Genomic DNA, 56,382 nt, shown 5'->3' on the forward strand with positions numbered 1-56,382 from the left:
GCGGCGCTGTTCAATACGGTGGACAGCTTCGATACGCATGCGCGCATTCCCGAATACTTTGCTGCCGTGGATGCACCGGCGCGCGCCAATGGCAAGACGGCGCTTATTTCCGCCGGCTGGGATCCGGGCATGTTCTCGATCAACCGCGTGATCGGCGAAGCACTGTTGCCCGAAGGCGCCACCTACACCTTCTGGGGCAAGGGGCTGAGCCAGGGGCATTCGGATGCGATCCGCCGCGTGCCGGGAGTGGCGGGTGGCGTGCAGTACACGCTGCCGGTGGAAGAGGCGGTGGAGCGCGTGCGCAGCGGCGAGCGTCCGAAACTGGCCACGCGCGAGAAGCACCGTCGCGACTGCTATGTGGTGCTGGCAGATGGCGCCGATGCCGAAGCCGTGCGCCAGGCCATCGTGACCATGCCGCACTACTTTGATGAATACGACACCACGGTGAACTTCATCAGCGCCGAGGAATTGCGCCGCGACCATGCGGCCATGCCCCATGGCGGTTTCGTGATCCGCAGCGGCAACACTTCCGCCGAGAACACCCAGGTGATCGAATACGGTCTGAAGCTGGGCAGCAACCCCGAATTCACCTCCAGCGTGCTGGTGGCCTATGCGCGTGCCGTGCACCGCATGCACCAGCAGGGCGATGTGGGCGCCAAGACGGTGTTCGACGTGGCTCCGGGCCTGCTTTCGCCCAAGAGCGCGGAACAACTGCGCGCGGAACAGCTGTAAGCTGCAGGGGGCAAGGCCTCTTTGCGGAAGACAAGGGGCTCGCTGGAGCCCCTGTTTTTTTGAGGATTGCCGGAGCAGGGCGGCGGCGGTCGACTGTGCAGAAATCGCAGCAATTGGAAGCGCTTGCCTGGGCCCGGAAATGGCAAGACCCGCCAAGGCGGGTCTGCAGTGGATGCTGGCCGAACGGGGAATCAGCCGCCCTTGCGCATCATGTCGAAGAACTCGTGGTTGTTCTTGGTCTGCTTCATGCTCTTGAGCACCAGCTCCATCGCCTCGATCTCGTCCATGTTGTACATGAACTGGCGCAGGATGCGGGTCTTCTGCAGGATCTCGGGCGGCAGCAGCAGTTCCTCACGGCGCGTGCCGCTGCGGTTGAGCTGGATCGCCGGGAAGATGCGCTTTTCATAGAGGCGGCGGTCCAGGTGGATTTCGCTGTTGCCGGTGCCCTTGAATTCCTCGAAGATCACTTCGTCCATCCGGCTGCCGGTGTCGATCAGCGCGGTGGCGATGATGGTCAGCGAGCCGCCTTCCTCGATCTTGCGCGCGGCGCCGAAGAAACGCTTGGGACGCTGCAGCGCGTTGGCATCCACACCGCCGGACAGTACCTTGCCCGAAGAGGGCACCACGTTGTTGTAGGCGCGGGCCAGGCGCGTGATGGAATCCAGCAGGATCACCACGTCCTTCTTCAGCTCGACCAGGCGCTTGGCGCGCTCGATCACCATCTCGGCGACGTGCACGTGGCGCGTGGCGGGCTCGTCGAAGGTGGAGGCGATGATCTCGCCCTTGACCGAGCGCTGCATCTCGGTCACTTCCTCGGGGCGCTCGTCCACCAGCAGCACCATCAGGTGCACTTCGGGGTGGTTGGCGGTGATGGAGTGCGCAATGCTCTGCATCATCATGGTCTTGCCGCTCTTGGGCGGTGCCACTATCAGCGCGCGCTGGCCGCGGCCGATGGGGGCGATGATGTCGATCACGCGGCCGGTGATGTTCTCCTCGCTTTTGATGTCGCGCTCGAGCTTCATCTGCTGTGTGGGGAACAGCGGCGTGAGGTTCTCGAACATCACCTTGTGCTTGTTCGCCTCGGGCGGCAGGCCGTTGATCTTGTCCAGCTTGTTCAGGGCAAAGTAGCGCTCGCCGTCCTTGGGCGTGCGCACCTCGCCTTCGACCATGTCGCCGGTGTGCAGGTTGAAACGGCGCACCTGGCTCGGGCTGATGTAGATGTCGTCGGTGCTGGCGGTGTAGCTGCTGTCGGGGTTGCGCAGAAAGCCGAAGCCGTCGGGCAGGATCTCGAGCACGCCGTCGGCAAACACCTGTTCGCCAGCGCGGGCGCGCTTCTTGATGATGGCGGACATCAGCTCCTGCTTGCGCATGCGGCCGGCGTTCTCGATTTCGAGTTCTTCGGCCTGTTTCAGCACTTCGGAGACGTGCAGGGCCTTGAGTTCGTTCAGATGCATGATGGGATTCCGGATGGAATGGGGTCGGGACGGGCGGGCGGCGGCCTGGCGGTGCGGCGATCCGTGCAGCGAGGCTGTCGGCCTGTCAGCGAGAGTCGGTTCTGGAAAGAGAGGGGTTCCGTATCAGCAGGCAAGGGCTGTTTGTCTCGACAGCCGGTGCTGGGCAACGCCGATTGCCGGCGCGCTACGGGAAGAAGTTGGGACGATTATAGACAGAATTGCGGTGCCGTCATGCAAGCAGCTGTGTATCGGCTTGCGGAAAATAGGCTTGTGGCGAAGAAGGCACCTTTGCCGGATAACGACAGGCCGCGGCGGATGACCACGGCCTGGAAAGAGGCATCAGGCCAGTTGCTGGTCGATGAAGGCCGCCAGCTGGGGCTTGCCCACGGCGCCGACCTTGGTGGCCACCAGCTCGCCGCCCTTGAACAGCATCAGCGTGGGGATGCCGCGGATGCCAAACTGGGCCGGCACGGCGCGGTTGTCATCTACGTTCATCTTGGCGATCTGCACCTTGCCCTGGTAGGCGGGAGCCAGCTCGTCCAGGATCGGGGCGATCATCTTGCAGGGACCGCACCACTCGGCCCAGAAATCCACCAGCACGGGGGTGGCGGATTTCAGCACGTCGGCTTCGAAGGTGGCATCGGTGATGTGTTTGATCAGGTCGCTGGCCATGGATCTTCCTTGAGGGTGGTTTGTCTGGAACGGAAAACAGGGGAACAAGCCCCCACTGCCGTACGCTGCTGCGTGCGGCCTGTGTGTTTATTCTGACATAAAGCGAACGCGTTTGCCGGCGGCCGCACGCGCGATGGAGCTGTGCGATCATCCGAGGATGAATCCCGTGTCCGTCTCTCCCGTGTGGCAGCATCTGCTGCAGCAAGTGGCGCAGCAGCTGGCCGGCTGCGGCGCAGACCCCAGCCGCAGCGTGGTATTGCTGCCCTATGCCCAGCTATTGCCGGTAGCACGTCAGCAATGGGCGCTGCTGCCGCAGGCCGGCATGTTGCCGCGCTTCGAGACGACCAGCAACTGGGCGGCGCGGCGCGGGCCTTTTGTGCCGGGGCCGCATGATCTGACGGTAGATCCGGCGCAGGGACTGCTGGTTGCGGAAGGGCTGTTGCGCAGCGCGGGGCAGCGTCGGGATGCAGCCTGGCTGGCCGGGCGGGTGCGCGAGGCGGCGCTGCAGCTGATGCCGCTGGCGGCGGCGCAGGCGCCGGAGTTGCGGCCACAGTGGTGGCAGGGCCTGCTGCCGGAGCTGCTGGGCACGCTCGGAGGGGCCGAGGCGCTGCGCTACGAGACCCTGGTGGCGCAGCTGGCATTGGCCTGGGCGGGCAGTTCGGATTACGCCACCGATGGCCTGTTTGCGGCACTGGAGCAGGGCGAGATCGATGCGCTGGTGCTGGTGCGTGGCTTTCAGCGTGATGCGCTGGCCGAGGCCTTGCATGTTCGCTGGCTGGCGTTGCGCCCGGATGCGGGGTTTGTTATGGATTTGCCGGGGCAGTGGAGAGAGGCCGCGGGTGCGGCGGTGGATGCGGGACGGCGTACCGCGCTGAGCGACGCTGCAAGTAGTTCGGCCGATGGCGCTTCAGATCGATCCGCAAGCGGGACTGACGCGGGAGTTGCGCTGGCACCTGTCCCTATCCTCTTGCAGGTGGCGCGTGATCTGGAAGACCAGGCCGCTCTGGCCGCCGCCTGCGTGCAGCAGGAGGTGGAGCGGGAGCAGGGGCTGGTGGCACTGGTGGACAGCGACCGTGCGCTGACCCGCCGCATCCGCGCTTTGCTGGAGGCGCAGAAACTGACTGTGCGCGACGAAACGGGCTGGAAGCTGTCGACCACGCGGGCGGCCAGCCAGGTGATGGCTCTGCTGCGCGCCTGTGCGCCGCAAGCGGGCAGCGATGCGGTGCTGGAGTGGCTCAAGCTGGCGCAGACGGTGCCCGTCGTGGCGCAGGCGGATGAGCATCCGGTGCCTGCGGCCCGGGTGCAGGCAGTGGAAGCCTGGCTGCGCAAGCAGGGCGTGGCGCGCTGGCCGTCGCTGGCGGCGTGGAAGCGCTGGGACGATGCTGCCGCCGGCTGGGTACAGACGGTGGAGGAATGGCGGCAGGCCTTGCAGGCGCCGCGCCCCTTGCAGCAATGGCTCGCCGATCTGGCACTGACGCTGACGCATACCGGCCAGCTGGCCTGGCTGCACGGCGATCCTGCCGGACAGGCCGTGTTGAAGGCCTTGCATGCCCAGCCGGGCGCGGCAGAGCTGCTGCATGACGAAACCCGCTGGACGCTGGAGGATTTCACGCGCTGGGTGCAGGATGTGCTGGAAGCGGGCAGTTTCAAGCCGCCGTATCCGTTGCAGGAACAGGTGGTGATCCTGCCGTTGAGCCAGCTGCTGGCGCGGCCCTTTGCGGCGGTGGTGCTGCCGGGCTGCGATGAGCAGCGGCTGCCTGCGGCGCCCGAGCCGCCCGGCGACTGGACCGCGGCACAGCGCGAACTGCTGGGCCTGCCGTTGCGTGCCGGCCTGCAGCAGGCGCAGCGTGCCGCCTGGGAGCATGCGCTGCAGCTGCCTTCGGTGACCTTGCTGAACAGCCTGAGCGATGGCGGCGGGGAAGCGCTGCTGCCCAGCCCCTTGTTGTTGGAGTCCTGGCATCTGGCCGGGGAAGGAGGGCGTCGCCCCATGCAGGCTGGAACGGAGCTGCGCGTCCTGCGCGCACTGGAAAAACGCCCCGTGGCTCCGCCCCAGGTGGTGAGCCGCGCGCTGACGCTGTCCGAGCTGTCTGCCAGCGCCTACGACACCCTGCGTGCCTGTCCCTATCAGTTCTTCGGCCAGCAGCAATTGAAGTTGCGCGAAGTTCCCGAACTGGATCATGCCCTGGAAAAACGCGATTTCGGCAACTGGCTGCACGAGGTGCTGGCGCTGTTTCACAAGCGCTGGCAGCAACTGGATGTGGCTGATCCCGGGCTTGAACAGCTGGTGCAGTGGATGGATCAGGCGGCGCAGGATGCCTTGCGTTCCGAAGGGCTGGATGAGGTGGATTTCGTGCCCTACCAGTCGGTCTGGCCGCGCCTGCGCGACGGCTATCTGCACTGGCTGCTGGGCGAGCATGCGGCGACACAGGCCCGGTTCGACGCGGCCGAGCAATGGCGTGAGCGCTCGCTGCGCGAGGTGTTCGCGGCCCTGCAGGCCGATATGCCGGCCGATCCGGAGCAGCCTGCGCTGCAGGCGGCGGATATTCCGGACGTGCGGCTGCGGGGCTGTCTGGACCGGGTGGACCGCCTGCTTCTGCCGCCCGACGATGACGGCACCGCGCCGCAATGGCTGCTGCTCGACTACAAGTCGGAGGCGGCCGCGAAGACGAGCGAGCGCATCAAGCGGCCGGACGAAGATACGCAGCTGGCCTTCTACGCAACGCTGCTGGCGCCGGAACCGGTGCAGGTGGCCTATGTGAACGTGGGCGAGAGCGGCGAGACGAAACTCTATCCGCACCAGGAGGTGCACCAGCTGACGACGCAACTGGTGCATGGCATGGCGCGCGACCTGCAGGGCATTGCCCGGGGCACGCCGCTGCAGGCGCTGGGACGGGGCGGACGCTGCGACTACTGCGCCATGCGCGGCCTGTGCCGCCGGGATTTCTGGGATGAGGAGGAGCAGGCATGACGCGCCCGCTGCATGACGCCTATACCGCCGATGGCCGCACGGTGCCGTCGGCTGCTTTCTATGCCATCGCCTGCGATCCGGCCCGCCATGTGGTGGTGGAGGCCTGCGCCGGCGCCGGCAAGACATGGATGCTGGTCAGCCGTATCCTGCGGGCACTGCTGGCGGGAGCCGAGCCGCAGCAGATTCTGGCCATCACCTTCACCAAGAAGGCTGCCGCCGAAATGCGGCAGCGCCTGAACGAATGGCTGGCGGAGTTTGCCGAGCTGCCGCTGGAGAAACTGGCCGAGCAGTTGCAGCTGCGTGGCATGACGCCGGAGCAGGCCAGGGCCGAGGCCCCTGCGCTGCAGGGCTTGTACCTGCGCCTGCTGCAGCATGGCCGCGGTGTGCAAATCCGCACCTTCCACGGCTGGTTCGCAGCGCTGCTGCGCGCCGCGCCGCTGCAGTTGCTGCAGCAATTGGGCCTGCCCAGTCAGTATGAACTGCTGGAGGATGACCAGCGTGCGGTGGCCGAAGTATGGCGGCCGTTCCACCAGGCCTTGCTGGGCGATGCCGCCGCAATGGCGGACTATCAGGCACTGGTGCTGCGCAACGGGCGCAGCAACACGCTCAAGTCGCTGGAATCGGCACTGTCCAAACGGGTGGAGTTTGTGCTGGCGGATGCGCAGGGCGTGGTGGAACAGTCGGTGCCGCCCTTTGGCGAGCTGTTCCCGGACATGCAGGATTGCGACCATCCTGTGGACGCGCTGCTGCAGCGGCCGGTGCCGCGCGACGCCTTGCTGGAGGCCGCCCGCATTCTGGCGCAGGCCGCTGCTCCGAGCTTTGCCGCGCGGGGCGTGGAACTGGAGCAGGCCATCAGCACCAATGACTGGGAAGGGGTATGCACGGCCTTGCTGACCCAGACCGGGTCCCCACGCAAGTTCGGCAACAAGATCGCGCAGATCGACGCCGTGATTGCCGTGCAGGAGCGGGTGTTGCGGGTGCTGGAGGCGCAGCAGCAGCACGAGGCCTGGCTCTACCAGCAGCGCATGACGCGCCTCACGCGCCTGCTGCTGCGCTGCTACGCCGAGGTCAAGCGCAGCCACGGCTGGGTCGACATGAACGACATCGAGCAGACTGCGCGCCTGCTGCTGCAGGATGAACTGCTGAGCGGCTGGATCCAGGAACGGCTGGATGCGCAGTTGCGCCACTTGCTGGTGGACGAATTCCAGGACACCAACCCGATGCAGTGGCAGGCGCTGCATGCCTGGCTGTCCGGCTATACCGGTGTGGCGACGGCGCCCAGCGTGTTCATCGTGGGCGATCCCAAGCAGAGCATCTACCGCTTCCGCCGCGCCGATCCGCAGGTGTTTCGTGCAGCGAAGGAGTTCGTGCGCACCGGCCTCGGCGGTGCGGTGCTCAGCTGCGACCACACGCGCCGCAACAGCCATCCGGTGATCGATGCCGTCAACGCGGTGATGCTGGCGGCGCAGCAGGAGGGGCGCTACCAGGATTTCCGGGAGCACACCACGGCCTCGCCCGCGCCGGGGTGCGTGCTTGCGCTGCCGCAGATCCTGCGCCCGGAAAAGGCGCAGGATACCGGCGAACGCAGCTGGCGCAACAGCCTGACCACGCCCAAGGTGGAGGAGGAGGAACTGCTCAAGGAGCGCGAGTGCCGCCAGGCGGCGCGCTGGCTGCAGCGCTGCGTGCAGGCGGGTACCTCGCCCGACGACATTCTGGTGATTGCGCGCACCAACGACCGCATCGCCACGATGCAACGGGCGCTGGCCGAAGTCGGCCTGCCTGCGCACAAGGCGGACAAGATGAAGCTGGCCGAGGCGCCCGAGGTGCAGGATGTGGTGGCGCTGGTTGATGCGCTGATTTCGCCGCGCCACGATGTGTCGTTGGCGCGGGCGCTGAAATCGCCGATTTTCGGGCTGGACGATGCCGATCTGGTGGACATCGCGCTGGGCGTGCGAGCCCTGGCCAGCGGGGAGCTGGACGGCGATGCGCGGCGTGCGAGCTGGCTGGACTGGCTGTTTTTTCAGGAATCCGTGCCGGATTCGCGCTGGGCCGCGTTGGCGTGCACCCTGCGGCGCTGGCAGGATCTGCTGCAGCAGCGCCTTCCGCATGATGCGCTGGACGCCATCTATCGCGAAGGCGATCTGCTCGCGCGTTACCGCAATGGCACGCCGCCCAGCCAGCGCGCCAGCGTGATCGAACGGTTGCAGGCCTTGCCGGGCCATACGCTGGCGCTGGACGGAGGACGCTACGCCAATGCCTACCATTGGGTGCGGGCCCTGCGCGGCAGCGATCCGACGCCGGCGCCGCAGGCGGGCGCCAAGGGCATCCGCCTGCTGACCATCCATGGTGCCAAGGGCCTGGAGGCGGGCCTGGTGCTGCTGCTCGATACCGACGCGGCGAAAGGGCGCGCGCGCACCATGGACGTGCTGGTGCGCTGGCCGGGCGAGGCCGCGCATCCGGACAGCGTGGTGTTCATCGAGAAGTTCAGTGCGCCGCCGCCATCAGTGCGGCTGCTGCTGGCAGAAGACCAGCAGGCGGAAGAGCGCGAAGAGAGCAATGCGCTCTATGTGGCCATGACCCGGGCGGCGCAGGTGCTTGCATTCTCCAGTGCGCAGCCGCGCTCGGTGCAGGCGGCCAGCTGGTGGCAGCAGTGGACGGGAGAGGCAAAGCCGGAAATGCTGGAGGTGGATGCGCAGGGCATGGTGGCCTTGCCGGCGGCTGGCTGGCCGGAGATTGGCAGGAAGCCTGCTGCGGCCCCTGCGCACGCGTCCCGCACGCTACCGACGCCCGCTGCCGATAGTGGCCTGCTGGAGCTGTTGCCGCTGGCGGAGCACGCCAGCCGTGGCGATGCCACCACCCAGTTGCTGCAGCGCGATCCCGGGCTTGAACTGCAGGGCCGGCTGGGTGAGGCCATGCACAAGGCGCTGGAGTGGTACCGGCCGGACGCTGCAGCGGACGGGCTGGCGCGGCAACAGCAGGCGCTGCAGCAATTGTATGGTCTGGATCAGGCGCAGGGCGAAAGCGTGCTGCGCAGTGCACAGGCGATTGTGCACGGCGAGGGCGGCTGGGCCTGGGACTCGGCGCAGCTGGGCTGGGCTGCCAATGAAATCGACGTGGCCTGGAACGGCCAGGTGCTGCGGCTGGACCGCCTGGTGCAGCGGAAGGCACGCGGTGATCAGCCTGCCTGCTGGTGGGTGCTGGACTTCAAGTCATCACTGGCGCCGGAACGGCAGGAGACATTACGGAAACAGCTGGAAGAGTACCGCAAGGCGGTTGGCCAGTTGCATGCGGGCGAGCCGGTGCAGGCGGCATTTCTGACTGCGGAGGGGCGGCTGGTGGTGCTGTAGGGGCGAACTCCTGGATCGACGAGTGATACAGTCAAGTGATACAGGAGTGCTGGAGAGTCGTTGTTTTATTCCAAGTGCTTGTTCTGCAACGACTTTTCAAGAAGAAGGTGACGAGCCTTGACCCCGGCACTGGCTACACAGTTAGGGCTGCTTGGTTCCCCACCTGACCCGGTTGGCCGCTTCACCATGCGGGAAGGCCCGTCGCCCGCCATTGTAGCCGATGCCGGCACCTGTGTCCGTCAGCGTGTCATTTGCGGGCGGAACGAGCCTACGGCTGACGGTGCAGGACGTGAACCTGGCGCGATGAACGGTTCAGTGTGCGGCGCGACGGATCTTCAGGGCCTCGGGGTTGACCAGATTGACCGGATTGCCCTGGATGAATCCCAGCACGCTGTCGAAGGCCTGGCTGAAATACAGCTCGTAGCTTTCCTGCTCCACGTAGCCGATATGCGGCGTGCACAGGCAGTTTTCCAGGCGCAGCAAGGCCTGGCCCTGCATCACTGGCTCGTTGTCGAACACGTCGATGGCTGCCATGCCGGGGCGGCCGCGGTTCAGGGCCGTGATCAGGCTGTCGGGTTGCAGCAACTCGGCGCGTGCGGTATTGACCAGGGTGGCGGTCGGCTTCATGCGCAGCAAGTCTTCGAGCGTGACAACCCCGCGCGTTTCGGGGGCGAGGCGCAGGTGCAGGCTGACAAAATCGCTCTCGCTGAACAGCTGTTCCTTGCTGAGGGCGGGGGTGTAGCCTGCACTGGCGGCGGCATTGCGGGAGGCATCGCTGCCCCAGACCAGGACCTGCATGCCGAAGGCCTTGCCATAGCCGGCGACCAGCTGGCCGATTCTGCCGAAGCCCCAGAGGCCCAGCGTCTTGCCGCGCAGCACGGTGCCGATGCCGAAGTTGGGCGGCATGGAGGCCGCCTTCATGCCGGATTGCTGCCATACACCGTGACGCAGATTGGCCATGTACTGGGGAATACGGCGCGCGGCTGCCATCAACAGTGCCCAGGTGAGTTCGGCAGCGGCATAGGGGGAGCCGGTTCCGGCAGCTACCGCAATGCCCAAATCGGTACAGGCCTGCACATCGACATGGTCACCGAGCCGCCCGGTCTGCACCACCAGCTTGAGGCGGGGCAGCTTTTCCAGCAGTGCGCGCGACAGGCCGGTGCGCTCCCGGATCAGCACGATGATGTCGGCATCCTTCAGCCGTACGGACAACTGCCCGATGCCCTTGACCGTGTTGGTGTAGACCTTGGCATGCAGGGCATCAAGCTTGCTGGCGCAGGCAAGCTTGCGCACAGCGTCCTGATAGTCGTCCAGAATCACAATATTCATGCGCGCAATTGTGCACTGCCGCGCGGCGAAATTACAGCCCCATGCAGCATATTGCAAAGGGCAGCAACTGCTTACATCTGGATGCAAGGAGGATCGGCTGCTCGTGTGTCTACAACGTCGTCAGGGACGGGGAGGTGCGCTGTCCCCGTCCGGATGGCGGGGGTCAGCCCGCATGCAGGTAGCGTTCTTCCTGGGCGACCAGCCGTTCAAGTTCGCCACACACCTCGGAAAAAGTGCCGGAAAGCACCAGCCTGCCCGAGGGGCGGGAGCGGTTGGGCAGCCGCCGCGGAGCGGGCGTCAGGGCCGTTGCGGAAAATGCGCGAAAAAAAAGGAAATGCCCCGGTGCGGCCGCCGCCGGCAGGGCGGGCGGTGCGGAAGCGGCGGGTGCTGTGGCGGCATGCAGGATTGCAACTGGCCTGTCCGCAGCCTTTTCCGGTTTGAATGCCTGTTCCGCGTCGCACAGCACGGCCATCGGGCGAAAGCCGATGAGCTCGCCACGCGCACGGCCCGAGAGCGGGACAAGGACCGGACGGACGGGGCCAAGCAGATTGCGCAAAATGGGCAGGGAAGTGTGGCTCATGAAAGTCTCCTATGTACACAAGGTGTTGCACAGGCAGGATTCAGCAGGGACAGCACACCCCAGGGGTTGCCGCTGGACCAGCCAGTCCGGCAACGCCCGCCACCCTGTGGGGCTGTACGAAAAGGGAGAATGCGTGCGCTACATCAGCACGCTGTTGCGGATCAGGCCGACGGCCAGCCCCTCGATGGCGAAGGGCTCACCCGGCTGTACCACGATGGTGGGGTAGTCGGGGTTTTCGGGGTGCAGCTCGATATGGTTCGGCAGGCGCTGGTAGCGCTTGACGGTGACTTCATCGCCCACGCGTGCCACGACGATCTGGCCGTTGCGCACGTTCTGCGTGCTTTGCACGGCGAGCAGGTCGCCATCGAGAATGCCGACATCGCGCATGGACATGCCGCGCACCTTGAGCAGATAGTCTGGCTTGCTGGCGAACAGCGAGGGAGCGACGTGGTAGACCGTATCGACATGCTCTTCGGCCAGCACCGGCGAGCCGGCGGCCACGCGGCCGATGAGCGGCAGAGCGAGCTGGGCAAAGGCCTCGAGCGTGCTCTGGTGGGCAGGGTGCACCGGCTGGCGCAGGCGAATGCCGCGCGAGGTGCCACTGACAAGTTCGATCACGCCCTTGCGCGCCAGCGCCTGCAGGTGTTCTTCGGCAGCGTTGGCGGAGCGGAAGCCGAGCTCTGCGGCAATTTCGGCACGGGTAGGCGGAGCGCCCGTCTGGGCGATGGCCTGCTGGATCAGTTCCAGGATCTGTTGCTGGCGTGCGGTGAGTTTGACGGGTGGGTTCATGGTCTACACTGCCGAAATCGGGTTGGAAGAAGGCTGAATGTGCATCCATACTGTGTGCGCATCCAGTTACTGTATTTTTAACCAGTTTTTCCGGTTTTGCAAGCAAGGGCGCGGCAGGTATGAAAAAAATCGTGGTTTTGGCGACAGGGGGCACCATTGCCGGAGCATCGGCCAGTGCGGCGGATGGCGTTGCGTATCGGGCGGGCGAAGTGCCGGTTGGGGCACTGCTTGAACAGGTGCCGGGTTTGCAGCAACTGCTGGGTGACTGTGCGCTGGCCGCAGAGCAGGTGGCCCAGGTCAACAGCAAGGACATGGACTACGCGCTGTGGCAACGACTGGCCCTGCGCTGCACGCACTGGCTGGCGCAGGACGATGTGCAGGGACTGGTGATCACGCACGGCACCGATACGCTGGAAGAGACTGCCTGGTTCCTGCAGCGCATGCTGGATGTGGCCGCGTCGGCGGGGGTGTTGCGTGCGGAGCAGGCGCGCAAACCGGTGGTGCTGTCCAGCGCCATGCGCCCGTCCACGGCGCGCCTGTCGGATGGTCCGCAGAATCTGGCGGACGCGGTTTCGGTGTTGCTGGATTCGCGTGCCAGCGGCGTGCTTGCAGTGGCGGCCGGCCATGTGCATGCCGCGTGCGATGTGCACAAGGTGCAGCCCTATCGGGTGGATGCCTTTTCCAGCGGCGATGCCGGTGTGCTGGCGCATGTGGAAGAGGGCGCGGTGCGCTGGCTGCGTGATCCCGCGGCGCGCGTGGGTGAGGCCGATGATCTGGCAACCGCAGCGCCTGCGCAAGCCCTGTGGACTGCCGTGCAGGATGAGGAAACACAATGGCCGTGGGTGGAAATCCTCGTCAGCCATGCCGGCAACGACGGCCGCAGCCTGGGTGCCTGCCGGCAGGCCGGCGTTCAGGGCGTGGTGCTGGCGGGAAGCGGCAATGCCACGCTGCATGAGCAGGTGGAGCAGGCGGCTTGCGCACTGATGCAGCAGGGCGTTCCGGTGTGGCGCAGCAGCCGCTGTCTGGAAGGCCGTGCCGTACCTGGTGCCGAATCGCCGGTGCCGCTGGCGGTGTGCCGCGGGCAGGTGCTGCGTCCGGTGCAGGCGCGGACGGAAATGGTGCTGCAGTTGCTGGCCGGCGTGTTGCCCGCAGAGGCTGCCACAGCGAAAACCAGTGCCTGAAAACAGGCAGGGCGCCGCAAGGGCGCCCTGACCAACCATGCCCGCTGCAGAAGGCAGGCCTGCCGGAATCAGCTCTCCAGCGCCTTGAACGCGCGGTCGGTGATCTCGGTCACGTCGCCCATGCCGCTGATGGCGCGGTACTTGGGCGCGGCGGCTGCGTCTTCCTTGGCCCAGTTGCTGTAGTAGTCGACCAGCGGGCGGGTCTGCTGGCTGTAGACTTCCAGGCGCTTCTTGACGGTTTCTTCCTTGTCGTCGTCGCGCTGCACCAGCGGTTCGCCGGTCACGTCATCCTTGCCTTCTTCCTTGGGCGGGTTGAACTTGACGTGGTAGGTGCGGCCGGAAGCGGGGTGGCTGCGGCGGCCGCTCATGCGCTCGATGATGGCCTCGAAGGGCACGTCGATTTCCAGCACGTAGTCGAGGTTGACGCCGGCTTCCTTCATGGCTTCTGCCTGGGGAATGGTGCGCGGGAAACCGTCGAACAGGAAGCCGTTGGCACAGTCGGGCTGGGCAATGCGTTCCTTGACCAGGTTGATGATCAGGTCGTCGCTGACCAGGCCGCCTGCGTCCATGACCTTCTTGGCTTCGATGCCCAGCGGGGTGCCGGCCTTGACGGCGGCGCGCAGCATGTCGCCCGTGGAGATCTGGGGAATGCCGTACTTCTGGCAGATGAAGGTGGCCTGGGTGCCTTTGCCGGCGCCGGGTGCTCCAAGAAGAATCAGTTTCATGGTGGTCCTCGTTGATGTTGTATCGTCCGGCAGGCGTTGTCTCGCGATCTGGCTCGGGGCCAGGCATGCCGGGATTCTGGGCCCGCTGCGCAGTCACCAGCGATGGGACTTTGTTAACGGGCAACCTGGAAAGAATAACACGGCTTACCCTCGCTTACCTGACGCGGTGCTTGCGTTGGACCTACAGGGTTTTTACCGATGTTGTGCTGCAAAAAGATGCAAACAGGACGTGATGGATGCAGATCACCGCAGTTCGGGTGGCCGTGGCGGCCGAACTGCCAGGGTGGGTCAGCCGAACTGCCTGAGCTTGCTCACCTCGCGCGACATGGCGACCTTGCCGGCCGCCAGCATGGCGCGGTGCCGGTCCAGCTTGTCCAGGTCGTACAAGTAGTTCACCATCAGCCCGTAAGACTGGCGCACGCCCTTGGCAGAGGGGTCGGCGCCCCAGTGGATGTGTTCGAGCCGCGCACCGTTGCCCAGATGGAAGCGCGCCACGGCGTCGAGCGGGCGGCCGCTGTCGTCCAGACTGCCCAGGTACATGGCGGCGGCGCCGCGCAGCATCTGCTGCGGGAGCGCATCGTTGTCGCGCGGCTGGGCCGGATCCAGCGTGTCGGGCCAGCCGGTGTTCCAGGCATCGTCGTCCAGGTTGTCATCCACACGGTATTGTTCACGCGTCTTGGCCGGAAGCGCGGCGGCAACGTCTGCCGCGTGTTTGGCCAGCCATTTGCGAAAGCCGGGAATCGGTGACAGGGTGGCGAAATTCCTGATCTGCGGCAGTTCCTGCTGCAGGGCCTCGACCACGCGCTTGATCAGCGAGTCGCCAAAGCCGACGCCGCGCAGGCCGGTCTGGGTGTTGCTGATGGAGTAGAAGATGGCCGTGTTGGCTTTCTTCACATCGGCGTCGCTGGCCGTGATGTCGAGCAGCGGTACCATGCTGTCGGCAAGGGCGCGCGTGAGGGCCACCTCGACGAAGATCAGCGGCTCGTTCGGCAGACGCGGATGGAAGAAGGCGAAGCAGCGTCTGTCGTGGTCGAGCCGGTTCTTGGCGTCGTCCCAACTGACGATGTCGTGCACCGCTTCATACTTGATGAGCTTTTCGATCAGCGAGGCGGGTGAGTCCCAGGTAATGGTGCGCAGTTCGAGAAAGCCGATATCGAACCAGCCGGTAAACAGGTGTTCGAGTTCGGCGTCCAGCGGCAGCAGGGCCGGCTCGGTCTTGAGTTGCTGCAGCAGTTCGGTGCGCAGGTCGAGCAGGAAGCGCATGCCGCCGGGCGTGGCGCCCAGGCGTTGCAGCAGGCGCGTGCGCGGAGAGTGGAAGGCCTTGCGCAGCTTGATTTCGGCCTGGGCCTCGTCATCGGTGCCCAGGGCTGCTTCGTACTGGTCCTTGGCCAGCTTGACCTTCTTGGGGTCGGGCGAGAACTGCTCGGTCATCAGGCGCCAGGCGTCGGCGCGCGCGTCATGGTCGGCAGCCTGGTACCAGTCGACGAAAGGTTGCGCACGCCGCACACTCTCGACTTCGCTCACCTTGGTATCGACAACGGCCTGCAGTTCGGCCAACAGCTTTTTCAGGCTGCGCGGCGTGAGCGTTTCGGGCTCCTGGCGCAGATAGGTGTCGAGGCGCGCATGCGTGTTGCGTGTGGGGACGCGCGGATCCTTCTGGCCGCTCTGGCGCGGGGCGTTGACCAGGCCGGTCATGCCGATCGAGGCCAGGGCTGGCGGCAGCAGGCGGGCCAGCTGTTTGCTGAAGGTTCCTCCCATCAGGGACGCGGTCTGGGACACGGTTTTCCTCACTTTCCTGATCGATGAAAGTCAAGCGTAGCGGATTTTCGAGTCATTTGCGGTGAAAAGACGTTGCGATGCAGCAAAAAAACGGTAAATGGGTTTATTGCGCGCGCAGGACAGTCGATCCGGGTGGGCCGGCAACACGCGGCAGTTCAGCGCGGTAACGGTACCGCGCGCATTTGGCGGCGGAACAGCTTCAGTCCAGCGGCTTGCGCACGAACACCAGATCCCACACACCGTGGCCCAGGCGCAGGCCGCGGTTTTCGAATTTGGTCAGCGGCCGGTAGTGCGGCTTGTCGGCGTAGCCGTGATCATGGCCGCTGCTGTTGCCCAGCAGGATTTCGCCCTGCAGCACCTCGAGCATCTGCTCGGCATAGGGCTGCCAGTCGGTGGCGCAGTGGAGGTAGCCGCCGGGCACCAGATGCTCGGCCAGCTTGCGCACCAGCGGGGGCTGGATCAGGCGGCGCTTGTGGTGGCGCTTCTTGTGCCAGGGGTCGGGGAAGAAGATATGGATGCCGTTCAGACTGCCGTGCGGCAGCATGTTGTCCAGCACTTCCACGGCGTCGTGGGCGCAGATGCGGATGTTGTTCAGGCCCTGCTCGCCGATGCGCTTGAGCAGGGCGCCCACGCCGGGCTCGTGCACCTCGCAGCACAGGAAGTTGGTATCGGGCATCACCCCGGCAATATGGGCGGTTGCTTCACCCATGCCGAAACCGATTTCCAGCACCGTGGGTGCCTCGCGGCCGAAGGTGGCGGCAAAGTCGAGCGGTGCTGCGGTATAGGGCACCAGAAACTGGTCGCCCCATTGCGCGTAGGCCTTGGCCTGCCCGGTGGTGACGCGGCCGGCGCGGCGCACGAAGCTGCGGATGGCGCGCGGGTGGGCGATGTCGGCGGGGGCTCCGGACGCGGGTTTTGCGTCTGAGGATGCAGCGCAAGATTCGGACGGCTCAGGCAGGGAAGAGGGGGCAGGCAGGCTCATAGGCGGGATGGTACCGCAAGCGGGAAGGTTGCAGGCACAAAAAACCGCGCCAGCGGATGCCCGTGGCGCGGTTGGCAGGAAGAGCGCGTGCTCAGTTCTCGTCTTCTTCGTCGTCTTCTTCGTCGTCCTCGTCGTCGCCCATGTCGGCGGAGAAGTCATTCGGCAGAGGCTGCTCCTGCAGCTGCTCGATCAGGGTCTGGCGGTACAGGGCCAGGCGCTCGGCCTGGTGCACGATTTCCTCGGCGTCGGCGTCAGACAGGTCGGCCACCAGCAGCTCGGGCTGGGTGGACAGGATGAGTTCGATGTAGTGATCGGCCAGTTCGGCCGCAGCCAGGGTGGTGGAAGAGTGGTCCATGGTGCGCTCCTTGCAATGACGGTCGTCGGAAATCGCAGGCCGGGTGGCGTGCAGGGAATACCGTAGCAAGGCTGCGTGACTGTGCCGTGAAAGTGCCTGGCCGGCAGCGGGAGCAGCGCTCAGGCGGCGCCATGGCGCTGTTGCCAGTGCGCAATCCACTGTTGCAGGGCCGCCTCGGGCGTTTCTGCGCTTGCGGCGGGCAGGCCCAGTGCTGCGGCTGCGGCCTGCAGGTTGGCCGTGCGTTGGGCCGCATCGCCTTCGGGCAGCGGTTGCGCCGCATTCTGCTTGGACAGCTTCTCGCCATTGGGGCCGAGCACCAGCGGCGTATGCAGATAGCGTGGTGTGGGCAGGCCGAGGGCACGCTGCAGCACGATCTGGCGCGCGGTGTTGTCGGTCAGGTCTTCGCCGCGTACCACATCGGTGATGCCTTGCGCGGCATCATCGACCACGACCGCAAGCTGATAGGCCCACAGGCCGTCGGCACGACGCAGCACGAAGTCGCCGACGGCTTCGGCCACCTGCTGGCTTTGCGGGCCGAGGCGGCGATCCTGCCAGTGCGTGGGGGCGTCGGCGGGGAGTCCGTCCTGCTGCAGGCAGGCGGCTACGTGCAGGCGCCAGGCGCGGGCATGTCGGCCGTGCAGGCCGCCATTTTCCGGGCGGCAGGTACCGGGGTAGACCAGTTCGCCGTGCCGCTGCTGGCCTTGTCCCAGGCTCGCCAGTGCCTGGGCGATTTCCTTGCGCGAACAGGCGCAGGGGTAGGCCAGGCCGGCCGCCAATAACTGGTCCAGCGCCTGCTGGTACAGGGCATCGCGTTCCGACTGGAAGACCGGCAGTGCATCCGGCACCAGACCGTGTGCCTGCAGTTGCGCGAGGATGGTGCGCGCAGCTTGCGGGCTGCAACGGGGGGTGTCGACATCCTCGATGCGTACCAGCCAGCGCCCTTGATGGGCACGTGCATCCAGCCAGCTCGCCAGGGCTGCGACCAGCGAGCCTGCGTGCAGGGGGCCGGTGGGAGAGGGAGCGAATCGACCGATGTACATGGGGCTGCAGTGTAGCGAAACGCGTGTGCCCGTCCGGCCTCGCGCGTGGCAGCAGACCTTCAGGCGGGGCGGGCAGCTGGCGGCATGCCGGCCGGTTCGGCATCCGTCGCACGCACAGGCAGAGCCGCCTCCAGCGTTCGCCCCTGCAGCAGCGCCTGGCGTGTGACGGGGCTCTGGAGTTGCCGCAGCCACCATTGCAGTGCCTGACCGTGCCGCTGCTTGCCGCGATGCCAGGCGTAGTGGCTGTTGAAATGCGTGTCGCGCCGGGGCTGGGCCAGGGCCTTCTGCACCAGCAGGCCGCTCTGCAGCTGGGCCTGCACGCGCGTGACGGGCACGTAGCCCACACCCAGACCACGCACCTGCGCCTCGATTTTGGCGCCCATGTCGGGAACGGTCAGTACATCCTGTCCCGCGATCAGGCCGACGGTGCGGCTGTTGTTGCGGTGCACGGTGTCGGCCACGGCAACGGCGCGGTAGGGCTGCATGTCCTGTGGCGTCAGCGGCGTGGTGATGTCAGCGAGCGGGTGATGGGGGGCCACCGCGTAGATGAAGTCGATATGCCCGAGCGGGCGGTGTTCGATCAGGCGGTCGGTCCAGCCGCTGTCGAGCAGCACGCCCAGGGCCAGGTCGGCCTGGCCGCTGGTGAGTGCTTCGAAAGTGCCGGTCATCACTTCGGAGCGCAGCTTGAGTCGGGTGGGTGCGCCCAGGGTGTAGAACGCCTCGCACAACTCGAACACCGTCCCCATGTCCAGCAAGTCCTCGATCACGATGGTGAGTTGCGGCTCCCAGCCGGTGGCGACGCGCTGCACGCGGTGGGCAATGCGGTCCACCTCGGCGAGCAGCAGGCGGCTTTCGTGCAGCAACTCGCAGGCCGCTGCGGTGGGGGTGGCCTGGCGCCCCTGCCGGTCGAACAGCAGCACGTCGAGTGCCTCTTCCATCTGGCGGATGCGGTAACTCAGGGCGCTGGGCACCAGATCCAGGGCACGCGCAGCCGCAGCAAAACTGCCGTGTTCGGCCACCGCCTGCAGCATGCGCAGGTTGGAAGGGCTGAGGCTGTCCTGAATGGCGGATTGCGGCATGGTTCAAAAAATTTGATGAAGAACGTCAATATCATGCGCTGTTTTTGGAGGGTGCGCAACCTACAGTAGAGGCATTGGCAGGGCGCTACCTGCCTCCTTGTTCAGGAGATGACCATGTTTACTATCCGACGTGCCCATGAACGCGGCCATGCCCAACACGGCTGGCTCGACAGCTGGCACTTGTTTTCCTTTGCCGAATACTACGACCCGCGCTGGATGGGCTGGGGCAATCTGCGCGTGATCAACGAAGACCGCATCGATCCCGGTACCGGCTTTGGCCGCCACGGCCACCGCGACATGGAGATCGTGAGCTATGTGCTGGAAGGTGCGCTGACGCACGCCGACAGCATGGGCAATACCACCACCATCGTGCCGGGGCAGATCCAGCGCATGACGGCCGGCACCGGCGTGCTGCACAGCGAACATAACGCCAACCGCCAGGGCCAGACGCATTTCCTGCAGATCTGGATCGAGCCGGCTGCGCAGCAGCTGCCTCCTGGCTACGCCCAGCGCGATACCGGTCTGGAAGCGGCACGCGGCCAATTGAAGCTGCTCGCGGCCCCGGCCTCGCGCAATCTGCCCGAAGTGATGCCGCTGCACGCCGACGCAGCCATCCATGCCGGCCTGCTGGACGGTGCCGATACGGCCGAACTCGTTCTGGCCGAGGGGCGCAAGGCTGCGGTATTCGTGGCGCGCGGCTCGCTGCAAGTCAATGGCCAGCAGTTGCACACCGGCGATACCGCTTTCCTTGCCGATGAAACCCACATCCAGCTCGATGGCGCACGCGCTGCCGAGGTGCTGGTCTTCGATCTGGCCGCGTGATTTTTCCCTTTCTGGCCGCATTGGGCGCCGGTTGCCTGAGCCTGGATGCTCGCCTTGCCTGACGCGTGGGTGAGGCATTGGTTTGAACCCCTGCCTAGGCACTGAGGGAATGGTCCACCCGATTGGTGAGGCCATCAGGCCTTCACGCATTCTTGCTATGCTTGCCGGTTGATCAGGAGCAAAAAACATGAGTCACCCCAACGTTGTTGTTGTCTACCATTCCGGCTACGGCCACACCCAGCGCATGGCGCATGCCGTGGCCGATGGCGCGCAGGCGCGCGTCCTTGCCATCGATGCCGACGGCAACCTGCCGCCGCCCGCCTGGGAAGAACTGAATCAGGCCGATGCCATCATCTTCGGTGCCCCGACCTATATGGGCGGCCCGAGCTGGCAGTTCAAGAAGTTTGCCGACGCCACCTCCAAGCAGTGGTTTGCGGGCTTGTGGAAAGACAAGCTGTTCGGCGGCTTCACCAACAGCGCCACCATGAACGGCGACAAGGGCGAGACCATCGGCTATTTCATGACGCTGGCGGCGCAGCACGGCGGCCTGTGGGTCAGCCTGGGCATCATGCCGTCCAACAGCAAGGCTGCCGGCCGCAACGATCCCAACTACGTCGGCGGCTATGCCGGTGCGCTGGCCACCACCCCGTCGGATGCGGGCGTGGGCGAAATGGCGCAGGGCGACCTGGACACGGCGCGGATGTACGGCGAGCGTGTGCTGGCTGCTGCGGTGCGCTGGAAGCAAGGGTAACAGCCTCGCACGGAGGTGAGGGCAGTTTCGCCTGCTGCCCACTTCCTGCCACTGCTGCGCAGGGCAATGGGCACCCGCAGCAAGCTGTCGAGTCGCCTGAAGATTCCCGCCCCATCCTTGCGGAACGATGCCACCGCTCGCACTAGGTGCATTGGGCGACGGCGCAGCGCATGCGGGGTACCATGGCCTTCACCTGTCAGCAAATACTGCGTGCAAGGAGATTCCCATGGACAACTGGCTCGACTCCCTGATCACCGAAACCCCGCAACAGGGGTTTGAACTCGCCATCACCCTCAGCCGTCGTGGTGTGAAATACACTCAGCCCGACCCCGAGGTGCTGAAGGAGCTGCGGGCGCATTACGCCAATTCGGCGGAAGGCCTGACGGCGGCATCGCACGTGGTGGCGCTCAACTTCCAGACGGTGGCGGCGGCCAACAATTACTGGCGCAAGTGACATTCGGTACGGGGCGCCCCTGACCGACCCCGGCGGCTAAAATGCCCCGATGTTTGTCCACCTGCGCCTCCATTCCGAATTCTCCGTTGTTGACGGCACTGTCCGTGTGGACGATGCCGTCGCGGCGGCTGCGAAGGATGGCCAGCCCGCGCTGGCGCTGACCGACCTGAACAATCTGTTCGGCGCTGTCAAGTTCTACAAGGCAGCGCAGAAGAAGGGCGTGCAGCCGATTCTGGGCGCCGAGGTCATGATCGAGGACCTGGTGCCGTCCGCCAAGGACAGGCCGCTGCCGCGCATGCTGCTGCTCACGCAGAACACGCAGGGCTATCTCAACCTGTGCGAACTGCTCTCGCGCGGCTGGCGCAGCGTGGGCAACAAGGCGCAGGCCACGTTGCGCTGGGAATGGGTGCAGGAGCTGGCCGAGGGCCTGATCCTGCTGTCGGGCGCGCAGGCCGGCCCGCTGGGCGCGCCGCTGCTGGCGGGCGACGTGGCGCAGGCGCATGCGATTGCCATGCAATGCGTGGCCGCTTTCCCCAACCGTTTCTATCTGGAGCTGCAACGCGCCGGCCGCAGCACCGACGAGCCGCACGTGGTGGCCGCCGTGCAACTGGCGCAGCGCATGCAGCTGCCGGTGGTGGCCACGCACCCGGTGCAATACCTCACCGCCGAGGAGTTCGAAGCGCACGAGGCGCGTGTCTGCATCGCCGAAGGCGAAATCCTCGGCAACCAGCGGCGCAAGCGCCGCTTCACGCACCAGCAGTATTTCTACAGCTCCGAACAGATGCAGGCGCTGTTTGCCGATATTCCCTCGGCCATTGCCAACACGCTGGAAATCGCCAAGCGCAGCCATCTGACGCTGACGCTTGGAAAACCCCAGCTGCCGCTGTATCCGATCCCGGACGGGATGACCACGGAAGAATACTTCCGCCACCTGTCGTTCGAGGGGCTGGAGCAGCGTCTGCAGCACCTGTACCCGGATCCGGCCAAGCGCGAGGCGGCGCGTCCGCGCTACGTGGAGCGGCTGGAGTTCGAGATCGGCACCATCCTGAAGATGGGCTTTCCCGGCTACTTCCTGATCGTGCAGGACTTCATCGTCTGGGCCAAGCAAAATGGCTGCCCGGTGGGGCCGGGCCGTGGCTCCGGTGCCGGCTCGCTGGTGGCCTACGCACTAAAAATCACGGACCTGGATCCGCTCGAATACAACCTGCTGTTCGAGCGTTTCCTGAACCCGGAGCGGGTGTCCATGCCCGACTTCGACATCGACTTCTGCCAGACCAACCGCGATCGCGTGATCGACTACGTGAAGGACAAGTACGGCCGTGACGCCGTGAGCCAGATTGCCACCTTCGGCACCATGGCCGCGCGCGCCGCCATCCGAGACGTGGGCCGCGTGCTGGACCTGAGCTACACCTTCTGCGACGGCATCAGCAAGCTGATTCCGAACAAGCCCGGCAAGCCGGTCACCATCCAGTATCCGCCGCCGGATCTGTCGGACGACGACAAGGAAAAATACGCCATTGCCGCTGAGCCGCAACTGGCCGAGCGCATCGAGAACGACGACGAAGTCAAGACCCTGATTGAGCTGGCGCAGAAGCTCGAAGGCATGACGCGCAATATCGGCATGCACGCGGGCGGCGTGCTGATCGCTCCGGGCAAGCTGACCGATTTCTGCCCGCTGTACCAGCAGCCTGGCAGCGATTCGGCCGTGAGTCAGTATGACAAGGACGACGTGGAAGCCGTCGGCCTGGTCAAGTTCGACTTTCTGGGGTTGGCCACGCTCACCATCATGGAACTGGCGCGCGAGTTCATCCAGAAGCGCCACAAGGGGCGCGAAAACTTCAGCTTCGACGACATTCCGCTGGACGACAAGCCGACCTACCAGCTATTCCAGGATGGCAAGACCGAAGCCGTGTTCCAGTTTGAAAGCCGCGGCATGCAGGGCATGTTGCGCGACGCGCGTCCGACGCGGCTGGAAGACCTGATCGCGCTGAACGCGCTGTACCGTCCCGGCCCGATGGACCTGATTCCCAGCTTCGTGGCGCGCAAGCACGGGCGCGAGGAGGTCGAATATCCGCATCCGCTGGTGGCCGACATGCTAAGCGAGACCTACGGCATCATGGTGTATCAGGAACAGGTGATGCTGACGGCGCAGATCCTCGGCGGCTACACGCTGGGCGGCGCCGACCTGCTGCGCCGCGCCATGGGCAAGAAGAAGGCCGAGGAGATGGCCGAACACCGCCTGATCTTCCGCAAGGGTGCGGCCGAGAACGGCATCAGCGAGCAGAAGGCCGACGAGATCTTCGACCTGATGGAGAAGTTCGCAGGCTACGGCTTCAACAAGTCGCACGCCGCCGCCTACTCGCTGCTGGCCTACCAGACCGGCTGGCTCAAGGTGCATTACACGGCCGAATTCTTCTGCGCCAACATGACCGTGGAAATGGACAACACCGACAAGCTCAAGGTGCTGTTCGAGGATGCGCAGAAGATGGGCCTGAGCTTCGAGCTGCCCGACGTCAACCGCAGCAACTACCGCTTCGAGCCGGTGACCGACAAGGTGATCCGCTACGGCCTGGGCGCCATCAAGGGCACCGGCGAGAACGCCATTAACGCCATCGTCACGGCGCGCGAGGAGGGCGGTGCCTTCACCAGCCTGTTCGACTTCTGCAACCGGGTGGATCGCACGCGCCTGAACAAGCGCACGGTGGAGGCGCTGATCAAGGGCGGTGCTTTTGACAACCTGCACCTGAACCGCGCCGCGCTGATCGCCAGCATTGACCTGGCCTTCGAATTTGCCGCCACCCAGGCCGCCAACGCCAACCAGGGCGGCCTGTTCGACATGCTGGACGGCCCCGGCAGCAGCACCGATGAGCCGCCGCTGGTGCAGGCCACGCCCTGGGGCATCAAGGACCGGCTGGTGCAGGAAAAGACCGCCATCGGCTTTTACCTGTCCGGCCACCTGTTCGACGAGAACGAAACCGAGGTGCGCCGCTTTGCGCGCCTGAAGATCGACGACCTGATCGACAGCCGCGATCCGCAACTGCTGGCCGGCATCGTGAGCGACTTCCGCGTCATCAACGGGCGCAGCGGCAAGCTGGCGCTGTTCAAGCTGGATGACAAGTCGGGCGTGATCGAGGCCAGTGCGGACGAGGGCATCTGGGCGGGGCAGCCGGGTTTGCTCAAGGACGATGCGCTGGTGATTCTGCAGGCGGTGCCTCGCTTCGACCGTTTCAGTGGCGGGATGCGGCTGAATGTGCAGCAGGTCTGGGATCTGCCGGCGGCGCGCTGCCGCTTTGGCAAGTATCTGCTGGCGCAGGTGGCGTTGAATGGCAGTGGCGATGGGCCGCAACTGCAGGCCGTGCTGCAGCAGCATCCGCCCAAGCGGCAGGTGCTGGATGACGGGGATGAGATCAGTCGCGGGTTGCCGGTGCGATTGCAGTTGAGCGTGAGCGGGGCGGAAGACATGCAGCCTGACGAGCGATTGCAGGGGCAACTGAAGCTGGGGGAAGCCTCGCGTTTCTATCCGAGCGATGCGGCGCTCTCCGCCTGGACGGCATTGTTCCCGGAAGGGAAGGTGCAGGTGGTCTACGAAGCGTAAAACGCCCCGGGGCAGGACGCCGCAGGCGAGCTGGTCGAGTGCCGATAGCCGACAGCCGACAGCCGGCTTCAGCCCATCTGCCCGATAGTCCGGCGCAAACGGGCGCTCGCCACCCAGAAGAACACCGAGCCGGTCACCGCAATCGCCAGCAGCGTGGGCCACATCGTGGCCAGCCCGGCGCCGCGGAACAGCACCCCTTGCGCAAACGCCACGAAGTGGATGGTGGGCGCCAGAGACATCACGTAGCGCACCAGTTCCGGCATGCTTTCGGTCGGCGTGATGGCGCCGGAAAGCACGATCAGCGGCAGCAGCACCAGAATCACCAGCAGGCCGAACTGCGGCATGCTGCGCGCGATGGTGCCCAGGAAAATGCCGAGCGAGGTGGTGGAAAACAGGTACAGCAGGGTGCCCGCCGCAAACAGCAGAATCGAGCCGCTCACATGCACCCCCAGCACGCCGCGCACCATCACCAGCAGCGCAAACAGACCGCCGCAGAGCACCACTACGCTCATGCTCCACACCTTGCTGAGCATGATTTCCAGCGGCGTCACCGGCATCACCAGCAGGTGCTCGATGGTGCCGTGTTCGCGCTCGCGAATCAGGGCGGCACCGGCCAGCACGATGGACAGCACCGTCAGGTTGTTGATGATGCTGGTAATGCCGCCAAACCACGAGGCATACAGGTTCGGGTTGAACTTGACGTGGGTGACGAGGCGCGCCGGCAGTGGCAGGTCATTGCTGCGGTGGCCGCTCATCCAGGCCAGCACCTCCGAGGCCAGGATGTTCTCGATGTAGGTCGAACCCACCAGCGCCTGGCTCTGGCGCGTGGCATCCACGTTGAGCTGGATGGACGGACTGCGGCCATTGACCACGTCGCGCTGGAAGTTCGGGGGAATGTTCAGCACGAAGGTGTCCAGCCCCATGTCCATGCCGCGGTCGATGTCGGCACGGCTGATCAGGCGCGGTGGCGAGAAGTAGGGCGGCTGCAGGGCGTCGATCAGGCGCTGCGAGAGCGCGGACTGGTCTTCGTCCACCACCGCGATGGCCGCGTTGCTCAGGCTGTCCGGCTTGGCACGGGCATCGGCCAGCACCGCTCCCGTGAACATGAACACGATCACGAACAGCAGGGCGTAGTCGCGCAGCAGGCTGTAGAACTCCTTGATGCCGAGAAAGTACACGTTCCTGAGGCCCTCGCCCACGCCGTGGCGGCCGGCGGTCCGGGGCTGGCCTGAAGACGCAGCGGGTGGCGTGGGGGCAGGAGCGGAATTCGGGCGGGGCATGGTCAGGCCTCCTGTTTCTTCAGCAGCAGCCACGACAGCAGCGTGAGCACCGGCACGGCCAGCAGCAGGGGCCAGAAGGCGCCGAGCAGGTCACCGAAGTCCAGCGCCTTGGCAAAGGTGCCGCGGCTGATGGTGAGATAGTGCGTCGTGGGGTATACGCTGCCGATCAGCTTGCCCAGGCCGTGCAGTGACGAAACTGGGTCGATCACGCCGGAGTACTGGATGGCCGGAATCATGGTGGCAATGGCAGTGCCGGCAATGGCCGCGACCTGGCTGCGCGTGAGCGTGGAGGCCAGCAGGCCGAGGCTGGTGGTGGCCATCACGTAGATCACGGTGCCGGCCAGATAGGCCAGTAGGCCGCCCTTGAACGGGATGCGGAACTGCACCAGCGCCTGCAGGAACAGCAGCACGAAGCTCATCAGCGCCAGACCGATGTAGGGCAGCTGCTTGCCGAGCAGGAATTCCAGCTTGGTGACCGGCGTGGTGTACATGTTGATGATGGAGCCCAGTTCCTTTTCGCGCACCACCCCGAGGGCCATCAGCATGGCCGGGATGAAGATCAGCAGCATCGGAATGACGGCTGGAACCATCGCGACCATGCTCTTGAGGTCGGGGTTGTAGCGGTAGCGCACCGCCACGTTGGCCGGCAGGGCCAGCGTGTGGCCGCTGAACTGCTGCATCCACTGCGACAGCGTATGCAGGTGCATGCCGGTGGCGTAGCCGCGGATGGTTTCGCCGCGCAGCGGCATGGCGCCGTCGACCCAGGCGCCGATTTCGGGCCGGGCGCCGCGCATCAGGTCCCGCCCGAAGCCGGGCGGAATCTCGATCGCCAGCGCCAGTTCACCCGACTGCATGCGCGCATCGAGCTCCTGCGGGCTGCTGATGGGCGGGCGCTCGTTGAAATAGCGCGAGCCCGCCAGCTGCAGCGTGTAATCCTGGCTCAGGCGGCTCTGGTCCTGGTCGTAGACCGCGTAATTGAGGTGCTCCACGTCCATGGTGATGCCGTAGCCCATCACCAGCATCAGCAGCACGCTGCCCAGCAGGGCCATGGCGAGCCGGATCGGGTCGCGCCGCAGTTCCAGCATTTCGCGGAAGCTGTAGCTCAGCAGGCGCTGCAGGCTGAAGCGTGGCGGTCTGGCCGGAGGGGCCGGTGCTGCAGCAGACGGCTGCGTGGGAGGCGCCTCGGGAGCCGGCGCGGCCGGTGCGGATGCGGGTGCCCCGGCCTGTTCCTGCTCCGCAATCGCATCTTCCAGATAGCCGATGAAGGCTTCTTCCAGCGTGGCGGCACCGCGGGCGCGGGTGAGCGCTTCGGGGGTGTCGCTGGCGAGGATGCGGCCCGCATGCATCAACGACATGCGGTCGCAACGCTGGGCCTCGTTCATGAAGTGGGTGGAGATGAAAATGGTGACGCCATCGCGGCGCGACAGGTCGACCATCAGGGCCCAGAACGCATCCCGCGCCACCGGGTCCACGCCCGAGGTCGGCTCGTCCAGAATCAGCACGTCCGGGTGGTGCAGTACCGCCACTGCCAGCTGCAGCCGCTGACGGATGCCCAGCGGCAGCCGGTCCGGCTGCTGGTCCAGCACTTCGGTCAGCGCGAAACGGCGGGCCAGTTCGTCAATCCGTGCCGGCACCGTGTCGGCAGGGAGGTGGAACAGGCGCGCATGCAATTGCAGGTTCTGCCGCACCGACAGCTCGGTGTAGAGCGAAAACGCCTGCGACATGTAGCCGACGCGGCGGCGCGTGGCCATATTGCTGGCATCCATGCGCTGGCCCAGCAGCAGGGCCTCGCCGGCGCTGGGTTCGAGCAGGCCGGTCAGCATTTTCATGGTGGTGGACTTGCCGCAGCCATTGCTGCCCAGGAAGCCGAAGATTTCGCCGCGCCCCACCTGCAAGGTCACATCGTCCACCGCCACGAAATCGCCGAACTGCATGCGCAGCCCGCGGGCGTCGATCACCACCTCCTGTTCGCCCTGCGGCAGCGGCGGAATCACCAGCGCCTGATGGCCCTGCAGCCGCTCGGGCGGCAACAGCCGCAGGAAGGCCTGCTCCAGATCCTGGCTGCCGGTGCGCTGCAGCAGCTCCTGCGGTGTGCCTGTGGCGAGAATCCGGCCGGCATCCATGGCCACCAGCCAGTCGTATTGCTCGGCCTCTTCCATGTAGGCCGTGGCGACGATGACGCTCATCTGCGGACGCTCGCTGCGAATGCGCGCGATCAGCTCCCAGAACTGGCGACGCGAGAGCGGGTCGACGCCGGTGGTCGGCTCGTCCAGGATCAGCAGGTCGGGGTCGTGAATCAGCGCGCAACACAGGCCCAGCTTCTGCTTCATGCCGCCAGACAGCTTCTGCGCCGGCCGGCCGGCAAAAGCGGACATGCCGGTGCTGGCGAGCAGGGCAGCGGTGCGCTGTTTGCGCTCGCCGGCACTCAGGCCGAACAGGCGGCCGAAAAAGTCGATGTTCTCGAACACCGACAGCGTCGGATACAGGTTGCGCCCCAGGCCCTGCGGCATGTAGGCAATGCGGCTGCAGCTGACGCGCCGGTGTTCGGCCTCGGCCATGTCCCCGTCCAGTACCATGACCTGGCCCTGCTGGATCTTGCGCGCCCCCGCAACCAGCCCGAGCAGGGTGGACTTGCCCACGCCATCGGGACCGATCAGGCCGACCATGCAGCCAGCGGGAATGTCCAGGTCGATGCCGTTGTTGGCCAGCGTGCTGCCGTAGCGGTGGGTCAGCTGGCGCAGGCGCGCGACCACTGCAGGGGGATGTGCCTGGAGTGCTGTCATGCCCTCGGTTCCGCCTTAGTGGCTGGCAGCCGCCTGGGCGGCCGTGGCGGGCGGCAGCTTCACCTGCAGCTGTTGCGGCCACTCATGTTGCGCGCTCAGGCGCACATGGGCCACGCCGGGCAAGCCGGACTTGACGCTCTGCTGGTAGTTCTGCAGCAAGGCCGGATCGATGCGCGCCTTGACGCGGAACATCAGCTTCTGGCGCTCGTTGTGCGTTTCCACCGATTTGGGAGTGAACTGCGCCACGCTGGCCACATAGCTGATCCGGGCCGGAATCACGAACTGCGGAGCGGCATCGAGCACGATGCGCACTTCGCTGCCCAGGCCGACCTGCCCCGCGAGTTGCTCGGGCAGGAAAAAGCCCATGTAGACATCGTTGAGGTCGAGCATGCTGAGCACCTTGCCGCCGGCGCCCACCACTTCGCCCGGCTGCACCACCCGGTACTGGATGCGGCCGTCGCGCGGCGCGCGCAGTTCGGTGTCATTGAGTTCGCTCTGCAGCCGCACGACGCCGGCTTCGGAGGCGGCGATGCCGGCCTGCGCCTGCTTCACCTGCGAGCGTGCGACGGTCAAAGCCGCGTCCATGCTGTTCACGCGGGTGCGGTCCTCGTCGACCTGCTGCTGCGAGATGGCGCGATCGGCCAGCAGCGACTGCGTGCGCTCCAGCGTTTTGCGCGCCATCGCGCGTTCGCTTTCACGCTGTCGCACCACGGCCTGGGCCGTGACCAGATCGGCACGCGCCTTGTGCAGCTGGGCCTGGGCCTGATCCAGTTGCGCCTGCATGGCGCTGGCATCGATATGGGCCACCACCTGCTCGCTCTTGACCAAATCGCCCTCGTTCACCAGGATGTCCTTGACGCGCCCCGGCATCTTCGCCGAGATGTCCACCTCGGTGGCCTCGATGCGCCCGTTGCCGGAGGCAAAGCCCTCGGTTTCCTTGCCGGCCTGCTGTTGCTGCCAGTACCACCAGCCGCCTCCGGCCAGCAGCGCCACGACGGCGGAGGCGATCGACCATTGCTTGATTCTCGGGCTCATGACGGGGTTCCTTCCTGGGTGGGGGGAGAAGAGGGGCTGGAGGGCCGGGCCAGAGGCTGCGTCTGCGCGCCGCCAAGCGCCTTGTACAGGCCCACCAGGCTGCTCAGGCGGGCGCGGCGCAGCTGCACCAGACTCTGCTCGGTGGCAAAGCGCGAGCGTTCGGCATCGAGCACTTCAAAGTAGCTGCTGTAGCCACGTTCGTAGCGCCGCCGGGCCAGAAAGGCGCGGTCGGTCTGCGCGGCCAGCAGCTGGCGCACGTCGCGCTCCTGCACGGCCAGCCAGTGGCGGGCGGCAAGCAGTTCGGATACTTCGCGGAAGGCATTGCGGATCACGCTTTCGTACTGCGCCACCGCCTGGTGCTTGCGTGCCTCGGCCAGATCCAGATTGGCCTGCCGGCGGCCGCCATCGAAAATCGGCAGGCTGATGCGCGGCATGAACAGCCAGGTGCCGTAGTTGTTGCTGAACAGGCTCTCCAGCGCGTTGCTGGCGATGCCGCCGCCGGCGGTGAGGGTGATGCTGGGCAGGAAGGCCTTGCGTGCAGCCGTGACATTGCCGCGTGCGGCCTGCAGCTGCAGTTCTGCTGCCCGGATGTCGGGCCGGCGCGTGAGCAGTTCGGACGGCAGGCCGGCCGGCAGATTGCGGTCCTCGATCCGGCTCAGCGGGCGAGTCGTGCGGGCACGCGGCACCTCGATGACATGGGTGAGCTGGGTCAGCAAAGCACGGTTGGCGGCAACCTGGCGCTCCAGCGTCGCCAGGTCGCTGCGCGTGGAGGCAACCAGCGTTTCCGTCTGGCGCAGTTCCATGTCGGAGATCAGGCCCACCTCCTTGCGTCGCCGCATGATGCGGTGGCTTTCCTCGCTGTTGGCCAGGGTCTGGCGCGCCAGCTGCAGGCGTTCCTGCAGTTCCAGCCCCTGCAGCCAGCTGTCGGTCACCAGCGCCAGCAGGGCGGTGCGGAAGGATTGCTGTGCCTCGGCGCTGGCCAGATAGCGGTCGCGCGCGGCCTGATTCATGGCGCGCACCTTGCCCCAGAAGTCGATCTCGTAACTGGGCATGATGACGCCGGCCGAATAGGTCGAGAGGATGCGTTCGCGCTCGGCCTGGTGCAGGGCGTTTTCCAGCGGCACCGCCAGCTGGGGTGGCAGACCGGCATTGGAGAGGTCGATCTGGTCCAGCGGCAATTCGGTGCGCGCGCGCACGCCCTGGGCGGACAGGCCGATCATCGGCAGGGTGGTGGCGCGCTGCAGGCCGGCGGCCGCGCGCGCCTCCTCCACGCGCATGGCGGCCACGCGCAAGTCGCTGTTGTAGGCCAGGGCGGCCTGTTGCAGGCGCTGCAAATCGGGGTCGGCGATCAGCTCGGTCCAGTCCAGGGTGGGCAACGCGGCCGCAGCGGACAGCCCGGATCCCGGCAGCTCCGGATACCGGTCCGGCAGCGGTATCAGGGCTTGTTCGGGTTGGGCGGGGGCGGCACAGCCGGCAATACCGCCGACCAGCGCCAGCGATGTGAGTGCGGCCAGCAGCAGACGATTCGGCGGGGGGCAGGAACGCAAGGGCAAGTTCATGACATCTCTTGATCTTGGGGAAACCCGGTTGCCGACACTGTGCAACAGCACGGCGGGAACGGGAGCCTGAAGCGCGACAGAAAAAAGCTGTGCACCCCAGACACCTTGCTACCAAAATGGCAACTATCGATGCATATCATAATCCATTTATGCGGCCTAATTCAACGACCATTGAATATCTCAGAAGGAGAGACCGTGTCTGCTGCTCCTGCCCGTGATACCCCTTCCGTCCATCGTCGGCCCGGCCGACCGGCCAGTTCTGCCGGCGAGGACGGGCGCCAGCGCCTGCTGCAGGCTGCAGAGGAAGTATTTGGCTTCCAGGGCTTCGAGCCCGCCAGCCTGCGCGCCATCGCGGAGTTGGCAGGGCTGGATCCGGCGCTGGTCTCGCACCATTTCGGTTCCAAGCAGCGACTGTGGCATGCGGCTGTGGATGCGGTGGCAGAGCGCCAGAAACCTCTGCTTCCGGTGTTGCAGGGGATCGTGGATGCGCCATCCCCCCTGCTGCAGCGGGTGCATGATGCGGTTGACTTCTTCATCGATCTGGCTGATCAGCAGCGCGCGCTGTTCCGCTTCATCCATCGGGAACTGGGGCACTCGGGGCCGCGTCTGCAGTATCTGACCGAACGGCTGGTGCAACCTTGCTATGCGATCTGTGCGCCGCTATGGCAGCAGGCCATCGAGCAGCGCGTGCTGCTCAGTCCGCATCCGGCGGTGTTCCATTTTCTGCTGCTGGGGGCGCTCAGTACCACGCTGGGGGCGGTGCCGATGATTGCGCAACTGGCCGGGGAAGAGGTGGATCGCCAGGCGATCCTGCACTCGCTGCGATTGATCCTGCAGGGGCATTTTCCGGATGCGCTGCCATAGGCACGCCAGCGCGGCATGGTCGCGGCTACCCGCAACGGGAGGGCAACCCGAATTACCGCAAGCGGAACTCGATCACGATGGGTGACGGCACGCTGCCATCGATATCCTTGGGCAGCGTGTCGGTCTTGTCGATGGCACGCAGCACGGCCTGGTCCCAGCTGCGGTTGCCGCTGGAACGGATGATGCGACGCGCGGTGATGGTGCCGTCGGGCGCGGCACGCACTTCCACGTCGGTGCGCGGACTGTCGCCTTCGTCATCGTTGTAAGTGATGTTGGGGCGCACCTTGGCGCGGACCTTGGCCGCGTAGCCAGAGGAGGGGCCGCCGCGCGACTTGGCGTCCTTGCCGCCGCCGGTGGCGCCTTTGGCGGAGTTCGAGCCGCCACCGCCGGCAGCGCCGGCCAGCTTCTGCAGGCGATCCAGTTGGGCTGCGCGTGCCGCGTCAGCCTCCCGTTTGGCGGCGGCCTCCTTGGCAGCTTGCGCCTTTGCGGCTGCGTCGGCCTTTGCTTTCGCAGCGGCATCCGCCTTGGCCTGCGCTGCGGCCCTGGCATCCTGTTGCGCCCTGGCTTGTGCCGCAGCCCTCGCCTCCTGCTGGGCTTTCACGCGCGCTTCCGCCTGCGCTCTCGCCTGATCCTTCACCGCCTGCTGGCGGGCCTGGCGCTCGGCTTCCTGCTTGCGCCGTTCCGCCTGCACTTGTTCCTGCTGCTTCTGCGCGTCGCGCTTGCGCTGGGCAATTTCCGCTTCCTGTTCGCGCTGACGCGCGTCACGGGCCTGTTCGGCGCGCTGCTGCGCCTGGCGCTGGCGTTCTTCCGCCTGTTGCTGCTGTTCGGCCAGACGGCGCTCCGCTTCCTGCTGGCGTTGGGCGGCTTGCTCGGCACGCCGTGCCATGGCTTGCTCGGCCGCCTGGCGCGCCTGCTGCTCGCGGGCCACGCGGATTGCCTCGTCGGCATTGGCCGTGTCCCCCTCGCTCCGCGCTTCCGGCTCTTTGGCGGGTACTGCAGGGCCCTTGGGCCCGCCTTCCTGCGAAGGCGTCATGTCCCAGATTTCGGCGTCATACACGGCCGTCTGCGGATCCGACTTCCAGTTCACCCCCAGCGCCAGCAGCCCGACCAGACCCACATGCACCAGCAGCGCAAGCGCCACTGCCTTGCCAACGCCACGCGGGCGCGGCGGAGCAAATTCATCGCGGAGGGCAGTGGTATCCAGCATCAGCGCAAATCACCCGCCTCAGGAGCGCGAAGCAGCAGCCAGACCGATGCGCTGCACGCCGGCCTGGCGCAGGCGGTCCATTACCTGGATCACCTGGTCGTACTGCACCTCACGGTCGGCACTGATCACCACCGGGCGTGCCGGATCGCCAGCCTGGGCTTCCTGCACCGCAGCGGCAATGCTGTCGAGCTGCAGCGTGCTGCTTTCGGTCTTGCCGTGCAGCGCCAGCGTGCCGTCGCGCTTGATTTCCACCTGCACCACGTCGGCCGCCTGCTGGCTGCTCTTGGCCACCGAGGGCAGGTTGATGGTGCCCGGACGGATCAGCGGCGCGGTGACCATGAAGATGATCAGCAGCACCAGCATCACGTCGATGAAGGGCACCATGTTGATTTCGTTGATGGTGCGGCGTCCGCGGCCGCGGGAAACCAGGGCGGGCATGGCAGGCTCCTCGTTTCAGTGGCCCGAGGCCGTGCCGGCAGCAGCGTGCTCGCCGGTGTTGCGCTGCAGGATGTTGGAAAACTCCTCGATGAAGGTTTCCTGCGATACGGCCACGCGGTCGATGTCACGCGCGAAGTAGTTGTAGGCCACCACTGCCGGAATGGCGGCAAACAGGCCCAGCGCCGTGGCCACCAGCGCTTCGGCAATGCCGGGCGCCACCGTGGCCAGCGTGACCTGCTCCATGGCGGAGAGGCCGGTGAAGGCGTGCATGATGCCCCACACCGTGCCGAACAGGCCGACGTAGGGGGAGATGGAGCCGACCGAGGCCAGGAAGGACATGCCGCTTTCGATGCTGTCCACCTCGCGCTGGTAGCTGGCGCGCATGGCGCGGCGGGCACCGTCCAGCAGCGTGGCGTCGGACACATGGCGCTCGCGCAGCTTGAGGAATTCACGCATGCCGCTGGCAAAGATGCGTTCGGTCGGGCCTGCCAGCTTGGCGTTCTGGCTGGCGCCGGCGTACAGCTCGGTCAGGTTGCTGCCCGACCAGAAGTTGCGCTCGAAGGCATCGTTGAGCCTGCGCGTGCGCTTGAGAGCACCGATCTTGCTGAAAATCGCCGCCCAGCTGGCGATGGACACCGCCAGCAACAGCAGCATCACTGCCTGTACCACCCAGCTGGCGTTGAGCACCAGCTGCACGATGTTCATGTCCTGAGCGTTCATGCGATTCCTGTTGTCGTTGTGTGCGGCAGGCACGGCACGGCCTGCCACGAAGGGGTTCAGTGCCCGGCCACCATGATGGCGTGAAGCTCTGCCGGCATGCGCGCCGGCTGCATCGTCGCGGTATCGACCCAGCCGATACGGATGCTGCCTTCGGCCAGCAGCGGCCCCTCCGGGCCACCGAGGCGGGCGGTTTGCGCGATCACGCAGGAGGCCTTGCCGATCTGCACAGGGTCGGCCGTGACATGGAGCACGTCATCCAGCCGGGCCGGACGATGGTACTTCATCTCGGTGGCGCTCACCACGAACATGCCGCCGCTGCGCTCGCGCAGTTCCTGCTGCTGCACCCCGAGCGCACGCAGCCACTCGGTGCGGGCGCGCTCGAAGAACTTCAGATAGTTAGCATAGAAGACAATGCCGCCGGCATCGGTGTCTTCCCAGTAAACGCGGATGTCAAAGTGAAACATGATGTTGCGGTGCAGCAAAGTGTCTCAGAGCAGGCGCTTGAGCCGTTCCACCGCCTCCTGCAACTGCGGCAGCGCATTGGCCGTGGAGAAGCGGATGAAGCGGCTGGTGTCAGCCACGCCGAAGTCGCGGCCCGGCGTGACCACCAGCTGCGCCTTTTCCATCAGCGCGAAAGTGGCATCCCAGCTATTGTCCACGCTCAGACGCTCGAACCAGCTGCTGCAGTCGGCCCAGGCGTAGAAGGCGCCGTCGGGCATCACCGGCACCTGCAGGCCGAGTGCGTTGAGCTGCGGCACGAACCAGTCGCGCCGGGCCTGGAATTCGGCACGGCGCTGCTCGTACAGCGCGATGCTTTCCGGCTCGAAGCAGGCCACGGCCGCATGCTGCGCCACCGTGCTCGGGCAGATGAACAGGTGTTGCGACAGCAATTCCACCGTCTTGGCCAGCACCGGCGGCAGCACCACCCAGCCCAGGCGCCAGCCGGTCATGCTGAAATACTTGCTGAAGCTGTTGATGCTGATCACGTCCTCGCCCAGCGCCAGCGCGCTGTGGCTGTAGGCTTCGTCGTAGCTCAGGCCGAGGTAGATTTCGTCGACGATGGTGACGCCGCCCTTGCTGCGCACGAACTGGTGGATGGCGCGCAGTTCCTCCGGCGCAATCGAGGTGCCGGTCGGGTTGGACGGGGTGGCCAGCATCACGCCGCGCGTATGCTCGCCCCAGTGTTCTGCCACCTTGGCGGCACTGAGCTGGAAGCGCTCGGCGGCGCCGGACGGTATCAGTTTGGGCGTGCCCTCGGCCAGACTGACGAAATGGCGGTTGCTCGGATAGCTCGGATCCGGCATCAGGATCTCGTCGCCCTGCTGGATCAGCGCGAGGCAGGCCACCTGCAGCGCCGCCGAGGCGCCGGCGGTGATCACGATGCGGCCCGGATCCATGTCCACGCCGAAGCGCTGCGCATACCACTGGCTGATGCGTTCGCGCAGCAGCGGCAGGCCGTTGGACTGGGTGTATTGCGTGTTGCCGTCGCGGATGCAGCGCGCCGCGGCTTCGGCCACCAGCGGCGGTGCGGTGAAGTCGGGCTCGCCGATATTCAGGTAGATCAGCGGATCGGCGCCGGCCGGCAGGCGTGCCTGCAATTGTTGCGCCGCCTTGAAGATCTCCATCACGTAGAACGGCTCGATGCGTTCGGCGCGGCGGGCCAGGCGAAGAGGGGGGGCTTGCGTCATTGCGGTCTCATCAGGCAGGACGGGCCGCGTGCGAGCCCGGCTGAACGGAACAGGCCGGGCGCCGCTTGTGGCAGCGCCGGCCGCGAGGCGTCACTTCTTGCTGCGGTCGTGCTCGACTTCGGTGGCACGCAGGCGCGGCGCCAGGGCGTGCAGCACGCCGTTCACATACTTGTGGCCGTCGGTGCCGCCGAAGGACTTGGCCAGCTCGATGCACTCGTTCAGCACCACGCGCCAGGGCACGTCGGGGCAGAACTTGAATTCGTACACGCCGATCCACATGCAGGCATGCTCGATCGGAGAAATTTCTTTCCAGCCGCGGTCGAGCAGGGGCTCGATCAGCGTGTCCAGTTCCTTGCCATGCTCCACGCAGCCGTGGAAGACAGCGTCGAAATGGGCCGAATCGCCCTTGTGGAAACCGGTGAGTTCGCGCGTGAACTGGTCGATGGCCGTGGCGTCGTTGTGGCCGACCAGATGCTGGTACAGGGCCTGCACGATGAACTCGCGGGCGCGCGAGCGGCCGGTCTTGCTGGAGGGCTTGCGCGCGCGGGGCGCAGCAGGTTTTTTCGCGGCAGCAGCCTTGTCGGCGGCAGCATGGTCCTGCTGTACAGCCTGCTGCAGCGCCTGTTCGGGCGTCAGGGCGCCATCTTCGGCGCCGGACTTGGGAGTGGTCGCCGTCATGCTCAGGCCCCGGCCATGGTTTCGAGCAGCAGTGCCATTTCCACCGCCACGCGGGCGGCGTCCACGCCTTTTTCCACCTGGCGGGCTTCGGCCTGCTGCTGGTTTTCGACGGTGAGGATGGCGTTGGCGATCGGCAGGCCATGGTCCAGCGAGATGCGGGTGACGCCCGCACCGGATTCGTTGGCTACAAGCTCGAAGTGGTAGGTTTCGCCGCGGATGATGCAACCCAGCGCGATCAGCGCGTCGTAGTCGGCACGGTCGGCCAGGGCCTGCAGCGCCAGCGGCACTTCCAGCGCGCCGGGCACCTGCACCAGCGTCACGTTCTTGGCCTTGACGCCGAGCTGCATCAGCTCGCCCAGGCAGGCTTCGGCCAGGGAGTCGGTCACGCCGGCGTTCCAGCGCGCCTGCACGATGCCGATGCGCAGCTTCTTGCCGTTGAGTTGACTGGTGATGGCGTCCAGATCGCCCTTGTCAGCGTTTTTCATGATGTGTATAGGTAATGCATTAAATCAGGCTTGAGGCGGGGCCGGAATGAAGCCGGTCACTTCCAGGTCGTAGCCGGCCATGCTGGGCATGCGGCGCGGCGTGCCGAGGATGTTGAGCTTGCGTACGCCGCATTCGCGCAGGATCTGCGCGCCGATGCCGTAGCTGCGCAGGTCCAGACCCTTGCCGGGGGCGTGCGAGGATTCAGCCGTGCCGTCGAACTGGGCCAGCAGTTGCTGGGCGGTTTCGCCGCAGTTGAGCAGCACCACCACGCCGCGTTGTTGTGCGTGGATGTAGCGCAGGCTGTCTTCCAGGCTCCAGCTGTGCATCTGGCGGCCCGTTTCGAGCGCATCCAGCACGGACAGCGGCTCGTGCACGCGGGTGGGCACTTCGTCGTCTTCGTTCCAGACGCCCTTGACCAGCGCCAGATGCAGGTTGTGGCCGTGCATGTCCTGGTAGGCGTGGGCCATGAATTCGCCATGCGCCGTCATCAGTGTGCGGCTGGCGACCTTGCGGATCAGCGATTCGTGGCGGGCGCGGTGCTCGATCAGGTCGGCGATGGTGCCGATCTTCAGGCCATGCTCGGCTGCGAAAAGTTGCAGATCGGGCAGGCGGGCCATGGTGCCATCGTCCTTCATGATCTCGCAGATCACGGCGGTGGGGCTGCAGCCGGCCATGGCGGCCAGGTCGCAACCGGCTTCGGTATGGCCGGCGCGCATCAGCACGCCGCCATCCACCGCCTGCAGCGGGAAGATGTGGCCGGGCTGGACCAGGTCGGACGGCACGGCATTGGGCGCCACGGCGGCCTGCACGGTGCGGGCACGGTCGGCCGCAGAGATGCCGGTGGTGACGCCTTGTGCAGCTTCGATTGATACCGTGAAGGCGGTGCCATGCTGGGCGCCGTTGCGCTGCGTCATGGGCGGCAGGCCCAGATGCAGGCAGCGCTCGCGCGTGAGCGTGAGGCAGATCAGGCCGCGGCCGTAGCGCGCCATGAAGTTGATGGCCTCGGGCGTGACATGGTCGGCGGCGAGTACCAGGTCGCCTTCGTTCTCGCGGTCTTCCTCGTCCACGAGGATCACCATCTTGCCGGCACGCATGTCGGCCACGATGTCTTCGACGGGAGAAATGGAAACAGGGGAAAGAGAGACAGTAGCTTGGTCTGTCATGGGGCAATTGCTTTCGAAACAGTGCCTGCGGGATGGCAGGGGTTGTCTATTATCGCCGATGCATGGCAAACAGGGGGCGCTAGGGTTGCCTGCAGGGCTGCTGGTCACTGCCGGGTGAGGCGCGGGCTGCCCCGTGGCACATGGGCGCAAGCCACCGTGTTCAGCGCGCGACGGCAGGCTGCAGGGGTTTTTTCATCAGGACCGCGCTGCTGCCATAGGTTTCCAGCGAGGCGGACAGACCGACGGCACGGGCATTGACGGGCTGGAAGCCTTCCCTTTCCCATACCACTTCGGCACCCTGAACCGCCACCAGAAACACGTCTTTCAATGCCTGGTTCTGCCGTGCAGTGCGGTAGATGGCGGCAAGAAAGGCCTGCCGGAGGCCGCGGCCCCGGGCGGAAGCGGACAGGGCCATGTCATGCAGATACAGGATGTCCGGATCGCCGGGGCACTGGAAGTCATCCGCATGCAGGCAGGGAAACCGCTCGACACTCGCCAGCAGGCACATGAAGTAGCCCAGCACGGTGCCTTGCGCACACTCCGCCACCAGGCAATAGTCCGGCGCCTGCCGGATCTTGTTGGCAAACGCGTCCTGCCCTTCATGAAAGTCCGCACCATAGCATTCGTGCTGGATCCTCTCGATGGCAGCAAGGTCGTGCAGGCTCGCGCGGCGGATGTGGAAAAAATGGGCAGGCATGGCTCAGCGGGGCGGGGGTGCAGCCTCCGGCCCCACAGCGCGCGCATGCAGCAGCCGGAACAGGAAGTAGAACAGCAGGCTCAGGCTGGCCATGATCGCCATGCCCAGCGCCAGATACAGCCCGCTGCCGAACAGCAGCGGAACCACCACGCCGGCCATGGTGGCAAACACCACCATCTGCGTGAACGATTGCAGCGACGAGGCCAGGCCCTGGTTGTGCGGGAAGAAATCCATCGCGCCCATCGTCACCGCCGGCGTCAGGAAGGACAGGCCGAAGTTGTAGATGAACAGCGGCAGCACCGCCCAGGGAAGGCGCAGCTGGTCGCCCTGCAGCAGGTTGTAGCTCACGTTGAAGATGGCTGCCGTGGCCATGATGCCGAAGGCGGTCTGCACAAAGGTGCGGCGCGACAGCCGGTGCGCCAGCCGTCCGGCGATGGCCGAACCGGTGATCAGGCCGCCCACCAGCGGAATGAACATCCAGCCGAAATCGGTCTCCTCGAGGTGCAGGATGTCCATGATGAAATGCGAGGCCGAGCCGATGTAGAGCGAGAAACCGGCAAAGGCCATGGCCAGCACCAGAATCAGCAGCACGAAACGCGGGTGGCGCAGACAGTTGATGTACTGCGTGACGATGGCGCCCGGATGGAAAGGCTGGCGTTTTTCCGGCGGCAGGCTCTCGGGCAGATGGCGCCAGACCAGCACCAGCATCAGCAGCCCGAACAGCACCGAGAAGCCGAACACCCAGCGCCAGCCCAGCAGCACCTGCAGCCAGCCGCCCAGAATGGGCGCAATGGCCGGTGCCAGGCCGAACACCATGGTCATGTGCGACATCATGCGCTGTGCCTCGGCGCCCTTGAACAGGTCGCGCACGATGGCACGGCTGACCACGGTGCCGCCGCCGGAGCCCAGGCCCTGCAGCACGCGGAAGAACAGCAGCCATTCGATGCTCGGGCTGAGCGCGGCGCCGAGCGAAGCCAGTGTATAGACCGCCAGCGACACCAGAATCACCTTGCGCCGCCCGAAGGCATCGGACAGCGTGCCGTAGAACAGCATCATGCCGGCAAAGGCAAACAGGAACAGGCCCAGCGTCTGCTGGACCATCACTTCATCGGTTTTCAGGTCCTGCCGGATGGCGCTGAACGACGGCAGGTAGGCGTCGATCGCCAGCGGGCCGACCATGGTGAGGGCGGACAGCAGCAGGAGCAGTCGGAAATAGGAAGACATGGCCGGTGAGGATACGGGGATTTGGACGGTCGCGGCGGCCGCACAACGAAAAAAGCCGCCTGTTGTACACAGACGGCATGGTCGGTGGCGTTGCGTGAGGAGGGCGAGGGTCCGTGACCGTTCCGCTCCTCCGTGGCCGGGCGGGTATTACTGCGCCGTCCAACCCCCGTCCATGTTCCACGCCACGCCGCGCACGTTGTTGCCGGCGGGCGAGCAGAAGAACACGGCCAGTGCGCCGAGCTCTTCAGGCGTGGTGAACTGCAGGGAGGGTTCCTTTTCGCGCAGCAGGTTCTTCTGCGCTTCTTCCACGCTGATGTTGCCCTCGAGCGCGCGCGCGTCGATCTGCTTTTGCACCAGCGGCGTCAGCACCCAGCCCGGGCAGATGGCGTTGCAGGTGACGCCGGTGGTGGCGTTCTCGAGTGCGGTGACCTTGGTCAGACCGATCACGCCGTGCTTGGCCGCCACGTAGGCGGACTTTTCGACGGATGCCACCAGGCCGTGGATGGACGCTACATTGATGATGCGGCCCCAGTTGGCTTCGCGCATGGCGGGGATGGCCAGGCGCGTGGCGTGGAAGGCGCTGCTCAGGTTGATGGCCATGATCGCATCCCACTTCTCGACCGGGAAATCCTCCACGCGCGCCACATGCTGGATGCCGGCGTTGTTAACCAGAATGTCGACGCGGCCGAACTTCTCGGCGGCAAAGGCCATCATGGCCTCGATCTCGGCGGGCTTGCTCATGTCGGCGCCGTGGTAGGCGGTGGCGATGCCGTGGGCAGCGCCGGCCTGCTCGACTTCGCGCTGCGGGCCTTCGTGGTCACCAAAGCCGTTCAGCACCACGTTGGCGCCCTGGGCTGCCAGTGCCTTGGCGATTCCCAGACCGATGCCGCTGGTCGATCCGGTGACCAGCGCGGTTTTTCCCTTGAGCATGTAGTTTCTCCTTGCGTCTCTGCGGGGATTATTCAGGTACGATGAATCCGTATGGGGCGCGCCGCCCTGCCAGCCTGTTATCCACGTTGACTTGCGGATGTCCGACCATGACACAGCCCACACTCCAGCACATTGTATGCACCTCTGGTGACCACGCTTTCCGCATGGCCTGGTGGCAGTGGGGCGACCCGAATGCCTCGCACGTGGTGCTGTGCGTGCACGGCCTGACGCGCCAGGGACGCGACTTCGACGTGCTGGCGCGTGCGCTGCTGGCCGATGCCGAGCAGCGCGGCCTGCCGCCGATGCGCATCATCTGTCCGGATGTTCCCGGTCGCGGTCAAAGCGAGTGGCTGCGCAATCCTGCGCTGTACCAGGTGCCAACCTACGTGGGCGCCATGCTGCAGCTGCTGGCGCACCTGCACCAGCAGGCGCCGATCGGGCGTCTCGACTGGGTCGGCACCAGCATGGGCGGCCTGATTGCCATGGGCATCCATGCCGTAATGGCCACCGCGGCCTGGCCGCTGCCATCGCCGATCCACAAGCTGGTGTTGAACGACGTGGGCCCGGTGATCGCCTGGGAGTCGATCCAGCGCATCGGCAGCTACGTGATGGATACCGGCCATTTTGCCGACGAGGCCGAGGCGCTGGCGGCGCTGGAACTGCGCTTTGCCAATTTCGGCCCGCACACGCCCGAGCAGTGGGCCGAAATCAACCGCCCCATGCTGCGCCCGCACCACGAAGGCGGCCTGCAGCTGCACTACGACCCGCTGCTCGGCCTGGCCTTCCGCCATGTGCCGCGCGAAACCTTTGTGCAGGGCGAGGCGCTGCTGTGGAAACTGTACGAGGCCATCCGCACCCCCACGCTGCTGCTGCGCGGGGCCGAATCCGATCTGCTGACGGCTCCCGCGGCCAAGGCGATGACCGAGCATGGGCCCAAACCGCGCCTGGTCGAGTTTGCCGGCGTGGGCCATGCGCCTGCGCTGGTGCAGCCGGAGCAGGTGGAGGCGATACGGCATTTCCTGCTGGATGCAGACAGCTGATTGAGCATGGCATGGCTGCCGGCAGGCAGCGTGCCAACGAGAATGACGAGAGACCGGCCCGAGAGCCGGCACAGGTTGAACCATGAATCCCGCAAGTGCCCCCGCAGGCAAGCATTCCCCCGATGACGAAGTGGCCGGCATCGTCCAGGCCAGTTCCGACACCCTGCCAACCCAGGCCGACGTGCTGACGCGCGCGCGCCAGTTTGCCGGCCCGCTGCTGGTCAACTGCAGCCTGCCGAGCGGCGAGAACGAGCTGGAGCATGCCGACGGCGTGGCCAAAATCCTGGAGCAGATGGGTGGCGCCGTCTCGCTGCAGGCCGTGCCCTATCTGGTGTATGCGGCCGACCATCTGAGCCGCCCGCAGGAGATGATCGAGCAGGCCTTTGGCGACGAATATGCGCAGCTGGCGCTGCAGGCCACGCGCCTGATGCGGCTGCAGCAGAGCCAACGCGTGCAGCCGGGCAGCAGCGGCCTGGGCAGCCCCGCCGAGCAGGTGGAGGCGGTGCGCAAGATGTTGCTGGCCTTCTCGCGCGACCTGCGCGTGATCCTGCTGCGCCTGGCCTCGCGCCTGCAGACCCTGCGCCACTATGCCGCCACCAAGCTGCCGGTGCCGCATGCGCTGGCCTACGAGGCGCTGCACGTGCTGGCGCCGCTGGCCAACCGGCTGGGCATCTGGCAGATCAAGTGGGAAATGGAAGACTTGGCGTTCCGCTTTCTGGAGCCGGACACCTACCGTTCCGTAGCGCGCCTGCTCGACGAAAAGCGCACCGAGCGCGAGCAGCGCGCCGAGGAATTGCGCCGGCAGGTGCGCGAGGGGCTGGCCGCGCAGGGCATCACGGCCAGCGTGCAGGCGCGGCCCAAGCACATCTTCAGCATCGTCAAGAAGATGCGTGGCAAGGGGCTGGATTTCGAGCAGATCTACGACCGCATGGCGCTGCGCGTGATCGTGCCCGAGGTGAAGGACTGCTATGCGGCGCTGAGCTGGGTGCACAGCCAGCACGAGCCCATCCCCTCGGAGTTTGACGACTACATCGCCAAGCCCAAGGCCAACGGCTACCAGTCGCTGCATACGGTGATCCGGCAGCTGGGAGAGGACGGGCGGGTGCGCCCGGTCGAGATCCAGATCCGCACGCAGGACATGCACGATCACGCCGAGAGCGGGGTGGCGGCGCACTGGGCCTACAAGGAGGCCGGCGCCAAGGGCTATGCGGGCCACAGCGCCAACAGCGCCTATGACGCGAAGATTGCGGTACTGCGCCAGCTGCTGGCCTGGGAGCGCGAGTTTGCCGCGGGGGGCGAGCAGGCGCCCGAGCCCGAGCAGCCGAATGTGGTGCTGGACGACAAGATCTATGTGCTGACGCCGGAAGCGGCCATCGTCGAACTGCCACAGGGCGCCACGCCGGTGGACTTTGCCTACAGCGTGCACACCACCCTGGGCCACCGTTGCCGCGGCGCCAAGGTGGACGGGGCCATGGTGCCGCTGAACACGCCGCTGCGCAACGGGCAGACCGTGTCGATCACGGCGGCCAAGGAGGGTGGCCCCTCGCGCGACTGGCTGAACGTGGAACAGGGCTATCTGGTGAGCAACCGCGCCCGTGCCAAGGTGCGCGCCTGGTTCAATGCGCTGGCCTTGCAGGACGCGATTGCCCGCGGTCGCGATGCGGTGGAGAAGCTGCTGCAGCGCGAAGGCAAGACGGCGGTCAAGCTCGATGATCTGGCCGGGCAGCTCGGGTTTTCGGATGCGGATGCGCTGTTCGAGGTGGTGGGCAAGGACGAATTTTCGCTGCGCAACATCGAGGCGGTGCTCAAGCCGCAGGCACCGCAGCTGTCGCAGGATGAGATCCTGCTGCAGAAGCAGGCGGCCAAGGGCGACCGCAAGTCGCACCGGCCGGCACCCAAGGGGGGGGTGCTGGTGGTGGGCATGGGCTCGTTGATGACGCAACTGGCCAAGTGCTGCAAGCCGGCACCGCCGGATGCCATCGGTGGCTTCGTCACGCGCGGCAAGGGCGTAAGCGTGCATCGGGCCGACTGTCCCAACTACCGCAGCATGGTGCGCGACAATCCCGAGCGCGCCATCGAGGTGCAGTGGCAGGGGCTGGAGGGCGGGACTGCCGCCTACCCGGTCGACATTCTGGTGCAGGCGACGGACCGCGCCGGCCTGTTGCGCGACATCAGCGAACTGTTTGCGCGCGAGAAGATGCCGGTGGTGGGCCTGCACAGCGATGCCGGCAAGGAAATCAGCCACATGATGCTGACCGTGCAGGTGAGCGACACGCACCGGCTCAACAAGGTGCTCGGCGAGCTGTCGGTGCTGGACGGCATTCTGGGGACGCGGCGGCGCTGAGGGCGTTCAGCGTTTCGGGTTGAGAAAGCCGCGCATCCAGCGCGTCAGGCGCGGGGCCACCAGCCAGGTCATGGTGGCCACGATCAGGCCGGTGATCAGCGCGGTGCGCAGCAGGAAGGGCCAGTGCGTGACCAGCGGCGCCACGAACCAGAGGAAGAAGGCCGCCGTCGGGAAAATGCCGAGCCAGGTGACGAAGGCCATGCGTGAGCGGGGCGGGTGCATGGTGGCGGGCACCACGGCGGGAGCGAACCAGGCTTCCAGGCCGGTCAGGACGCGGTACTCGGGTTCGTCTTCGGCCACGGCGCGCATGCGGGCGTGGATGTCGGCGCGTTTGGGGGAGGCGTTCCAGGCCTGCAGTGCCGCTTCGGAGTCGAATTGCGAAATCACATGGTAGAGCCCGCCGGCCTGCTCGGGTGGCACCAGCTGCCCGTGGCGGAAGCCCGGTGTCTGGCGCATCTGCTCGAACATCTCGCGCACCAGCGCCTCGTAGGCGGCCTCCTGTCCTGCGCGGGCGCGGCGGCTGGCGATTCGGGTGACTGCAGCTGCAGGGGCGGCGGGCTGGGTATTCATCGTGTTTTCCTCCGTGGGTGGCGTCTGGCGGCGCTTCGTATGCTGTTGCTGATTCTGCATGCGGCCGACGGGGTGGTCGGGGAGGATGGTGCAGAAATCCGACGAAAAGTGTCGCGGTCTTGAAAACCGTGAAAAACGCGTGCTATACTCTCGCTTCTGAATTACAGGCGCGTAGCTCAGCTGGTTAGAGCACCACCTTGACATGGTGGGGGTCGGAGGTTCGAGTCCTCTCGCGCCTACCAACTTTTTGTTGGTAGATCAAATACTTGGAAGCACCTAGGCTGACGGCTAAGGTGCTTTTTTCTTGCCTGAATGGTCGGCCCGTGCGAGCTCAGATGCCCGCTTCGTGGGCGTGATCCACCCGCTGCAGGGCAGCGGCGCCGGCCTTCAGTGCCTCTTCGTAGCTGGGGTACACGGGGCCCTGGCTGTGGGCCTCCAGGCCGCACATGTTGCCGACCATGGGATTGTCCTTCCAGATCCAGTAGATCCAGCCTTCGGAGTCTTCGTGATAGGCGACGGATAGCAGGTGCATAGGATTCCTTTCCTGATGAGAGGGGAGCGGTCAGGCTAGCAATGCATGCCTGTGGGAGCAAGGCAAGACGTAACCTGACGTTGGTGCCATCCAGGAAAGACCTGCAACTGGAAACGTTTGCTCAAGGCTAAAGGCAGACTTCTTCGAGCCCGTAGGCATCGGTGGGAATGCCGGTTGAAAGGGCGCGCGCGTTTCCTGAACAACAACTCAGCGAGCGAAAACGGGGGTGGTGCTTGCACAGGTCTGGTGCAGGTAGTCGGCGCTCTGTTCCTGCAACGTCCATTTTCCCCAAGGGTTCAGCAACGGCACGCCAGTAGCTTCAAAGTCAGCGGCGTTGCGCGTCACGACAGTGAGTCCATGTACCAAAGCGGTGGCGGCGATCATGGCGTCCCGTTCGGAACGGGGATCAGGCACATGCAACCGGGCACACTGTCGGGCAGTGGCAAGATCAAAGGACAGGATGCGCTGGGAGAAAGCAGGTAACACATGCTGCTCCAGCCACTGTCTGAGTATGGCGCCCTGCATGGCGTCGCGCCTTTCCATCCGGAGGATGCCGATTTCCAGCTCCATGACAGTAGTGGTAGCTATGAAACAGTGGCTTGGATCGACTTGAGCCTGCCAAGCGACAACGCGTGGATCGGCACGCCCGTGCATGGCCTTGCGCAGTTCGGAAACCACATTGGTATCGAGCAAATACATGGGCAGTGGACTGTCAGTCGAAATCGGGGATGCGAAGGCCAATATTCAGCCGTGGCGGGTCAAACGGAATATCGGCGGCGCCAGGCATGGCGAGAGCTTCGGCCAGTGTGCGTGGAGCGGTGGTAAGCCGACGGTATTCCTCAATGTTTAACAGCACATGCGCTGGCTTGCCTCTGTCGGTGATGATGACCGGGCCTTCCAGGGCAGCGCGCTTGGCGCGGCTGAGATCCTGGTTGAATTCGCGGCTGGTGAGAGTGGTCACGGTCATGAGTCCCTCCTGATGTCCGTGGATGAATGTAGTCATGTTACTACATTGTTGGATTGGCGACAAGGAAGTCATGCGCTTGTGACGCGCTCCGGCAATACGGATGGCGGGTTGTCGCAGGAAGGTTGACAGCATGCGCCGATTGACCGGCTCACGAATGGCAACAATCAGGTCGCCACCGCATACGGCGCAAACCGGCTGTCGTTTTCATTCACATCCAGCGGCCGCCCGGTGAAGGGGAATGCGCGCTGCGGGCAGGCGGCGCGTTCGCACACCTTGCAGCCCATGCCGATCGGGGTGGCGACGTCGGGGTCTTTCAGGTCCAGCCCTTTGGCATAGACGAGGCGGCCGGCGTGGCGCACGTCGCAGCCGAGGCCGATGGAGAAGGTCTTGCTGGGAGCGCCGAAGCCGCCTTCGCTGTGGGTGACGGTGCGGGCAATCCAGAGGTAGGTGCGGCCGTCGGGCATGCGGGCAAGTTGGCGCTGTATCTCGCCCGGCTTGGCAAAGGCTTCGTACACGTTCCACAGCGGGCAGGTGCCGCCGGTTTTGGAGAAGTGGAAGTGCGTGGCGGACTGGCGCTTGGAGATGTTGCCGGCACGGTCCACGCGGATGAAGAAGAAGGGCACGCCCGGCATCTGCGGACGCTGCAGTGTGGACAGGCGGTGGCACACGGTTTCGAAGCCCACGCCGAAGCGCTGCGCCAGCAGGTCGATGTCGTAGCGCAGGGCTTCGGCACTCTGCAGGAACAGGCGGTAGGGCAGCAGCAGCGCGCCCGCCAGGTAGTTGGCCAGGCCCAGGCGCAGCAGCAGGGATGCATCGTGGTCCAGCGCGGCGGCGCAGACGATGGTGTCGATGTCGGCGGTGTGTTCCAGCAGGGCGAGCTGGGTGGCCAGCTGGAAGGCGCGCTGCGCCGGGGCGAGCTGGCCAGAGAGCTGCAGCACATGTGCCTGCGCATCGAAGTGGCGCAGCGAGCCTTGCGTGGCGGCGCTGGTGAGCGTGACATGCACGCCATGCCGCTCGCGCAGACGGGTGGCAAGCCAGTCGGCCAGGGCGCCGCCATGGGCACGGGCTTCGTCGGCCAGGGTTTCGGCGGCGATATCCAGTGTGTGGAAGTAGTTGCGGTGCGTGAAGAACACGTCGCGCACCGCTTCGTAGGGCATGGGGCGGGTGGCCGGGGAGGGGCCGCGCACGTCGCCCAGGCCGGCGGCGAGTGCCTCTTGCCGCTGCAGGTCTTCCAGGTGGCGGCGCTGTAGGGCGAGCAGGATGCGGCCGATTTTCGGCAGCTTGGCGGCGACTTCGCGCAGCTCGGCCTGGTCGACGGTTTCGCCAGCGGGGTTTTCGGCCAGGGCATCCTGCAGCTGGGCGACGAAGCGCGCCTCTTCATCCTCGGAGAACTGCTGGATGTCCACATCGAGCACGCGGTGGATCTTGAGCAGCACGGAGGCGGTGAGCGGGCGCTGGTCCTGCTCGAGCTGGTTGAGGTAGCTGGGCGACAGGCCGAGCGCCTGTGCCATGGCGACCTGCGTCATGCCGCGTTCGGCGCGCAGGCTGCGCAGGCGCACGCCCATGAAAGTCTTTCGCATCGGGGTTCCTTGCAAGCGGATTCGCAAAATTTGCAAAACAGGCGAATTTATTGGCAACCATTCGCCAATTCAGGGCTTATTTTGCAGCAGAGGATTGCGTACATTGCGAATTATGCGACATCCCCAAGCCACTACCGAAATGACCGAAATCGTGTTCCCCGAGCACGCCAACCACTACGGCACGCTGTTCGGCGGCAATGCCCTGCAGATGCTGGCCAAGGCGGCCTTCGTCGCGGCACGGCAATGCGCGCAGGCCAATGTCGTGATGGCGGCGGTAAGCGGCGTGGAGTTCCTGGCGCCCGTGCCGCAGGGCAGCGTGCTGCATCTGCGTGCCTGGGTCAGCCGCATGGGGCGCAGTTCGCTCACCGTGTGCGTGCATGGCGTGATCAGCCGGCCCGCCCTGGCTGAGGAACTGGCGCTCAAGGGGGTGTTCGAGATGGTGGCGGTGGACGGCAAGGGTCGTCCGCAGCCCATGGCAACGCGTTACATCAATCAGGAGACAACATGAGAACTGACGCAACGATCGCCGCACCGGCAACGGTGGCTGCGCCCAAGGCCAAGAAATCCGTGGCGCTGTCGGGAGTGGCGGCCGGCAATACGGCGCTGTGCACGGTCGGCCGCAGCGGCAACGATCTGCACTATCGCGGCTACGACATTCTGGACATGGCCGAGGTGTGCGAGTTCGAGGAGGTCGCGCATCTGCTGGTGCATGGCAAGCTGCCGACGCGGGCCGAACTGAAGGCCTACAAGGCCAAGCTCAAGGCCATGCGCGGGCTGCCGGCCAGCGTGAAGGAGGCACTGGAAAAGCTGCCGGCAAGTGCGCATCCGATGGATGTGATGCGCACCGGCGTGTCGGCGCTGGGCTGCGTGCTGCCGGAGAAGGATGACCACAATATTCCCGGCGCCCGCGATATTGCCGACCGCCTGATGGCATCGCTCGGCTCCATGCTGCTGTACTGGTACCACTGGAGCACGCAGGGCAAGCGCATCGAGGTGGAGACGGATGACGACTCCATTGGCGGCCACTTCCTGCATCTGCTGCATGGCGAAGCTCCGCCGGAAAGCTGGGTGCGTGCCATGCACACCTCGCTCAACCTGTACGCCGAGCACGAGTTCAACGCCAGCACCTTCACGGCACGCGTGATTGCCGGTACCGGCAGCGACATGTACTCGTCGATTGCCGGCGCCATTGGTGCGCTGCGCGGTCCGAAGCATGGCGGCGCCAACGAGGTGGCGTTCGAGATCCAGAAGCGCTACGACAATCCGGATCAGGCCGAGGCCGATATCCGCGCCCGCGTGGAGCGCAAGGAAGTGGTGATCGGTTTTGGTCACCCGGTCTACACCCTCAGCGATCCACGCAATGTGGTGATCAAGGGCGTGGCCAGGGCGCTGTCGGAAGAGGCCGGCTCGACCAAGATGTATGACATTGCCGAGCGCCTGGAGTCGGTGATGTGGGAAGTCAAGAAGATGTTTCCCAACCTGGACTGGTTCAGCGCGGTGAGCTACCACATGATGGGCGTGCCCACCGCCATGTTCACGCCGCTGTTCGTGATCGCGCGCACCAGCGGCTGGGCGGCGCACGTGATCGAGCAGCGCGTGGACAACAAGATCATCCGCCCCAGTGCCAACTACACGGGCCCGGAAGACCAGCGCTTTGTGCCGATCGAGGCGCGGGGCTGAGGTTCTTGCCGAACCCTGTCGCGTAGTTTTGTTTTGATCCACCGGCAAGGCGCTGTGTGCAGGCCTTGCCCGGTATGCTGCCTGCTTCTGCTGCCGGCCTCGCCCAGGCTGGTGGATGGCGCAAGGCGGCGAACCTGCATCCTCCCATGAATACTGAATACAAAAAACCCCTTCCCGGTACGGCGCTGAGCTACTTTGATGCGCGTGCCGCCGTGGAGCAATTGCAGCCTGGCGCCTGGGACACTCTGCCGTACACCGCACGCGTGCATGCGGAAAACATCGTGCGCAAGGCGGATCCGGCCATCGTGGACGACAGCCTGCGCCAGCTGATCGAGCGCCGCCGCGACCGGGATTTTCCGTGGTACCCGGTGCGCGTGGTGTGTCACGACATTCTGGGCCAGACCGCGCTGGTGGATTTGGCCGGTCTGCGCGATGCCATTGCCAAGGAGGGAGGCGATCCGGCCGCCGTCAACCCGGTGGTGCCGGTGCAGCTGATCGTGGACCATTCGCTGGCGGTGGAGTGTGGCGGCCATGTGCCGGACGCATTCGCCAAAAACCGCGCCATCGAGGATCGCCGCAACGAAGACCGCTTTCACTTCATTGATTGGACGAAAAAGGCATTTGCCAATGTCGATGTGATCCCGGCCGGGAACGGTATCATGCACCAGATCAATCTGGAAAAGATGTCGCCCGTGGTGTATGTGCAGGACGGGGTGGCTTTTCCCGATACCTGCGTCGGTACCGACAGCCACACGCCGCACGTGGACGCGCTGGGCGTGATTGCAGTGGGCGTGGGCGGACTGGAGGCCGAGAACGTGATGCTGGGCCGCGCTTCCTGGATGCGCCTGCCCGATATCGTCGGCGTGGAGCTGACCGGCCGCCGCCAGCCGGGCATTACCGCGACCGATGTGGTGCTGGCGCTGACCGAATTCCTGCGCCAGGAAAAAGTGGTGGGTGCCTACCTCGAATTCTACGGCGAGGGTGCGCGCAGTCTGACGATTGGCGACCGCGCCACCATTTCCAATATGTGCCCCGAATACGGTGCCACCGCTGCGCTGTTTGCCATCGACGAACAGACGCTGGACTATCTGCGCCTGACCGGCCGCGAGCCCGAGCAGGTGCAGCTGGTGGAAACGTATGCGCGCCAGGCCGGCTTCTGGGCCGATACGCTGGCCAATGTGCAATACGAACGCGTACTGCGCTTCGATCTCTCCACCGTGGTGCGCAACATGGCCGGCCCGAGCAACCCGCACCGCCGCCTGCCGACCAGCGAACTGGTCAAGCGCGGCATTGCCGGGCCGATCAAGCTGGAGATGGCGCGGGCCGAAGAGGCCGAAGGCCTGCTGCCGGATGGCGCGGTCATCATTGCCGCGATTACCAGCTGTACCAATACCAGCAACCCGCGCAACGTGATTGCGGCGGCGCTGCTGGCACGCAATGCACATCGCCTCGGCCTGACGCGCAAGCCCTGGGTCAAGACCTCCCTCGCACCGGGTTCCAAAGCGGTCGAGCTATATCTGCAGGAAGCAGACCTGCTGGGGGACCTGGAGGCACTGGGCTTCGGCATTGTCGCGTTTGCCTGTACCACCTGCAATGGCATGAGCGGTGCGCTGGATCCCGAGATTCAGCAGGAAATCATCGATCGCGACCTCTACGCCACGGCGGTGCTGTCGGGCAACCGCAACTTTGATGGCCGCATCCATCCTTATGCCAGGCAGGCATTCCTGGCATCGCCGCCGCTGGTGGTGGCCTACGCAATTGCCGGCACCGTGCGCTTCGATATCGAGAACGACGTACTGGGTAGCGTGGATGGCAAGGACATTCGCCTGAAGGACATCTGGCCCAGCGATGCGGAGATCGACGCCGTGGTGGCGCAGGCCGTCAAGCCGGAGCAGTACCGCAAGGTCTATGAGCCGATGTTCGCCCTGCGCCAGGACGATGGTGAAACCGTGTCCCCGCAGTATGACTGGCGCCCACAATCGACCTACATCCGCCGCCCGCCCTACTGGGATGCGGAGGGCGTGGGCGCGCTGGCGGCCTACCCGCGCACGCTGGCCGGCATGCGCGCCCTGGCCGTGTTGCCGGACAACATCACTACCGACCATCTGTCGCCCTCCAACGCCATTCTGGCCGATTCGGCGGCGGGCCAATACCTGGCGAATATGGGTCTGCCCGAAGAGGACTTCAACAGCTACGCCACGCACCGCGGCGATCACCTGACCGCCATGCGCGCCACTTTTGCCAACCCGACGCTCAAGAACGAGATGGTGCGCAATGCCGATGGCAGCGTGCGTGCCGGTTCGCTGGCGCGTATCGAGCCGGAAGGGCGGGTGGTGCGCATGTGGGAGGCGATCGAGACCTATCTGAACCGCCGCCAGCCGCTGATCATTGTTGCAGGGGCCGATTACGGCCAGGGCTCCAGCCGTGACTGGGCCGCCAAGGGCGTGCGTCTGGCCGGAGTGGAAGTGGTGGTGGCCGAAGGCTTCGAGCGCATCCATCGCACCAACCTGATCGGCATGGGCGTGCTGCCGCTGGAATTCCAGCCCGGCACCACGCGCCTGACGCTGAAGCTGGACGGCAGCGAGCAGTACGATGTGCTGGGCGAGCGCACGCCGCGCGCTACGCTGACGCTGCGCATCACGCGCCGCAACGGCGATGTGCTGGAGGTGCCGGTCATCTGCCGTCTGGATACGGCCGAGGAAGTGTCGGTGTACGAGGCGGGCGGCGTGCTGCAGCGCTTTGCGCAGGACTTTCTTGCGCAGCAACAGGAGGCTTGAGATGGCATTCGCACCCCAGATCCGCATTCCCGGCACCTATATGCGCGGCGGTACCAGCAAGGGCGTATTCTTTCGCCTGCAGGACCTGCCGGCTGCTGCGCAGCAGCCCGGCGCGGCGCGTGACAAGCTGCTGCTGCGCGTGATCGGCAGTCCCGATCCGTACGGCAAGCAGATCGACGGCATGGGAGGCGCCACTTCGTCCACCTCCAAGACCGTGATTGTCAGCCGCAGCAGTCGTGCCGACCATGATGTGGACTATCTGTTCGGCCAGGTGGCGATCGACCAGCCCTTTGTGGACTGGAGCGGCAACTGCGGCAATCTCTCCGCAGCAGTCGGGCCATTTGCCATTGCCAACGGACTGCTGGATGCGCAGCGGGTGCCGATGGACGGTATCTGCACGGTGCGCATCTGGCAGGCCAATATCGGCAAGACCATCGTCGCGCAGGTGCCCATGGCCAGCGGCCAGGTGCAGGAAACCGGCGATTTCGAGCTGGACGGCGTGACCTTTCCGGCGGCGGAGGTACGGCTGGAATTCGTCGATCCGGCCGAGGAGGGCGAGGGCGCCGCCATGTTCCCCACCGGCCATCTGGTCGATACGCTGGACGTGCCCGATATCGGCAGCCTGCCGGCCACGCTGATCAACGCCGGCATTCCGACCGTATTCGTGAATGCGGCGGATATCGGCTACACCGGTACCGAGCTGCAGGAAGCCATCAATGGCGATGCGCAGGCGCTGGCCCGATTCGAGGCCATTCGTGCCGCGGGCGCGCTGCGCATGGGGCTGATCCGCAGCGTGGACGAAGCCGCGCAGCGCCAGCACACGCCCAAGGTGGCCTTTGTGGCTCCGCCGGCGGAGTACACCGCATCCAGCGGCAAGCCGGTGCAGGCGGGCGAGATCGACCTGCTGGTGCGGGCGCTGTCCATGGGCAAGCTGCACCACGCGATGATGGGCACGGCTGCCGTGGCCATTGGCACCGCCGCAGCGATCCCCGGCACGCTGGTCAACCAGGCCGCGGGTGGCGGCACGCGCCAGGCAGTGCGCTTTGGCCATCCTTCCGGCACGCTGCGCGTGGGCGCAGAAGCCATCGAGGAGCAAGGGCAGTGGCGCGTGTCCAAGGCGCTGATGAGCCGCAGTGCCCGCGTGTTGATGGAAGGCATGGTGTATGTGCCGGCCGACAGTTTTTAAGTCGAAGAAAAGAATCAGGAGAACAGCCCTATGACCCCCCGTCAGCAACTCAAGGCCCTGGCCGAAGCGCGCCGTGGCGTGCTTGTGCCCGGCGCATTCAACGCCCTTTCTGCCAAGGTGATCGAGGATCTGGGCTTCGAGGCCATCTACATCACCGGCGCCGGCGTGACCAACATGTGGTTTGCCATGCCCGATCAGGGGTTCATGGGCCTGCATGAAATCGCCGACCATACCGCGCGCATTCGCGATGCCGTCAACCTGCCGTTGATCGTCGATGCCGATACCGGCTTTGGCAATGCGTTGAATGTGTACCACACGGTGCGCACGCTGGAACGGGCCGGTGCCGACTGCATCCAGCTGGAAGACCAGGTGGCACCCAAGCGCTGCGGCCATTTTTCCGGCAAGGAGGTGATCTCCACCGAAGAGGCCGTGAGCAAGATCAAGGCCGCTGCCGATGCGCGCCGCGACAGTGATCTGCTCATCATGGCGCGTACCGATGCGGCGGCCGTGCATGGCTTCGAAGCGGCCGTGGAGCGGGCGCAGCGCTTTGCCGAAGCCGGTGCCGACATCCTGTTCGTCGAAGCCGTGACCACGGCCGACGAGATCCGCGCGCTGCCGCAGCGCCTGGACAAGCCCCAGCTGATGAACATGGTGATCGGCGGCAAGACGCCGATCTTCAACGCCACCGAGCTGGGCGAGCTCGGCTATGGCCTGGTGCTGTATGCCAACGCCGCGCTGCAGGGTGCTGTGGCCGGCATGCAGAAGGCGCTTGTGGTGCTGCGCGACGAGAAGGAAGTGCAGGAGTCCAGCGGCCTGGTGGCGCCGTTTGCCGAGCGTCAGCGCCTGGTGGGCAAGCCGGAATGGGACGCCCTGGAACAGCGCTACCGCTGAGGCCGGGAGGGAGGCGGTAGCGTGTTGCAAGTGCCGGAAACCCTGCGGCTGGATGGCGCGGCGCGTGGCATGCTGCCACCCGCTCGGGCCCTGTGCGATCGCCTGGTGGACGACCTGCGCCAGCGCGTGCTCCGCCACGAGTTTGCGCCCGGCCAGGCCATGGATGAACGCTCGCTGGTGGAGGAGTACGGCATCAGCCGCACACCGGTGCGCGAAGCGCTGAAGCGTCTGCAGTACGAGGGCCTGCTGGTTGCGCGGCCGCATTACGGCATGCATGTGGCGGTGATCAGCGCCGAGGAACGACGCGAGGCGGAGCGGCTGTATCGCCTGTTGCATACGCAGGCACGGCGTACCCCGCCTGCGCAACGGGAGGCTTCCCTGTTGGGACATATGCTGGCCCTGGCGGAGGGACGTCTGCGCCTGGCCTACGGCCCCGCCTTCGAGCAGCGCATGGCGGCTAAAGCAGGCGCACGCCAGCGAGCTGCATGAAACAGGTCTCGCGCGTGGTGTGTACGAAATCCGGCAGCCAGGCCTGTCCGGCCAGATCGGCGCGGCAGGCGAGGAACAGCTGGCCCGTCAGTCCTTGCGCGCCGATGGGACGTGCGGTGACGTAGCCGCGATCCAAGTAGGACTGCACGGCCCAGCGCGGCAGGGCTGCAATGCCGCGGCCGCTTGCCACCAGTTGCAGCATGGCGGCGGTCAGTTCGGTGGTGCGCCGCTGCGCCGGCTGGATGCCGGCCGGCAGCAGCACCTGTCGCATCAGGTCCAGCATGTCATCGGGCACCGGATAGGAGATCAGTGTCTGGTCGGCAAAGTCTTCAGCCTGCAGAAAGGGCCTGGCTGCCAGTGGATGGGTGTTGGCCAGCAGCGCGACGATGTCATAGGAAAACAGCGGGTGGAACTGCACGCCGCTGTCGGCATCCTGCGCATCCATCTCCGACACCACGGCCACTTCGGCGCGCTCCTGCAGCAGCAGCGCCACCGGGTCGGGATGAAAGCCCGAGACGATATCCAGTTCCACTTCGGGCCAGGCGGTGCGGAAGGCGTCCATCACCGGCATCAGCCAGTCGAAGCAGGTATGGCATTCGACCACGATGCGCAACTGCCCGGCACCGCCGCACACCAGGCGCGCCACATCGCGCTCGGCGGCGTCGATTTGCGGCAGCACGGCATCCGCCAGTTGCAGCAGGCGCTGCCCGGTAGCGGAAAAGCGCGGCGGCACCGATTTGCGCTCGAACAGCGGTGTGCCATAGCGGTCTTCCAGCAGCTTGATCTGGTGCGACAGGGCTGACTGGGTCAGGTGCAGCCACTGGGCGGCGCGCACCAGGCTGCCCGCATCCCGCAGGGCGGACAGGGTGCGCAGGTGACGAATCTCGAGCGGGGACTGGATCATGAGAATGACTAATAGTGAGGGGCAAAAAGTTTCGTT

48 protein-coding genes, 1 tRNA gene, 1 other RNA gene and 1 pseudogene (1 of these 51 only partly in view) are annotated in these 56,382 nt (G+C 65.8%); 18 read left to right on the forward strand and 33 right to left on the reverse strand.

Translation table 11 applies throughout. The annotated features are described in order from the left end of the window. Positions 1-732, forward strand: the 3' portion of a protein-coding gene (locus tag KKQ75_RS00605; protein ID WP_213358794.1) for a diaminopimelate dehydrogenase. Its footprint begins 255 nt before the window's first position; 732 of the gene's 987 nt are visible here — the last part of the coding sequence; its start codon lies off the left edge, out of view; it ends in the stop codon at positions 730-732. A gap of 191 nt (positions 733-923) precedes the next feature. Here the strand turns inward: KKQ75_RS00605 and rho are convergent, their stop codons facing one another. Together rho and trxA are read right to left on the reverse strand one after the other, a co-directional pair. Further along, on the reverse strand, positions 924-2,186 hold the full coding sequence (gene rho, locus KKQ75_RS00610) for a transcription termination factor Rho (protein ID WP_213358796.1): 1,263 nt from the start codon (positions 2,184-2,186) through the stop codon (positions 924-926). Between the two features lie 339 nt (positions 2,187-2,525). Continuing rightward, a complete protein-coding gene (gene trxA / locus KKQ75_RS00615) occupies positions 2,526-2,858 on the reverse strand; it encodes a thioredoxin TrxA (protein ID WP_213358798.1) in 333 nt (110 codons plus the stop codon). Positions 2,859-3,024: 166 nt separating this feature from the next. Here trxA and KKQ75_RS00620 point away from each other — a divergent pair, with 166 nt between their 5' ends. Both KKQ75_RS00620 and KKQ75_RS00625 read left to right on the forward strand, forming a co-directional pair. Beyond that, positions 3,025-5,826 carry a PD-(D/E)XK nuclease family protein gene (locus KKQ75_RS00620; protein WP_213358800.1) on the forward strand — a complete coding sequence of 934 codons (2,802 nt, stop codon included), beginning with the start codon at positions 3,025-3,027 and terminating at the stop codon, positions 5,824-5,826. Then, positions 5,823-9,173 carry a UvrD-helicase domain-containing protein gene (locus KKQ75_RS00625; RefSeq protein WP_213358802.1) on the forward strand — a complete coding sequence of 1,117 codons (3,351 nt, stop codon included), beginning with the start codon at positions 5,823-5,825 and terminating at the stop codon, positions 9,171-9,173. Before KKQ75_RS00620 ends, KKQ75_RS00625 begins: the two co-directional genes overlap by 4 nt. A 106-nt stretch (positions 9,174-9,279) precedes the next feature. Here the strand turns inward: KKQ75_RS00625 and ffs are convergent. From ffs to lexA, 4 genes are all read right to left on the reverse strand, one after another. Next, positions 9,280-9,376, reverse strand: an RNA gene (ffs, locus tag KKQ75_RS00630) — signal recognition particle sRNA small type. A 109-nt stretch (positions 9,377-9,485) separates the two neighbouring features. Further along, positions 9,486-10,502 (reverse strand): D-2-hydroxyacid dehydrogenase family protein, encoded by a 1,017-nt coding sequence (locus KKQ75_RS00635; protein WP_213358804.1) that lies wholly within the window; start codon positions 10,500-10,502, stop codon positions 9,486-9,488. 163 nt (positions 10,503-10,665) lie between these two features. Continuing rightward, positions 10,666-11,082, reverse strand: a complete 417-nt coding sequence (locus KKQ75_RS00640; RefSeq protein WP_213358806.1) for a hypothetical protein — start codon at positions 11,080-11,082, stop codon at positions 10,666-10,668. Positions 11,083-11,220: 138 nt separating this feature from the next. Next, complete coding sequence (lexA, locus tag KKQ75_RS00645) at positions 11,221-11,871, reverse strand: transcriptional repressor LexA (RefSeq protein WP_213358807.1); 651 nt, start codon at positions 11,869-11,871, stop codon at positions 11,221-11,223. 119 nt (positions 11,872-11,990) lie between these two features. Between lexA and KKQ75_RS00650 the strand changes: the two genes are divergently transcribed. Next, complete coding sequence (locus KKQ75_RS00650) at positions 11,991-13,052, forward strand: asparaginase (RefSeq protein WP_213358809.1); 1,062 nt, start codon at positions 11,991-11,993, stop codon at positions 13,050-13,052. 68 nt (positions 13,053-13,120) lie between these two features. On the opposite strand, the gene adk is transcribed toward KKQ75_RS00650, so the two are convergent. The 6 genes from adk to KKQ75_RS00680 form a co-directional block, all read right to left on the reverse strand. Further along, positions 13,121-13,777, reverse strand: a complete 657-nt coding sequence (gene adk, locus KKQ75_RS00655; RefSeq protein ID WP_213358811.1) for an adenylate kinase — start codon at positions 13,775-13,777, stop codon at positions 13,121-13,123. A 288-nt stretch (positions 13,778-14,065) separates the two neighbouring features. After that, entirely contained in the window at positions 14,066-15,535 is a 1,470-nt protein-coding gene (locus KKQ75_RS00660; protein WP_213362598.1) for a malonyl-CoA decarboxylase, read from the reverse strand. A gap of 220 nt (positions 15,536-15,755) precedes the next feature. Beyond that, the gene (trmB, locus tag KKQ75_RS00665) at positions 15,756-16,538 is read right to left on the reverse strand and encodes a tRNA (guanosine(46)-N7)-methyltransferase TrmB (protein WP_213358813.1); all 783 of its coding nucleotides are present in this window, start codon (positions 16,536-16,538) and stop codon (positions 15,756-15,758) included. 91 nt (positions 16,539-16,629) lie between these two features. Beyond that, a complete protein-coding gene (locus KKQ75_RS00670) occupies positions 16,630-16,893 on the reverse strand; it encodes a hypothetical protein (RefSeq protein ID WP_213358815.1) in 264 nt (87 codons plus the stop codon). A gap of 119 nt (positions 16,894-17,012) precedes the next feature. Next, positions 17,013-17,933, reverse strand: a complete 921-nt coding sequence (gene gluQRS / locus KKQ75_RS00675; protein WP_213358817.1) for a tRNA glutamyl-Q(34) synthetase GluQRS — start codon at positions 17,931-17,933, stop codon at positions 17,013-17,015. 59 nt (positions 17,934-17,992) lie between these two features. Continuing rightward, entirely contained in the window at positions 17,993-19,012 is a 1,020-nt protein-coding gene (locus tag KKQ75_RS00680; protein ID WP_213358819.1) for a LysR family transcriptional regulator, read from the reverse strand. A 114-nt stretch (positions 19,013-19,126) separates the two neighbouring features. Here KKQ75_RS00680 and KKQ75_RS00685 point away from each other — a divergent pair, with 114 nt between their 5' ends. The 4 genes from KKQ75_RS00685 (at position 19,127) to dnaE (ending at position 24,634) form a co-directional block, all read left to right on the forward strand. After that, complete coding sequence (locus KKQ75_RS00685) at positions 19,127-19,834, forward strand: pirin family protein (RefSeq protein WP_213358821.1); 708 nt, start codon at positions 19,127-19,129, stop codon at positions 19,832-19,834. A gap of 187 nt (positions 19,835-20,021) precedes the next feature. Next, positions 20,022-20,585, forward strand: coding sequence for a flavodoxin family protein (locus KKQ75_RS00690; RefSeq protein ID WP_213358824.1), 564 nt, complete (start codon positions 20,022-20,024; stop codon positions 20,583-20,585). A 226-nt stretch (positions 20,586-20,811) separates the two neighbouring features. Beyond that, entirely contained in the window at positions 20,812-21,039 is a 228-nt protein-coding gene (locus KKQ75_RS00695) for a hexameric tyrosine-coordinated heme protein (RefSeq protein ID WP_213358825.1), read from the forward strand. A 49-nt stretch (positions 21,040-21,088) separates the two neighbouring features. After that, positions 21,089-24,634, forward strand: coding sequence for a DNA polymerase III subunit alpha (gene dnaE / locus KKQ75_RS00700; protein WP_213358827.1), 3,546 nt, complete (start codon positions 21,089-21,091; stop codon positions 24,632-24,634). A 68-nt stretch (positions 24,635-24,702) separates the two neighbouring features. On the opposite strand, the gene KKQ75_RS00705 is transcribed toward dnaE, so the two are convergent. From KKQ75_RS00705 to KKQ75_RS00720, 4 genes are read right to left on the reverse strand one after another with little or no spacing between them, the layout of a single operon-like run. After that, positions 24,703-25,914: an ABC transporter permease gene (locus KKQ75_RS00705; protein WP_213358829.1), complete on the reverse strand. Its 1,212-nt coding sequence runs from the start codon at positions 25,912-25,914 to the stop codon at positions 24,703-24,705. A gap of 2 nt (positions 25,915-25,916) precedes the next feature. After that, complete coding sequence (gene rbbA, locus KKQ75_RS00710) at positions 25,917-28,697, reverse strand: ribosome-associated ATPase/putative transporter RbbA (protein WP_213358831.1); 2,781 nt, start codon at positions 28,695-28,697, stop codon at positions 25,917-25,919. A gap of 15 nt (positions 28,698-28,712) precedes the next feature. Next, a complete protein-coding gene (locus KKQ75_RS00715) occupies positions 28,713-29,732 on the reverse strand; it encodes an HlyD family secretion protein (protein WP_213358833.1) in 1,020 nt (339 codons plus the stop codon). After that, on the reverse strand, positions 29,729-31,291 hold the full coding sequence (locus tag KKQ75_RS00720; protein ID WP_213358835.1) for an efflux transporter outer membrane subunit: 1,563 nt from the start codon (positions 31,289-31,291) through the stop codon (positions 29,729-29,731). Before KKQ75_RS00720 ends, KKQ75_RS00715 begins: the two co-directional genes overlap by 4 nt. A 195-nt stretch (positions 31,292-31,486) precedes the next feature. Here KKQ75_RS00720 and KKQ75_RS00725 point away from each other — a divergent pair, with 195 nt between their 5' ends. Then, on the forward strand, positions 31,487-32,155 hold the full coding sequence (locus KKQ75_RS00725) for a TetR/AcrR family transcriptional regulator (protein ID WP_213358837.1): 669 nt from the start codon (positions 31,487-31,489) through the stop codon (positions 32,153-32,155). Positions 32,156-32,207: 52 nt separating this feature from the next. Here KKQ75_RS00725 and tolA read toward each other — a convergent pair whose 3' ends face one another. The 11 genes and pseudogenes from tolA to KKQ75_RS00780 form a co-directional block, all read right to left on the reverse strand. Then, the gene (gene tolA / locus KKQ75_RS00730; RefSeq protein ID WP_213358839.1) at positions 32,208-33,362 is read right to left on the reverse strand and encodes a cell envelope integrity protein TolA; all 1,155 of its coding nucleotides are present in this window, start codon (positions 33,360-33,362) and stop codon (positions 32,208-32,210) included. Positions 33,363-33,380: 18 nt separating this feature from the next. Next, a complete protein-coding gene (gene tolR, locus KKQ75_RS00735) occupies positions 33,381-33,800 on the reverse strand; it encodes a protein TolR (RefSeq protein ID WP_213358841.1) in 420 nt (139 codons plus the stop codon). A gap of 15 nt (positions 33,801-33,815) precedes the next feature. Continuing rightward, entirely contained in the window at positions 33,816-34,520 is a 705-nt protein-coding gene (tolQ, locus tag KKQ75_RS00740) for a protein TolQ (protein ID WP_213358843.1), read from the reverse strand. A 56-nt stretch (positions 34,521-34,576) separates the two neighbouring features. After that, a complete protein-coding gene (gene ybgC, locus KKQ75_RS00745) occupies positions 34,577-34,987 on the reverse strand; it encodes a tol-pal system-associated acyl-CoA thioesterase (RefSeq protein ID WP_213362599.1) in 411 nt (136 codons plus the stop codon). Positions 34,988-35,008: 21 nt separating this feature from the next. Further along, positions 35,009-36,208, reverse strand: a complete 1,200-nt coding sequence (locus tag KKQ75_RS00750; RefSeq protein ID WP_213358845.1) for a pyridoxal phosphate-dependent aminotransferase — start codon at positions 36,206-36,208, stop codon at positions 35,009-35,011. Positions 36,209-36,298: 90 nt separating this feature from the next. After that, positions 36,299-36,751: pseudogene (gene nusB, locus KKQ75_RS00755) on the reverse strand (transcription antitermination factor NusB); the annotation flags it as partial. A 137-nt stretch (positions 36,752-36,888) separates the two neighbouring features. Next, complete coding sequence (ribH, locus tag KKQ75_RS00760; protein ID WP_213358864.1) at positions 36,889-37,371, reverse strand: 6,7-dimethyl-8-ribityllumazine synthase; 483 nt, start codon at positions 37,369-37,371, stop codon at positions 36,889-36,891. A 24-nt stretch (positions 37,372-37,395) separates the two neighbouring features. After that, complete coding sequence (gene ribBA, locus KKQ75_RS00765; protein ID WP_213358866.1) at positions 37,396-38,535, reverse strand: bifunctional 3,4-dihydroxy-2-butanone-4-phosphate synthase/GTP cyclohydrolase II; 1,140 nt, start codon at positions 38,533-38,535, stop codon at positions 37,396-37,398. 160 nt (positions 38,536-38,695) lie between these two features. Next, complete coding sequence (locus tag KKQ75_RS00770) at positions 38,696-39,232, reverse strand: GNAT family N-acetyltransferase (protein WP_213358874.1); 537 nt, start codon at positions 39,230-39,232, stop codon at positions 38,696-38,698. 3 nt (positions 39,233-39,235) lie between these two features. Next, positions 39,236-40,456, reverse strand: a complete 1,221-nt coding sequence (locus tag KKQ75_RS00775) for a multidrug effflux MFS transporter (RefSeq protein ID WP_213358876.1) — start codon at positions 40,454-40,456, stop codon at positions 39,236-39,238. Positions 40,457-40,603: 147 nt separating this feature from the next. After that, complete coding sequence (locus KKQ75_RS00780) at positions 40,604-41,386, reverse strand: 3-hydroxybutyrate dehydrogenase (RefSeq protein ID WP_213358878.1); 783 nt, start codon at positions 41,384-41,386, stop codon at positions 40,604-40,606. A gap of 107 nt (positions 41,387-41,493) precedes the next feature. Between KKQ75_RS00780 and KKQ75_RS00785 the strand changes: the two genes are divergently transcribed. Continuing rightward, a complete protein-coding gene (locus KKQ75_RS00785; RefSeq protein ID WP_213358880.1) occupies positions 41,494-42,426 on the forward strand; it encodes an alpha/beta fold hydrolase in 933 nt (310 codons plus the stop codon). Between the two features lie 82 nt (positions 42,427-42,508). Next, positions 42,509-44,770, forward strand: coding sequence for a RelA/SpoT family protein (locus KKQ75_RS00790; RefSeq protein WP_213358882.1), 2,262 nt, complete (start codon positions 42,509-42,511; stop codon positions 44,768-44,770). Positions 44,771-44,776: 6 nt separating this feature from the next. Here the strand turns inward: KKQ75_RS00790 and KKQ75_RS00795 are convergent, their stop codons facing one another. Further along, entirely contained in the window at positions 44,777-45,340 is a 564-nt protein-coding gene (locus KKQ75_RS00795; RefSeq protein WP_213358884.1) for an antibiotic biosynthesis monooxygenase, read from the reverse strand. Between the two features lie 165 nt (positions 45,341-45,505). On the opposite strand from KKQ75_RS00795, the gene KKQ75_RS00800 reads away from it, so the two are divergent. Continuing rightward, positions 45,506-45,582, forward strand: a tRNA-Val gene (locus KKQ75_RS00800). Between the two features lie 89 nt (positions 45,583-45,671). Here the strand turns inward: KKQ75_RS00800 and KKQ75_RS00805 are convergent. The 4 genes from KKQ75_RS00805 to KKQ75_RS00820 form a co-directional block, all read right to left on the reverse strand. Further along, positions 45,672-45,872, reverse strand: a complete 201-nt coding sequence (locus KKQ75_RS00805; protein WP_213358886.1) for a hypothetical protein — start codon at positions 45,870-45,872, stop codon at positions 45,672-45,674. 207 nt (positions 45,873-46,079) lie between these two features. Beyond that, positions 46,080-46,571 (reverse strand): type II toxin-antitoxin system VapC family toxin, encoded by a 492-nt coding sequence (locus KKQ75_RS00810; RefSeq protein ID WP_213358888.1) that lies wholly within the window; start codon positions 46,569-46,571, stop codon positions 46,080-46,082. A 13-nt stretch (positions 46,572-46,584) separates the two neighbouring features. Then, positions 46,585-46,839, reverse strand: coding sequence for a type II toxin-antitoxin system Phd/YefM family antitoxin (locus KKQ75_RS00815; protein ID WP_213358890.1), 255 nt, complete (start codon positions 46,837-46,839; stop codon positions 46,585-46,587). 164 nt (positions 46,840-47,003) lie between these two features. Continuing rightward, the gene (locus tag KKQ75_RS00820; protein ID WP_213358892.1) at positions 47,004-48,419 is read right to left on the reverse strand and encodes a short-chain fatty acyl-CoA regulator family protein; all 1,416 of its coding nucleotides are present in this window, start codon (positions 48,417-48,419) and stop codon (positions 47,004-47,006) included. 112 nt (positions 48,420-48,531) lie between these two features. On the opposite strand from KKQ75_RS00820, the gene KKQ75_RS00825 reads away from it, so the two are divergent. The 6 genes from KKQ75_RS00825 (at position 48,532) to KKQ75_RS00850 (ending at position 55,442) form a co-directional block, all read left to right on the forward strand. Next, entirely contained in the window at positions 48,532-48,927 is a 396-nt protein-coding gene (locus KKQ75_RS00825) for an acyl-CoA thioesterase (RefSeq protein WP_250130952.1), read from the forward strand. Further along, on the forward strand, positions 48,924-50,099 hold the full coding sequence (gene prpC / locus KKQ75_RS00830; RefSeq protein WP_213358895.1) for a bifunctional 2-methylcitrate synthase/citrate synthase: 1,176 nt from the start codon (positions 48,924-48,926) through the stop codon (positions 50,097-50,099). The genes KKQ75_RS00825 and prpC overlap by 4 nt, the downstream gene beginning before the upstream one ends. 146 nt (positions 50,100-50,245) lie before the next feature. Beyond that, a complete protein-coding gene (gene acnD, locus KKQ75_RS00835) occupies positions 50,246-52,876 on the forward strand; it encodes a Fe/S-dependent 2-methylisocitrate dehydratase AcnD (protein WP_213358897.1) in 2,631 nt (876 codons plus the stop codon). Position 52,877: 1 nt separating this feature from the next. Continuing rightward, on the forward strand, positions 52,878-54,062 hold the full coding sequence (gene prpF, locus KKQ75_RS00840) for a 2-methylaconitate cis-trans isomerase PrpF (RefSeq protein ID WP_213358901.1): 1,185 nt from the start codon (positions 52,878-52,880) through the stop codon (positions 54,060-54,062). A gap of 30 nt (positions 54,063-54,092) precedes the next feature. Continuing rightward, positions 54,093-54,953, forward strand: coding sequence for an isocitrate lyase/PEP mutase family protein (locus KKQ75_RS00845; RefSeq protein WP_213358909.1), 861 nt, complete (start codon positions 54,093-54,095; stop codon positions 54,951-54,953). A gap of 21 nt (positions 54,954-54,974) precedes the next feature. Continuing rightward, positions 54,975-55,442 carry a GntR family transcriptional regulator gene (locus tag KKQ75_RS00850; protein ID WP_213358911.1) on the forward strand — a complete coding sequence of 156 codons (468 nt, stop codon included), beginning with the start codon at positions 54,975-54,977 and terminating at the stop codon, positions 55,440-55,442. Here KKQ75_RS00850 and KKQ75_RS00855 read toward each other — a convergent pair. Beyond that, positions 55,411-56,346, reverse strand: a complete 936-nt coding sequence (locus tag KKQ75_RS00855; protein WP_213358913.1) for a LysR family transcriptional regulator — start codon at positions 56,344-56,346, stop codon at positions 55,411-55,413. The two genes, KKQ75_RS00850 and KKQ75_RS00855, sit on opposite strands and share 32 nt — an antisense overlap. Positions 56,347-56,382 lie beyond the last annotated feature (36 nt).

This window comes from Brachymonas denitrificans (assembly GCF_907163135.1).
Taxonomy (GTDB): Bacteria; Pseudomonadota; Gammaproteobacteria; order Burkholderiales; family Burkholderiaceae_C; genus Brachymonas; species Brachymonas denitrificans_A.

What these genes read in the sequence shown, in the direction of transcription:
- KKQ75_RS00625 (WP_213358802.1), top strand. Translation starts at nt 5,823, where the DNA reads ATGACGCGCCCGCTGCATGACGCCTATACCGCCGATGGCCGCACGGTG.
- prpF (WP_213358901.1), top strand. Translation starts at nt 52,878, where the DNA reads ATGGCATTCGCACCCCAGATCCGCATTCCCGGCACCTATATGCGCGGC.
- KKQ75_RS00855 (WP_213358913.1), bottom strand. Translation starts at nt 56,346, where the DNA reads ATGATCCAGTCCCCGCTCGAGATTCGTCACCTGCGCACCCTGTCCGCC.
- ribBA (WP_213358866.1), bottom strand. Translation starts at nt 38,535, where the DNA reads ATGACAGACCAAGCTACTGTCTCTCTTTCCCCTGTTTCCATTTCTCCC.
- tolA (WP_213358839.1), bottom strand. Translation starts at nt 33,362, where the DNA reads ATGCTGGATACCACTGCCCTCCGCGATGAATTTGCTCCGCCGCGCCCG.
- acnD (WP_213358897.1), top strand. Translation starts at nt 50,246, where the DNA reads ATGAATACTGAATACAAAAAACCCCTTCCCGGTACGGCGCTGAGCTAC.
- tolQ (WP_213358843.1), bottom strand. Translation starts at nt 34,520, where the DNA reads ATGAACGCTCAGGACATGAACATCGTGCAGCTGGTGCTCAACGCCAGC.
- ribH (WP_213358864.1), bottom strand. Translation starts at nt 37,371, where the DNA reads ATGAAAAACGCTGACAAGGGCGATCTGGACGCCATCACCAGTCAACTC.
- KKQ75_RS00780 (WP_213358878.1), bottom strand. Translation starts at nt 41,386, where the DNA reads ATGCTCAAGGGAAAAACCGCGCTGGTCACCGGATCGACCAGCGGCATC.
- KKQ75_RS00670 (WP_213358815.1), bottom strand. Translation starts at nt 16,893, where the DNA reads ATGGACCACTCTTCCACCACCCTGGCTGCGGCCGAACTGGCCGATCAC.
- dnaE (WP_213358827.1), top strand. Translation starts at nt 21,089, where the DNA reads ATGTTTGTCCACCTGCGCCTCCATTCCGAATTCTCCGTTGTTGACGGC.
- trxA (WP_213358798.1), bottom strand. Translation starts at nt 2,858, where the DNA reads ATGGCCAGCGACCTGATCAAACACATCACCGATGCCACCTTCGAAGCC.
- gluQRS (WP_213358817.1), bottom strand. Translation starts at nt 17,933, where the DNA reads ATGTACATCGGTCGATTCGCTCCCTCTCCCACCGGCCCCCTGCACGCA.
- KKQ75_RS00685 (WP_213358821.1), top strand. Translation starts at nt 19,127, where the DNA reads ATGTTTACTATCCGACGTGCCCATGAACGCGGCCATGCCCAACACGGC.
- KKQ75_RS00820 (WP_213358892.1), bottom strand. Translation starts at nt 48,419, where the DNA reads ATGCGAAAGACTTTCATGGGCGTGCGCCTGCGCAGCCTGCGCGCCGAA.
- trmB (WP_213358813.1), bottom strand. Translation starts at nt 16,538, where the DNA reads ATGAGCCTGCCTGCCCCCTCTTCCCTGCCTGAGCCGTCCGAATCTTGC.
- KKQ75_RS00640 (WP_213358806.1), bottom strand. Translation starts at nt 11,082, where the DNA reads ATGAGCCACACTTCCCTGCCCATTTTGCGCAATCTGCTTGGCCCCGTC.
- tolR (WP_213358841.1), bottom strand. Translation starts at nt 33,800, where the DNA reads ATGCCCGCCCTGGTTTCCCGCGGCCGCGGACGCCGCACCATCAACGAA.
- lexA (WP_213358807.1), bottom strand. Translation starts at nt 11,871, where the DNA reads ATGAACCCACCCGTCAAACTCACCGCACGCCAGCAACAGATCCTGGAA.
- KKQ75_RS00815 (WP_213358890.1), bottom strand. Translation starts at nt 46,839, where the DNA reads ATGACCGTGACCACTCTCACCAGCCGCGAATTCAACCAGGATCTCAGC.
- KKQ75_RS00715 (WP_213358833.1), bottom strand. Translation starts at nt 29,732, where the DNA reads ATGAGCCCGAGAATCAAGCAATGGTCGATCGCCTCCGCCGTCGTGGCG.
- KKQ75_RS00650 (WP_213358809.1), top strand. Translation starts at nt 11,991, where the DNA reads ATGAAAAAAATCGTGGTTTTGGCGACAGGGGGCACCATTGCCGGAGCA.
- KKQ75_RS00795 (WP_213358884.1), bottom strand. Translation starts at nt 45,340, where the DNA reads ATGAATACCCAGCCCGCCGCCCCTGCAGCTGCAGTCACCCGAATCGCC.
- rho (WP_213358796.1), bottom strand. Translation starts at nt 2,186, where the DNA reads ATGCATCTGAACGAACTCAAGGCCCTGCACGTCTCCGAAGTGCTGAAA.
- prpC (WP_213358895.1), top strand. Translation starts at nt 48,924, where the DNA reads ATGAGAACTGACGCAACGATCGCCGCACCGGCAACGGTGGCTGCGCCC.
- KKQ75_RS00775 (WP_213358876.1), bottom strand. Translation starts at nt 40,456, where the DNA reads ATGTCTTCCTATTTCCGACTGCTCCTGCTGCTGTCCGCCCTCACCATG.
- KKQ75_RS00695 (WP_213358825.1), top strand. Translation starts at nt 20,812, where the DNA reads ATGGACAACTGGCTCGACTCCCTGATCACCGAAACCCCGCAACAGGGG.
- KKQ75_RS00720 (WP_213358835.1), bottom strand. Translation starts at nt 31,291, where the DNA reads ATGAACTTGCCCTTGCGTTCCTGCCCCCCGCCGAATCGTCTGCTGCTG.
- KKQ75_RS00660 (WP_213362598.1), bottom strand. Translation starts at nt 15,535, where the DNA reads ATGGGAGGAACCTTCAGCAAACAGCTGGCCCGCCTGCTGCCGCCAGCC.
- KKQ75_RS00810 (WP_213358888.1), bottom strand. Translation starts at nt 46,571, where the DNA reads ATGTATTTGCTCGATACCAATGTGGTTTCCGAACTGCGCAAGGCCATG.
- KKQ75_RS00690 (WP_213358824.1), top strand. Translation starts at nt 20,022, where the DNA reads ATGAGTCACCCCAACGTTGTTGTTGTCTACCATTCCGGCTACGGCCAC.
- KKQ75_RS00635 (WP_213358804.1), bottom strand. Translation starts at nt 10,502, where the DNA reads ATGAATATTGTGATTCTGGACGACTATCAGGACGCTGTGCGCAAGCTT.
- KKQ75_RS00825 (WP_250130952.1), top strand. Translation starts at nt 48,532, where the DNA reads ATGCGACATCCCCAAGCCACTACCGAAATGACCGAAATCGTGTTCCCC.
- KKQ75_RS00770 (WP_213358874.1), bottom strand. Translation starts at nt 39,232, where the DNA reads ATGCCTGCCCATTTTTTCCACATCCGCCGCGCGAGCCTGCACGACCTT.
- adk (WP_213358811.1), bottom strand. Translation starts at nt 13,777, where the DNA reads ATGAAACTGATTCTTCTTGGAGCACCCGGCGCCGGCAAAGGCACCCAG.
- rbbA (WP_213358831.1), bottom strand. Translation starts at nt 28,697, where the DNA reads ATGACAGCACTCCAGGCACATCCCCCTGCAGTGGTCGCGCGCCTGCGC.
- KKQ75_RS00845 (WP_213358909.1), top strand. Translation starts at nt 54,093, where the DNA reads ATGACCCCCCGTCAGCAACTCAAGGCCCTGGCCGAAGCGCGCCGTGGC.
- KKQ75_RS00680 (WP_213358819.1), bottom strand. Translation starts at nt 19,012, where the DNA reads ATGCCGCAATCCGCCATTCAGGACAGCCTCAGCCCTTCCAACCTGCGC.
- KKQ75_RS00785 (WP_213358880.1), top strand. Translation starts at nt 41,494, where the DNA reads ATGACACAGCCCACACTCCAGCACATTGTATGCACCTCTGGTGACCAC.
- KKQ75_RS00790 (WP_213358882.1), top strand. Translation starts at nt 42,509, where the DNA reads ATGAATCCCGCAAGTGCCCCCGCAGGCAAGCATTCCCCCGATGACGAA.
- KKQ75_RS00805 (WP_213358886.1), bottom strand. Translation starts at nt 45,872, where the DNA reads ATGCACCTGCTATCCGTCGCCTATCACGAAGACTCCGAAGGCTGGATC.
- KKQ75_RS00705 (WP_213358829.1), bottom strand. Translation starts at nt 25,914, where the DNA reads ATGCCCCGCCCGAATTCCGCTCCTGCCCCCACGCCACCCGCTGCGTCT.
- KKQ75_RS00750 (WP_213358845.1), bottom strand. Translation starts at nt 36,208, where the DNA reads ATGACGCAAGCCCCCCCTCTTCGCCTGGCCCGCCGCGCCGAACGCATC.